The organism is Colwellia sp. SU-HH00943 (assembly GCF_057546125.1).
Window position 1 is genome coordinate 115,344 of record NZ_BAAJLW010000005.1, and the last position, 57,671, is coordinate 173,014.

The 57,671-nt window shown below is 38.8% G+C and carries 55 protein-coding genes (2 of these 55 cut by a window edge); 39 read left to right on the forward strand and 16 right to left on the reverse strand.

Translation table 11 applies throughout. The annotated features are described in order from the left end of the window. The 15 genes from flgH to AC27GZ_RS14555 all read left to right on the forward strand — a co-directional run. Window positions 1-416, forward strand: the 3' portion of a protein-coding gene (gene flgH / locus AC27GZ_RS14485; RefSeq protein ID WP_487096061.1) for a flagellar basal body L-ring protein FlgH. The gene continues 280 nt to the left of window position 1, outside the view; only the last 416 of its 696 coding nucleotides appear in the window; the start codon falls outside the window, past its left edge; it ends in the stop codon at window positions 414-416. Between the two features lie 110 nt (window positions 417-526). Next, window positions 527-1,609: a flagellar basal body P-ring protein FlgI gene (locus tag AC27GZ_RS14490; RefSeq protein ID WP_487096180.1), complete on the forward strand. Its 1,083-nt coding sequence runs from the start codon at window positions 527-529 to the stop codon at window positions 1,607-1,609. Window positions 1,610-1,668: 59 nt separating this feature from the next. Next, window positions 1,669-2,706 carry a flagellar assembly peptidoglycan hydrolase FlgJ gene (gene flgJ, locus AC27GZ_RS14495; RefSeq protein ID WP_487096063.1) on the forward strand — a complete coding sequence of 346 codons (1,038 nt, stop codon included), beginning with the start codon at window positions 1,669-1,671 and terminating at the stop codon, window positions 2,704-2,706. Window positions 2,707-2,750: 44 nt separating this feature from the next. Then, window positions 2,751-4,721, forward strand: coding sequence for a flagellar hook-associated protein FlgK (gene flgK, locus AC27GZ_RS14500; RefSeq protein ID WP_487096065.1), 1,971 nt, complete (start codon window positions 2,751-2,753; stop codon window positions 4,719-4,721). Window positions 4,722-4,735: 14 nt separating this feature from the next. Beyond that, the gene (gene flgL / locus AC27GZ_RS14505) at window positions 4,736-5,941 is read left to right on the forward strand and encodes a flagellar hook-associated protein FlgL (RefSeq protein ID WP_487096067.1); all 1,206 of its coding nucleotides are present in this window, start codon (window positions 4,736-4,738) and stop codon (window positions 5,939-5,941) included. Window positions 5,942-6,113: 172 nt separating this feature from the next. Beyond that, complete coding sequence (locus AC27GZ_RS14510; protein ID WP_487096069.1) at window positions 6,114-6,929, forward strand: flagellin N-terminal helical domain-containing protein; 816 nt, start codon at window positions 6,114-6,116, stop codon at window positions 6,927-6,929. 190 nt (window positions 6,930-7,119) lie between these two features. Continuing rightward, window positions 7,120-7,932, forward strand: coding sequence for a flagellin N-terminal helical domain-containing protein (locus AC27GZ_RS14515; RefSeq protein WP_487096071.1), 813 nt, complete (start codon window positions 7,120-7,122; stop codon window positions 7,930-7,932). A gap of 190 nt (window positions 7,933-8,122) precedes the next feature. Next, window positions 8,123-8,935: a flagellin N-terminal helical domain-containing protein gene (locus AC27GZ_RS14520; protein WP_487096073.1), complete on the forward strand. Its 813-nt coding sequence runs from the start codon at window positions 8,123-8,125 to the stop codon at window positions 8,933-8,935. 112 nt (window positions 8,936-9,047) lie between these two features. Next, the gene (locus tag AC27GZ_RS14525; protein ID WP_487096074.1) at window positions 9,048-9,524 is read left to right on the forward strand and encodes a flagellar protein FlaG; all 477 of its coding nucleotides are present in this window, start codon (window positions 9,048-9,050) and stop codon (window positions 9,522-9,524) included. 293 nt (window positions 9,525-9,817) lie between these two features. Then, window positions 9,818-10,630 (forward strand): flagellin N-terminal helical domain-containing protein, encoded by an 813-nt coding sequence (locus AC27GZ_RS14530; RefSeq protein WP_487096076.1) that lies wholly within the window; start codon window positions 9,818-9,820, stop codon window positions 10,628-10,630. Between the two features lie 166 nt (window positions 10,631-10,796). Beyond that, window positions 10,797-12,164 carry a flagellar filament capping protein FliD gene (gene fliD, locus AC27GZ_RS14535; protein ID WP_487096077.1) on the forward strand — a complete coding sequence of 456 codons (1,368 nt, stop codon included), beginning with the start codon at window positions 10,797-10,799 and terminating at the stop codon, window positions 12,162-12,164. 38 nt (window positions 12,165-12,202) lie between these two features. Continuing rightward, window positions 12,203-12,628, forward strand: a complete 426-nt coding sequence (gene fliS / locus AC27GZ_RS14540) for a flagellar export chaperone FliS (RefSeq protein ID WP_487096079.1) — start codon at window positions 12,203-12,205, stop codon at window positions 12,626-12,628. Window positions 12,629-12,653: 25 nt separating this feature from the next. Beyond that, complete coding sequence (locus tag AC27GZ_RS14545; RefSeq protein ID WP_487096081.1) at window positions 12,654-12,992, forward strand: hypothetical protein; 339 nt, start codon at window positions 12,654-12,656, stop codon at window positions 12,990-12,992. A gap of 69 nt (window positions 12,993-13,061) precedes the next feature. Next, window positions 13,062-15,221, forward strand: a complete 2,160-nt coding sequence (locus AC27GZ_RS14550) for a motility associated factor glycosyltransferase family protein (protein WP_487096082.1) — start codon at window positions 13,062-13,064, stop codon at window positions 15,219-15,221. Window positions 15,222-15,296: 75 nt separating this feature from the next. Beyond that, window positions 15,297-17,420 (forward strand): GSCFA domain-containing protein, encoded by a 2,124-nt coding sequence (locus AC27GZ_RS14555; protein WP_487096083.1) that lies wholly within the window; start codon window positions 15,297-15,299, stop codon window positions 17,418-17,420. On the opposite strand, the gene AC27GZ_RS14560 is transcribed toward AC27GZ_RS14555, so the two are convergent. From AC27GZ_RS14560 to pseB, 16 genes are all read right to left on the reverse strand, one after another. Continuing rightward, entirely contained in the window at window positions 17,404-17,979 is a 576-nt protein-coding gene (locus AC27GZ_RS14560) for a GNAT family N-acetyltransferase (RefSeq protein ID WP_487096084.1), read from the reverse strand. The two genes, AC27GZ_RS14555 and AC27GZ_RS14560, sit on opposite strands and share 17 nt — an antisense overlap. Before the next feature lie 24 nt (window positions 17,980-18,003). Next, window positions 18,004-19,422, reverse strand: a complete 1,419-nt coding sequence (locus AC27GZ_RS14565) for a DUF4910 domain-containing protein (RefSeq protein ID WP_487096181.1) — start codon at window positions 19,420-19,422, stop codon at window positions 18,004-18,006. 5 nt (window positions 19,423-19,427) lie between these two features. Then, the gene (locus AC27GZ_RS14570; protein WP_487096085.1) at window positions 19,428-20,513 is read right to left on the reverse strand and encodes a hypothetical protein; all 1,086 of its coding nucleotides are present in this window, start codon (window positions 20,511-20,513) and stop codon (window positions 19,428-19,430) included. A 2-nt stretch (window positions 20,514-20,515) separates the two neighbouring features. Further along, window positions 20,516-21,277 (reverse strand): imidazole glycerol phosphate synthase subunit HisF, encoded by a 762-nt coding sequence (hisF, locus tag AC27GZ_RS14575; protein WP_487096087.1) that lies wholly within the window; start codon window positions 21,275-21,277, stop codon window positions 20,516-20,518. Next, window positions 21,277-21,906 carry an imidazole glycerol phosphate synthase subunit HisH gene (gene hisH, locus AC27GZ_RS14580; RefSeq protein WP_487096089.1) on the reverse strand — a complete coding sequence of 210 codons (630 nt, stop codon included), beginning with the start codon at window positions 21,904-21,906 and terminating at the stop codon, window positions 21,277-21,279. The genes hisF and hisH overlap by 1 nt, the downstream gene beginning before the upstream one ends. Next, entirely contained in the window at window positions 21,903-23,087 is a 1,185-nt protein-coding gene (locus AC27GZ_RS14585) for an N-acetyl sugar amidotransferase (protein ID WP_487096090.1), read from the reverse strand. The genes hisH and AC27GZ_RS14585 overlap by 4 nt, the downstream gene beginning before the upstream one ends. Window positions 23,088-23,180: 93 nt before the next feature. Next, a complete protein-coding gene (locus AC27GZ_RS14590) occupies window positions 23,181-23,870 on the reverse strand; it encodes a PIG-L deacetylase family protein (protein WP_487096091.1) in 690 nt (229 codons plus the stop codon). Continuing rightward, window positions 23,860-24,921 (reverse strand): pseudaminic acid synthase, encoded by a 1,062-nt coding sequence (gene pseI / locus AC27GZ_RS14595; protein WP_487096092.1) that lies wholly within the window; start codon window positions 24,919-24,921, stop codon window positions 23,860-23,862. The genes AC27GZ_RS14590 and pseI overlap by 11 nt, the downstream gene beginning before the upstream one ends. Before the next feature lie 12 nt (window positions 24,922-24,933). Further along, entirely contained in the window at window positions 24,934-25,620 is a 687-nt protein-coding gene (locus AC27GZ_RS14600) for a formyl transferase (RefSeq protein ID WP_487096093.1), read from the reverse strand. After that, entirely contained in the window at window positions 25,610-26,269 is a 660-nt protein-coding gene (locus AC27GZ_RS14605; RefSeq protein WP_487096094.1) for a formyltransferase family protein, read from the reverse strand. The genes AC27GZ_RS14600 and AC27GZ_RS14605 overlap by 11 nt, the downstream gene beginning before the upstream one ends. Beyond that, window positions 26,259-27,380 (reverse strand): UDP-2,4-diacetamido-2,4,6-trideoxy-beta-L-altropyranose hydrolase, encoded by a 1,122-nt coding sequence (gene pseG / locus AC27GZ_RS14610; protein WP_487096095.1) that lies wholly within the window; start codon window positions 27,378-27,380, stop codon window positions 26,259-26,261. Before pseG ends, AC27GZ_RS14605 begins: the two co-directional genes overlap by 11 nt. Before the next feature lie 17 nt (window positions 27,381-27,397). Continuing rightward, window positions 27,398-28,699 (reverse strand): aminotransferase class III-fold pyridoxal phosphate-dependent enzyme, encoded by a 1,302-nt coding sequence (locus AC27GZ_RS14615; RefSeq protein ID WP_487096096.1) that lies wholly within the window; start codon window positions 28,697-28,699, stop codon window positions 27,398-27,400. Window positions 28,700-28,701: 2 nt separating this feature from the next. After that, complete coding sequence (locus AC27GZ_RS14620) at window positions 28,702-29,499, reverse strand: cytidylyltransferase domain-containing protein (protein WP_487096097.1); 798 nt, start codon at window positions 29,497-29,499, stop codon at window positions 28,702-28,704. A gap of 37 nt (window positions 29,500-29,536) precedes the next feature. Continuing rightward, window positions 29,537-30,451 carry an aldo/keto reductase gene (locus tag AC27GZ_RS14625; protein WP_487096098.1) on the reverse strand — a complete coding sequence of 305 codons (915 nt, stop codon included), beginning with the start codon at window positions 30,449-30,451 and terminating at the stop codon, window positions 29,537-29,539. Beyond that, window positions 30,451-31,689, reverse strand: a complete 1,239-nt coding sequence (gene pseC / locus AC27GZ_RS14630; RefSeq protein WP_487096182.1) for a UDP-4-amino-4,6-dideoxy-N-acetyl-beta-L-altrosamine transaminase — start codon at window positions 31,687-31,689, stop codon at window positions 30,451-30,453. Before pseC ends, AC27GZ_RS14625 begins: the two co-directional genes overlap by 1 nt. Before the next feature lie 26 nt (window positions 31,690-31,715). Beyond that, the gene (pseB, locus tag AC27GZ_RS14635; RefSeq protein ID WP_487096183.1) at window positions 31,716-32,717 is read right to left on the reverse strand and encodes a UDP-N-acetylglucosamine 4,6-dehydratase (inverting); all 1,002 of its coding nucleotides are present in this window, start codon (window positions 32,715-32,717) and stop codon (window positions 31,716-31,718) included. Between the two features lie 251 nt (window positions 32,718-32,968). Here pseB and AC27GZ_RS14640 point away from each other — a divergent pair, with 251 nt between their 5' ends. From AC27GZ_RS14640 to AC27GZ_RS14755, 24 genes are all read left to right on the forward strand, one after another. Continuing rightward, complete coding sequence (locus tag AC27GZ_RS14640; protein WP_487096099.1) at window positions 32,969-34,474, forward strand: sigma-54 dependent transcriptional regulator; 1,506 nt, start codon at window positions 32,969-32,971, stop codon at window positions 34,472-34,474. A 110-nt stretch (window positions 34,475-34,584) separates the two neighbouring features. Next, window positions 34,585-35,790, forward strand: a complete 1,206-nt coding sequence (locus AC27GZ_RS14645) for a sensor histidine kinase (protein WP_487096100.1) — start codon at window positions 34,585-34,587, stop codon at window positions 35,788-35,790. After that, window positions 35,787-37,127 carry a sigma-54-dependent transcriptional regulator gene (locus AC27GZ_RS14650; protein WP_487096101.1) on the forward strand — a complete coding sequence of 447 codons (1,341 nt, stop codon included), beginning with the start codon at window positions 35,787-35,789 and terminating at the stop codon, window positions 37,125-37,127. The genes AC27GZ_RS14645 and AC27GZ_RS14650 overlap by 4 nt, the downstream gene beginning before the upstream one ends. Before the next feature lie 194 nt (window positions 37,128-37,321). Then, complete coding sequence (fliE, locus tag AC27GZ_RS14655; protein WP_487096102.1) at window positions 37,322-37,675, forward strand: flagellar hook-basal body complex protein FliE; 354 nt, start codon at window positions 37,322-37,324, stop codon at window positions 37,673-37,675. 150 nt (window positions 37,676-37,825) lie between these two features. Next, on the forward strand, window positions 37,826-39,559 hold the full coding sequence (gene fliF / locus AC27GZ_RS14660) for a flagellar basal-body MS-ring/collar protein FliF (RefSeq protein ID WP_487096184.1): 1,734 nt from the start codon (window positions 37,826-37,828) through the stop codon (window positions 39,557-39,559). Beyond that, a complete protein-coding gene (gene fliG, locus AC27GZ_RS14665; RefSeq protein WP_487096103.1) occupies window positions 39,552-40,610 on the forward strand; it encodes a flagellar motor switch protein FliG in 1,059 nt (352 codons plus the stop codon). The genes fliF and fliG overlap by 8 nt, the downstream gene beginning before the upstream one ends. 52 nt (window positions 40,611-40,662) lie before the next feature. Further along, the gene (gene fliH / locus AC27GZ_RS14670; RefSeq protein WP_487096104.1) at window positions 40,663-41,448 is read left to right on the forward strand and encodes a flagellar assembly protein FliH; all 786 of its coding nucleotides are present in this window, start codon (window positions 40,663-40,665) and stop codon (window positions 41,446-41,448) included. A 107-nt stretch (window positions 41,449-41,555) separates the two neighbouring features. After that, window positions 41,556-42,929, forward strand: a complete 1,374-nt coding sequence (fliI, locus tag AC27GZ_RS14675) for a flagellar protein export ATPase FliI (RefSeq protein WP_487096105.1) — start codon at window positions 41,556-41,558, stop codon at window positions 42,927-42,929. A gap of 37 nt (window positions 42,930-42,966) precedes the next feature. Then, complete coding sequence (fliJ, locus tag AC27GZ_RS14680; RefSeq protein WP_487096106.1) at window positions 42,967-43,410, forward strand: flagellar export protein FliJ; 444 nt, start codon at window positions 42,967-42,969, stop codon at window positions 43,408-43,410. A gap of 115 nt (window positions 43,411-43,525) precedes the next feature. Continuing rightward, window positions 43,526-45,745: a flagellar hook-length control protein FliK gene (locus AC27GZ_RS14685; protein ID WP_487096107.1), complete on the forward strand. Its 2,220-nt coding sequence runs from the start codon at window positions 43,526-43,528 to the stop codon at window positions 45,743-45,745. A gap of 148 nt (window positions 45,746-45,893) precedes the next feature. Next, window positions 45,894-46,457, forward strand: a complete 564-nt coding sequence (gene fliL / locus AC27GZ_RS14690; protein ID WP_487096108.1) for a flagellar basal body-associated protein FliL — start codon at window positions 45,894-45,896, stop codon at window positions 46,455-46,457. Between the two features lie 67 nt (window positions 46,458-46,524). Beyond that, on the forward strand, window positions 46,525-47,589 hold the full coding sequence (gene fliM / locus AC27GZ_RS14695; protein WP_487096109.1) for a flagellar motor switch protein FliM: 1,065 nt from the start codon (window positions 46,525-46,527) through the stop codon (window positions 47,587-47,589). 63 nt (window positions 47,590-47,652) lie between these two features. Further along, on the forward strand, window positions 47,653-48,060 hold the full coding sequence (fliN, locus tag AC27GZ_RS14700) for a flagellar motor switch protein FliN (RefSeq protein ID WP_487096110.1): 408 nt from the start codon (window positions 47,653-47,655) through the stop codon (window positions 48,058-48,060). Beyond that, window positions 48,060-48,542, forward strand: a complete 483-nt coding sequence (fliO, locus tag AC27GZ_RS14705; protein ID WP_487096111.1) for a flagellar biosynthetic protein FliO — start codon at window positions 48,060-48,062, stop codon at window positions 48,540-48,542. Before fliN ends, fliO begins: the two co-directional genes overlap by 1 nt. Before the next feature lie 4 nt (window positions 48,543-48,546). After that, window positions 48,547-49,308: a flagellar type III secretion system pore protein FliP gene (fliP, locus tag AC27GZ_RS14710; protein ID WP_487096112.1), complete on the forward strand. Its 762-nt coding sequence runs from the start codon at window positions 48,547-48,549 to the stop codon at window positions 49,306-49,308. A 78-nt stretch (window positions 49,309-49,386) separates the two neighbouring features. Beyond that, window positions 49,387-49,656, forward strand: a complete 270-nt coding sequence (gene fliQ / locus AC27GZ_RS14715; protein ID WP_487096113.1) for a flagellar biosynthesis protein FliQ — start codon at window positions 49,387-49,389, stop codon at window positions 49,654-49,656. Continuing rightward, window positions 49,656-50,441, forward strand: coding sequence for a flagellar biosynthetic protein FliR (gene fliR, locus AC27GZ_RS14720; protein ID WP_487096114.1), 786 nt, complete (start codon window positions 49,656-49,658; stop codon window positions 50,439-50,441). The genes fliQ and fliR overlap by 1 nt, the downstream gene beginning before the upstream one ends. Then, window positions 50,442-51,572, forward strand: a complete 1,131-nt coding sequence (flhB, locus tag AC27GZ_RS14725) for a flagellar biosynthesis protein FlhB (RefSeq protein ID WP_487096115.1) — start codon at window positions 50,442-50,444, stop codon at window positions 51,570-51,572. Window positions 51,573-51,678: 106 nt separating this feature from the next. After that, window positions 51,679-53,781 carry a flagellar biosynthesis protein FlhA gene (flhA, locus tag AC27GZ_RS14730; RefSeq protein WP_487096116.1) on the forward strand — a complete coding sequence of 701 codons (2,103 nt, stop codon included), beginning with the start codon at window positions 51,679-51,681 and terminating at the stop codon, window positions 53,779-53,781. Between the two features lie 49 nt (window positions 53,782-53,830). After that, complete coding sequence (gene flhF, locus AC27GZ_RS14735) at window positions 53,831-55,369, forward strand: flagellar biosynthesis GTPase FlhF (RefSeq protein WP_487096117.1); 1,539 nt, start codon at window positions 53,831-53,833, stop codon at window positions 55,367-55,369. 85 nt (window positions 55,370-55,454) lie between these two features. Next, window positions 55,455-56,297 (forward strand): MinD/ParA family ATP-binding protein, encoded by an 843-nt coding sequence (locus tag AC27GZ_RS14740; protein ID WP_487096118.1) that lies wholly within the window; start codon window positions 55,455-55,457, stop codon window positions 56,295-56,297. A gap of 83 nt (window positions 56,298-56,380) precedes the next feature. Then, a complete protein-coding gene (locus AC27GZ_RS14745; RefSeq protein WP_487096119.1) occupies window positions 56,381-57,100 on the forward strand; it encodes an RNA polymerase sigma factor FliA in 720 nt (239 codons plus the stop codon). A 68-nt stretch (window positions 57,101-57,168) separates the two neighbouring features. Beyond that, window positions 57,169-57,552, forward strand: coding sequence for a chemotaxis response regulator CheY (gene cheY, locus AC27GZ_RS14750; protein WP_081967698.1), 384 nt, complete (start codon window positions 57,169-57,171; stop codon window positions 57,550-57,552). A gap of 89 nt (window positions 57,553-57,641) precedes the next feature. Then, on the forward strand, window positions 57,642-57,671 hold the start of the coding sequence (locus AC27GZ_RS14755) for a protein phosphatase CheZ (RefSeq protein ID WP_487096120.1). 714 nt of this gene lie beyond the right edge of the window; the window shows 30 of its 744 coding nt (coding positions 1-30); the start codon lies at window positions 57,642-57,644; its stop codon lies off the right edge, out of view.

The window sequence follows — 57,671 nt, forward strand, 5'->3', positions numbered from 1 at the left end:
TGAAAAAAGAGAACAGCACCGAACTTGATCCTTTAATTGGATTAGGGGGAACACCGGTAACCATTAATGGTCAATCTGTGCAATTTGGTATCAACCAAAACTCTAATTTCAAAGGTGATTCTAAAGCGGATCAAGGCAATAGTTTAAGCGGGAATATTTCAGTACACGTACTAAAAGTGCTGCCAAATGGCAATTTAATGATCCGTGGTGAAAAATGGATCACCCTAAATAATGGCGATGAATATATTCGTTTAACAGGTGTTATTCGTTCAAAAGACATTAACTCTAATAACACTATTTTATCTACTAAGGTAGCTAATGCCCGTATTCAATATGCTGGTACAGGTAGTTTTGCCGATGCTAATGAACAAGGCTGGTTAACGAAATTTTTCAATAGCAGTTGGTGGCCACTATAGGAACAGCTTTTTCGCTGCTATATAAAGCGCGAATAAATGCTCGCCTACGAGGGGGAGATAATATGAAAAACATAAACCGAGCGCGAGTAAATTCCCGCCAAGCAAATATTATGAAAGCAGTACTGACAATTATCATCACTTTGTTGGCTTTTACTAGCCATGCGCAGCGTATTAAAGATTTAACCGATGTTGCAGGTGTACGTTCAAATCAACTCATTGGTTATGGGCTAGTTGTCGGCTTACCGGGCACAGGTGAGCAAAGCCCTTTTACAGAGCAAAGCTTTAAAACTATGTTAAGTAACTTTGGTATTACCATGCCAGAGAACCTAAAACCTAAAATTAAAAACGTTGCTGCCGTTGCGGTTCATGCAGAGTTGAATGCTTTTAAAAAGGTCGGCCAAACTATTGATGTAACAGTATCAAGTATGGGGAGCGCACAAAGTTTACGAGGCGGCACCTTATTGCAAACTATCTTAATGGGGATTGACGGTAATGCTTACGCCGTAGCACAGGGCTCGCTAGTAGTTAGTGGTTTAGGTGCTGAAGGTTTAGATGGCTCGAAAGTTATCGTAAATACCCCAACAGTCGGTCGAATTGCAAACGGTGCAACGGTTGAACGTGAGGTTAAATCTCCATTTGCTACGGGTGATTATATTACCTTGAACTTACAACGTTCAGATTTTACTACTGCCAAACGCCTGTCTGACACCATTAATGATCTAATTGCTGGCTCTGCTCGTGCTATAGATGCAACATCAGTTCAAGTAACCGCTCCGCGTGATATTGCTGATAGAGTAAGTTTTTTATCAGTGATTGAAAATTTAGAATTTGAGCCAGACTCAAGCTCTGCAAAAATTATTGTTAACTCACGTACTGGCACCATAGTGATTGGCTCTGAGGTTCGCTTATTAGCCGCTGCTGTTACCCACGGTGGTATTACAGTGTCTATCAATGAAGTACAAAATGTTTCTCAACCAAACGCGTTTGCCGAAGGCGAAACCGTTGTGACTAATGAGTCAGCGGTAAATGTTACGCAAAGTGATGCACGTATGTTTGTCTTTAGGCCAGGAGTTACTTTAGATACCTTGGTTCGCGCCATCAATGAAGTCGGCGCAGGTCCTGGTGATGTAATGGCGATATTAGAAGCACTCGATCAAGCGGGTGCGATACGTGGTGAGTTAATTGTAATCTAAGGTAATGTTCAGCTCATGATGGTGAACATTAAAAAGAGTAATTGCAGGCGAATATGACTATGGATACTAACTTTAAGCAAGCTCAGAATTTTTTAGAAATTAATGGCTTAAACTCTATTCGTCAGCAATCTAAAAACACCGATGGTGATGCTAAGCAAGCCGCTTTACAAGAAGCCGCTCAACAGTTCGAAGCAATATTTACACAAATGTTGCTTAAAAGCATGCGTAAAGCGCAAGAAGTGCTTGAATCCGATAGCCCCTTTAATTCTCAATCCACTAAGTTTTACCGTGATATGCATGATCAGCAAATGTCATTAGAAATGTCGTCTAATGGCTCCTTGGGTTTGTCTGAGTTAATTGTAAGGCAATTAGGTGGAGACAGTGACAACTTCACACCAAGAACCGTGTTGCGTAATGACGCTAACCTTGAAGAAATTAAAAAACTTGCTAAAGAAGATAGACTTAAAGCATTACGAACAAACGATGATGACGCTTACCTTACTAGCTATTTAAGTCGAGAAAATTCATCATTGACAGATGAAACGCCAATTCCATATCAAGTAACAGAAAAATCTGTAAATCAAAATCTAACCAAACAAACAAGCGTCAATTTTTCCACACCTAGCTTTGCTGCGCCAAAAGACTTTGTTACCGCACTGACTGAGCCTGCAAAAGCGGTACAAGAAAAACTGGGTGTTCCGTTTCAAGTGGTTATTGCTCAAGCAGCACTTGAAACAGGCTGGGGTCAAAAAATCATCAAACATGATAACGGTGCTAGTTCAAATAATTTATTTAACATTAAAGCTGATAGCCGCTGGGCTGGAGAGAAGGTTCAAAAAGACACCTTAGAGTTTGAACAGGGTAGTATGGTGAAAAAATCAGCACCATTTAGAGCTTATGAAAGCCTTGCTGAGAGCTTTAATGACTACGTTGATTTTCTTTCGGGAAGCGACAGATATCAAGGTGCTCTACAAAACTCAAGTGATGTGGAACACTTCCTGCATGGTTTACAAAAAGCAGGCTATGCGACAGATCCACAATATGCCAATAAAATTATGGCGACGCTGCGTACAGTCTCAAATTTAATTAGCAAATAAGTTGTAGTGTGTAGTTTTCTACACCCTATGTTGAGGCCAGTATTATGACAATAAGTTTATACCAAACAGGCGTGAGTGGCTTACTAGCTTCTCAGCAGCAGTTGGCGACAACAGGTCATAATATTTCTAATGTTAATACCGAAGGCTATACTCGTCAGCGTGCAGAGCAAAATGCTTCTTTAGGCTTATCTTATGGACCTAATTATGTTGGCTCAGGTACGTATGTTGAAGATATTACCCGCCTATATGATCAATTTACTTACAAAGAGCAATTACTGAATCAGTCTAATTTAGGTAATGCCGATGCGCTAAATAGTAGTTTAAACCAGCTTAACGATGTGATGAGCTTTTCTGGTCAGGCTATTATGAATTCGGTTGATCAATTCTATCAAGCCGTCAACGGTGTAGCTGATAACCCAAGTGATGCAGGTTTACGAAGCATAGTACTTAATCAAGCTGAAAGCTTAGCAACAGATTTTAATGCCTTAAATCAAAATTTTGATGATATTGAAAAATCTATTAATGGTGAAATAGAACAAATCGCCAGAAAAATTTCGGAAATATCTACCGAACTGGCGAAAATCAACGAAACAATTTTACAAGCAAAAGACTTAACACAAGCAGGACAACCTAATGACTTGCTTGATAAGCGTGACCAATTAATTAATGAATTGGGTCAATATACCAAAGTGAATACCGTCGAAGATAACAATGGTGTAATGACTGTAATGATAGGGCAAGGGACCACACTAGTGGCGGGTATTACTCCGCTCACCGTCAGTGTAGAAGCGGGTGACCCTGATCCTTTACAAACGAAATTGCGTTTAGAAAGTACCAACTCTTCTGTGTCAATAAATGGCTCTACATTAGGCGGCGCATTAGGGGGGAATTTTGAATTTCGTGATGAGCATTTAGCTGAGCTACGTAGTGAAATTAATCGTCTGTCGATGGCGATATCGTCTACGTTAAATAGTAGCCAAGCCCAAGGGTTAGATTTAAATGGTCAGCAAGGCGCTGATATTTTTACCGATATTAATACGCTTCAATTACAACAAGGGCGGGTATTACCCCTTAATAGCAATACAGGTAATTTACAAGCGCAAGTAAACATTACTGATGTTTCTGCCTTGCCTACTGATGAATTTGAAGTGCGTTATAACGGCACTGATTACATCATGACCAATATGACCACTAACGCTACAACGAATTTAGGGGCAGCGGGTAGCGGTACCTATACTACACCGTTTGGCTTTGAATTTATTGAAACCAGTGGTGCGCCTGCTACTGATGACTCGTATATTGTCCGTCCTGGTGAAAATAGCGCAGCACTAATGGCGGTTACCTTAACTGATGGTTCAGCAATTGCAGCGAGCTCAGCGGTGGAAATAACCCCTTCCGATAATAATATCAGCGCAGGGAAAATCGCTATTGTTGATGTCTTTGATCCTGTAAGTGCGCAAACAGCAATGCCAATTCGTATTGATGTGCTAGAAAACCCAATAGGCACTTTTAATTATACAATTACCGATAACCTTGGTGTAACGTCAGCACCTATTGCTTATACGCCACCAAGTCAGACTGTTAATTTGCCGCCATTACCGGCAACAGCAAGTTTTCAGGTGGAAATTTCAGGTACGCCATCAGGTGATGCACCTAACGCTCCAGAGCAATTTTTTATTGGTGATGCATTTGGTTTAGGTAATAACACCAATATGGTTGCCATGGCTAAAACACAAGAAAACGGAATTCTTAATGGTGGCAAGGAAACCTTTAGTCAAAGCTTAGCAATTTCTACCTCAGTTGTGGGCTCTAAATCTAGTTCAGCAAAATTAGTGTCTGAAACGGCAGAAGCATTATTTACCCAAGCCTTTAATCGTAATCAAGAAGCATCTGGGGTTAATTTAGATGAAGAAGCAGCGAATCTTTTAAAGTTTCAACAAGCTTATCAAGCGGCTTCACAAATTATTTCGGTCGCTAATACCATTTTTGACACCCTATTATCGGCTGCTAGGTAGGTTAGGAGAAGTTTATGCGTGTATCAACTCAACAATTTTACTTTCAAAATGCCCAGCAGCTTAGCAATAAGCAAACGGATGTTAATGATCAGATAAAGTATTTATCTAGCGGTAAACGCGTTTTAACGGCTAAAGATGATGCTGTATCTTACGGTACTTTAGCGGGCTATAAAGACAGTTTAAGTAATATTGAAAAGTACCAACGTAACTTAAATCAAGCGAATAACAGAAATAGCTTACAAGAAGTTGCTTTTGCTAGTGCTGAAGATGTTATGCAGCAATTGAAGCAGTTATTTATTCAAGCGAATAACGGTACCTTAGATGATGACAGTATTCGTTCATTAGCTGAGCTTGCGAAAAACAGCCAGTCTGAATTGCTTGATATTGCTAATATGCAGGATGAATCGGGTGATTATATCTTTGCAGGTTATCAAATTGATGTTCAACCTTTCTCATTACAGCCAGATGATACGGTAAATTATCTGGGCGATACTGGTGTTCGAGAATTACAGATCGCTAAAAATGTTACTGTGGCGATAAACCAATCTGGTGATGATGCTTTTGAAAAAGTTCCAAACGATATTGGCGACTTTGCTGCAAATTACAATGCCAATACTTCAGGTATCACTGTTAACAAAGCGGTTATAGCTGATCCTGGTGCTTATGATTCAGTCACCAATCCACCGGATTATAATTTTAGTTTCACATCGGCAACCGATTTAACCGTTACTGATGGTAATGGCGCTGTTGTATTTAATACTAACACCTACTCACCAGGGCAAACGGTTGCCTTTAATGGCGTGGAAGTACAAATAAGTGGCAACCCATTGCCGGGTGATGACTTTGACTTAACGCCTCAAGAGAGCATCAGTATTTTTGACACTATTAAAAGCGTGGTTGATTGGATGAATGTCGGGGTGTCCCCAGCAGATCCTGTACAACACGAGGTGGATTATGACGTTATTCTGGGTCAGTTAGATGAAGCATTAAAGCATATGACGGGCAGAAGAGCAGAAGCAGGGGTTCGTTTAAACTTGATTGAAAACCAAGTATCAAACCACCTTGATACCGAATTGTACTTATCGTCAGGTCAATCGAATATAGAAGATCTTGATTTTGCTAAGGCTGTGGCGACGTTTGAGCAATCACAGGTGTCATTACAAGCTGCGCAGCAAAGCTTTGTACAAATTAAAAATTTAAGTTTATTTAACTATTTATAGTTAATGAAATGTATGTTGGCACACAACATGCATTTTAAACAGGTAGAGATTTTTAATAAGCGTTTTCCTTGCTTGATTAAAAATTTAATTAAAAAAAGTAATTTAGAAAAATGTGTGGTTCCCAAACGATTTTGTTATCTAAGAGCCACCCTAAAATTAGGAGATGATAACAATGGCTTTAGTCGTCAATAGTAATATCGCATCGTTGAACTCACAGCGTCAACTGGCTCAATCTACCAATGACTTGACAACTTCATATGAACGTTTGTCTTCTGGTAAAAGAATTAATAGTGCCAAAGATGATGCCGCGGGTTTACAAATTTCAGCCCGTTTAACGTCACAAATTAATGGTTTAAATCAAGCATCTCGAAATGCTAATGATGCCATTTCTTTGGCACAAACTGCAGAGGGTGCGTTAAACGAATATACTAATACAGTACAGCGTATGCGTACCCTAGCGGTACAAGCCTCAAACGGCTCTAATACTGAGGTTGATTTAGCTGCACTTAATACTGAATTTACAGAGCTTGAATTAGAACTTGATAGAATTTCTAACGATGCCAGTTTTGGTGGCGTTAACTTACTTGACGGTACTTATTCTGCTAACTTCCAAATTGGTGCTGATGCAGGTCAAACTATTTCAATTACCATAGCGGCAAGTTTCTCTGCTACAGCGGTAGGTGCTGTTGGTACTATCACAAGTTTTGATGGTGCTCAGTCTCGTATTACTGACTTAGATTCTGTGTTAGCGACGGTAAACAGCACGCGTTCTGATTTAGGTGCGAAACAAAACCGTTTCTCAAGTGTTATTCGTAGTAATGATAATGCGGCAGAGAATGTGTCTGCATCACGATCTAGAATTCAAGATGCTGACTATGCAGCAGAATCTGCGCAGTTAGCACGTAATTCTGTATTGCAACAAGCGTCAAGTTCTATGTTGGCTCAAGCAAATCAACAGCCACAAATCGCTTTATCGTTACTTCAGTAATTAATTGATATTATTTAATTAATTAAAGTATCGTAAAGAAAATTATAGAAAAGCTTACTTTGCTATTTAGCGAAGTAAGCTTTTTTTATAAAAAAAATTAAAGTATTTCTAAATTCATCCGATAGCGAGTTAACGGCGGTAAATTTATTCAATTATTTACTGTTTTACTTTTAACTGCGAGGGTATAGAGATGGCTTTAAGTGTAAATAGTAATATAGCTTCATTAAATTCACAGCGTCAGCTGTCGAATTCAACCAATGAATTAAATACAAGCTACCAACGTTTATCATCAGGTAAGCGTATTAACAGTGCTAAAGATGATGCAGCAGGTTTGCAAATTTCTAGCCGTTTAACGTCTCAAATTAATGGTTTAAATCAAGGTTCACGTAACGCAAATGATGCTATTTCATTAGCTCAAACGGCTGAAGGTGCGCTTGATGAGTACACAAATACAGTTCAACGTATGCGTACGTTAGCGGTACAAGCATCAAACGGTTCAAACACTGATGCTGATTTGGTGGCATTAAATACTGAGTATAGTGAACTTGAGTTAGAGCTAGATAGAGTTGCCGCTCAAGCATCATTCGGTGGTACTAACTTACTAGATGGTACGTACTCAGCTAACTTCCAAATTGGTGCTGATGCTGGTCAAACGATTTCAATTTCAATCGCACAAAACTTCTCATCAGGCAATATTAACGCTGCTGGCTCTATCACTAGCTTTGATGGTGCGCAATCACGTATTACTGATTTAGATACTGTGCTTTCTACCGTAAACAGTACGCGTTCTGATTTAGGTGCGAAGCAAAACCGTTTTTCAAGTGTTATTCGTAGTAATGAAAATGCGGCGGAAAATGTATCAGCATCACGTTCACGTATTGAAGATACTGACTATGCAGCAGAATCTGCTCAATTAGCACGTAACTCAGTATTACAGCAAGCGGCAAGTTCAATGTTGGCACAAGCGAATCAGCAGCCACAAATTGCCTTGTCATTATTGTAATAAGCATAGTGTGCTTACTGTATTTATGAAAAATATAGTAAGCATTTCAGCTGGTTAATAAATATTCAAAAAAAATAAAAATAATTACTAAAGTAATTTAAGTATCAACCGATAACCTAATTAGTAAGTATTTTTATAACAAATTAAAGTTGTACATAGTAAACGGATAGAAATCCTATAGGGGCATATCATGGCTTTATCAGTAAATAGTAATATCGCATCGTTAAACTCACAGCGTCAGTTGTCGAATTCAACCAATGAATTAAACACTAGCTACCAACGTTTATCATCAGGTAAGCGCATTAACAGTGCTAAAGATGATGCAGCAGGCTTACAAATTTCTAGCCGTTTAACGTCACAAATTAACGGTTTAAATCAAGGTTCACGTAACGCAAACGATGCTATTTCTTTAGCACAAACCGCTGAAGGTGCACTTGATGAATACACTAATACAGTTCAACGTATGCGTACGTTAGCGGTACAAGCATCAAACGGTTCGAATACGGAAGCTGATTTAGCGGCACTTGATACTGAGTATTCAGAGTTAGAGCTTGAATTAACACGTATTTCTGAGCAAGCTTCTTTTGGTGGTACTGCATTATTAGATTCTACGTATTCAGCTAACTTCCAAGTTGGTGCTGACGCAGGTCAAACAATTTCAATCAGTATTAGTGCAAGTTTCTCTGCAACTGCGATTGGCGCGGCAGGTAACTTAACAACATTTGCTGATGCACAATCGGTAATTACTAACTTAGATAGTGTACTTTCAACAGTAAACAGTACACGTTCAGATTTAGGTGCGAAACAAAATCGTTTCTCAAGTGTAATTCGTAGTAATGATAACGCAGCAGAAAATGTATCAGCATCTCGCTCTCGTATCGAAGATACTGACTATGCAGCTGAGTCAGCACAATTAGCACGTAACTCAGTATTACAGCAAGCGGCAAGTTCAATGTTGGCACAAGCGAATCAGCAGCCACAAATTGCATTGTCATTACTGTAATTGTGATTGCCCTATAGGTAATTGAAAGGGCACTCAGCAACGAGTGTCCTTTGATCGTTTAGGGTTGCTAGCACTAATGGTTAGTACTAGCTAAGTAGGTAGGGGTTTTATTATGTCCACATCGGTAATAACGTCTCACAGTACGGGATTGAATGCAGATATTTCTGTGCCGAGTCAAGTTAACACTAGGCAAAACCGAAGTGAGTTAGCAGCAAGTGAAGCATCTGAACCAGTTAATGGTAACCAAGTACCAGTAAAAAGTTTAGAGCAACTTAGAGTGGCTGATGCTGCTGCGAAAGCTCAACTCAAACAGGATGAAGCTCAGCAGCAAGAGGCTGAGCAGTCTAAAAGTATTATTGAAGAGTCTGTTGAGTCAGTTGCCAATTTTGTTAATTCTGTCAACAAGAATGTTGATTTTTTAGTTGATGAAGATTCAGGCAGAACCGTGATTAAAATCATTGATGTTAAAAGCCAGGAATTGATCAGACAGTTCCCTTCAGAAGAAATTATCTCAATGGCAACACGCATCAAAGAATTACAAGATCAAATTAGTAGCAAAACCGGTTTGTTTTTAGATGAAAGTGTTTAACGAAAATTTAATTAAATAAACCTAACTAATGAATAACACAATTAAGCCCGAACAAGGGCTTTTTTTATGGCCGATTTTTAGTTAACTTATCGTTAGTTTTTTGGGGCTTTTGTTTCTTTAAGTTTTTGTTATTTTTATTCTTTTATCTAATTTAAAAGTATTTAATAAAAAAGAGAAAATAATATTAAAGCTTTTTTAATCTTGGTCGATATAGAAATTAGAACAGGAAATACTTATTCAATTTAGTTAACTATTTTCTGAAGAGACAAATCACTAGAGTAAAGGAAAGTATCATGGCCTTAAGTGTAAATAGTAATATCGCATCATTAAACTCACAGCGTCAGTTGTCAAAATCAACCGAAGAGTTAAGCACAAGCTATCAACGTTTATCATCTGGTAAGCGTATTAATAGCGCGAAAGATGACGCAGCAGGTTTACAAATTTCAAGCCGTTTAACATCACAAATTAACGGTTTAAATCAAGGTTCACGTAACGCTAACGATGCTATTTCTTTAGCACAAACCGCTGAAGGTGCACTTGATGAGTATACCAATACAGTACAGCGTATGCGTACGTTAGCGGTACAGGCGTCAAACGGCTCTAATACCGCAGCCGATTTAACGGCACTTGATACTGAGTTTGGTGAGTTAGAATTAGAATTAACTCGAATTTCAGAGCAAGCTTCGTTCGGTGGTACTAACCTGCTTGATGGCTCTTATGCTGCTGAATTCCAAATCGGCGCAGAAGCTGGTCAAACAATCTCTGTATCAATCGCTCAAGATTTCGACTCAGGTGTTATTGGTGCATCAGGTTCTTTATTAACTTTTGATGGCGCTCAATCACGTATTACTGATTTAGATTCAGTATTATCAACGGTAAACAGCACGCGCTCTGACTTAGGTGCGAAGCAAAACCGTTTCTCAAGTGTTATTCGTAGTAATGATAACGCGGCAGAAAATGTATCAGCATCACGTTCACGTATTGAAGATACAGACTATGCTGCTGAATCTGCACAACTAGCGCGTAATTCAGTTTTACAGCAAGCAGCAAGCTCAATGTTAGCGCAGGCTAATCAGCAACCACAAATTGCACTATCGCTACTATAATTAAATAGTCGCTAGTAAAAAGTTTTAAGGCGACTACTTATTAGTCGCCTTTTTGATTTTAATTGGTTAAAAGCATGTTTTTGGCATATATTTTGATAAGAGATAGTATAGTATTAAGATTAACTAATACTATCTAATACAAATAGTCAGCTTTTTTGGAGTTATTATGGCTAACATTACCTCGCTGGGCATCGGCTCAGGGTTAGATTTAGAAGGTATAGTAACCGCATTTATTGATGCCGAAGCTATTCCAACTGAAATTCGACTTCAAGAAAAGGAAGAAAGGTTAACGTTAGAGTTGTCTGGTATTGGTAGTTTTAAATCAGTCCTGTCAACATTCAATACTACCCTTGAAAAGCTTGCTGCTGAAGATGCTTTCAACCAGCAAACTATCGATGTTTCCACAGAAGATATCAGTGTTACCACCAATGGCTTTGCCAGTAACGGTAATTTTTCAGTAGAAGTACAGCAATTAGCACAGGGCAGTCGATTAAAGTCTGACTCATTTACCAGCTCAGCTGATACCGTTGGCTCAGGTACTTTAACACTAACTGCTGGTAGTAATACCTTTGATGTTGCTATTGATGCTGCCGATGATTTATCAGCTATTCGCGATAAAATTAACGCAGAGTCTGAAAATTTTGGCGTGACAGCAAATATTATCAACAGTGATACGGGCTCATATTTAGTTTATAGCTCTACGATTACTGGCTTAGCCAATAATTTGACGGTAACAACTTCAGATGCCTCATTAGATAAAATATCTACAAATAATCTCACCGAGCAAGCCGCCACTAATGCCATTATTAGTGTTGATAACAATACCATCACCAATGACACCAATGAATTTAAGAATGTGATTGAAGATGTCACCATTACTGCTGAAAAGGTGAACATTGGTACTCCGGCTGTTTTATCTATCGCTCAAGATGAAGAAAATGCTACTGAGCTTATCAATGAATTTGTTGATGGCTTTAATGATGTGATGTACAACATTACTGGCCTAGGAGCTCCTGAGTTAGGGCGTTTAGCGTTTGATCCTAACTTGCGTCAAGTTAAACAAAAGCTTACTGATATTGTTATTAACAGTGTTGCTGGGGTAACTGGCGATTTAGACTCGTTAAGTAAAATAGGCATAGACCTCAATAAAGAAGGTCAGCTAGAAATCTCTAGCTTTAGTGATAGTTCATTACCGAGCGGTGAAGAGCGTTTGAGTGACGCTTTACAAAACAACTTAGATCAAGTTGGCGAGATATTTGCTTCAACTAATGGTATAGCGACTCAAATGACAGCGTTCATTGATACCTATACTAATTCTACTGGTGTATTAACGACCAGAGAAACAAGTTTAAATGAGCAAATCTCTGACATAGATCAGGAATGGATAGACCTAGAAGCTAGGTTACGTGACTATGAAGAGACATTAAGAAAGCGTTTTACTGCACTTGATGCAACATTGGCTGGTTATAATGCCACCCTTGATTATGTTACGTCTACATTAACTAATATTACTGGTTCGAGTAAAGATGATTAACGGTGTAGTGATCACTAAAATTTATTAAGGTGAATCCAATGAGAAGTAATTTAAAAACCTATCAAAATGTAAATCGCGAAAGTAGCTTATTGGCTGCAGAGCCGCATACCATTATTCTTATGTTATTTAATGGTGCCCTCGAAAGTATTGCTTTTGCTAAAGGTGCGATTGAGCGTAAAGACTTTACGGTGAAAGCCGAAAAAATAACCAAAGCGGTTAATATTATTAATTCACTACGAACTTCATTAGATAATGACTCTCAACCTGAAATTTCAGCTAATTTTGATGCTTTATATGAGTATTGTGCTGATCGTTTAATGAATGCTAGTGCAACATTAAACGTGGCTATTTTAGATGAAGTTATCACTTTATTGAAACCTTTACGCGATGCTTGGGCAGAAATGTCTGAAGCTGATAAAAGTGAAGGTCATCAATTATTAAGAGAAAAAGAGCAACAAGCTTAATACGTACTCTTGTTGATAATTTCTTATGACTGATACCATAGAGCAGCAAATCAGTGAAATTAAGCAGCTGACCTTGTCTGCTGCTCAATTTACTTTTGATGATGAAATTGAATCTTGCCAACAAGCGCTTGCAAAAAGGCATGAGTTATTAATTTCTCTTGATAAGGTTATTCAGTCTTATTTACCTGAACATAAAGATTCTCCCTCTGTAGCCAGTTATATCGAATTAATGTCATGGATTCTACAAAATGACGAAGCAGCGATTAAAAAGCTTAACGAAGAAAAGTCAGTTATATTGCAGCGTGGGGTGAAGCAATCAAAAACAAAATATGCTTTAAAACAATATCAAGCTAATTATCGTTAGTTTTCAAAACATCAACGAAAGGTTATAGTTTTAATATTGTTATAGATCTTCTCACAAAGGTTACTCATTTTGTCTAAGCAAATTCCCACTCAAGCAGAGCTCGTAGAAAAAATTCGTTTATTAGAAGAAAAAGCACAAGCCGTTGAGCAAAAACTAAAAGGCCAGACACACTCCTCCAAAACAGAAGAAGATTTACAAGCTATCGCTGATACTATGTCTTTATTGGCCTGTAATGAAGAAATATTACTGGCGCAATTTGATGAGAATTTAGCGGCTTTTGAAGAGTATTTTCCAGACATTTACCATGTGGTAAAAGATTATCAGCCTAGTCGTTATTTCATCGAAATTGTTGATGGTTTTGCTAATATTTTTGATGAAGAAATCCAACAGCACATCTACACATATCCAGCTTATTTGATGGCTACAGCTCAGTTGACTCAATATCAACAAGCACCACAATCAACACACTCTACTTTTGAAATGAATGAAGAAAATAAAGGTAACTTCCTTCATTCAACACATTTAAATGAAGTGATAAAAATATTAACTCATCGAGTAGAGCAAGAAAACTCTCCTAATAAAGGTTTACCTGAAACTATCGGCTCTTTAGTCGTTTTTGGTGCTGGCGTTGGCTATCATATCGAACTGTTAATCAATCAACATACGATAAATAACCTGTATGTTATAGAGCCAGAATTGGATCTTTTCTATGCTTCACTTTATACCGCAAATTGGCGATATATATTTGAACGACTAAATAGCCAAAAATGTAATTTACACTTATCTATCGGGGTCAAAGATCACGACTTTTTTGATGACTTATTGTATCAAACCTATCAAAACGGCCGCTATGATGTAGTAAAAACCTTTGGTTATGTGCACTACCAATCGCCACTTATTGAAGAGCTACTCGGAATTTATAAAAGTCGTTTCTATGAAATGATACAAGGCTGGGGCTTCTTTGATGATGGGGTAATGTCGCTATCTCATACATTATGCAATTTAAAAAGTCATATTCCATTATTGAAAAAGTCAGCACAATTTAATGACGCGTTAAAAGATATTCCGGTTTTTGTAGTGGGTAATGGCCCATCATTAGATCAAACCATTGCTTTGGTAAAAGAATATCAAGATAAAGCGATAGTGATCAGTTGTGGATCTGCATTAAGTGCTTTGATTAATTATGGTATCAAAGTGGACTTTCATTGTGAGCAAGAGCGTACCTTGCCTGTGGCTGCTAAAGTGAAAGACTATGGTCATGCTGACTTTGTGCGAACCCATATGCTGTTAGCTCCTTCGACTGTACACCCTGAAACGTTTAAGTTGTTTGATCGGGCAATTATGTGTCCCAAATCAAGAGAGCCATCAACGGATATTATAGTCAATGATATAGTTGGCAAAGACTTGTTTGAGCCAACGGTTTATATCAACCCAACCGTATCTAATACTGCAATGGCGATGGGCTACTTTTTGGGCTATCGAGAATTTTATCTTTTTGGTGTTGATTTAGGGCATAAACAAGGTGGACAGCATCATAGCTCTAAGAGTATTTATTACGATCAAAAAGGGGAAGATCTTTCTTTATACTTAACAGAAGACTCACAAAATCGTATTGAAGGGAACTTTGGTGGCGAATTTGTGTGTAATGATTTTTTCAACATGTCACGCGCCATGATTGAAAAACTACTCTTATCTCGATCTGATATTCGTTGTACCAACTTAAGTGACGGTGCAAAAATAGTAAATGCTCAGCCAGCTAAAACTATTGATTTAAGCCATAAACAGGATATTGATAAAAAACAATTAGTGGATGATGCTTATAACCAATCCGCCTGGTTTGATGAAGATAATGCTCTTTATCAACGTGTGATTGACAAAGTAGATTGCAAGAAGTTTGAAGAAATATGTCAACACTTAAGTGAAATTATTGATAAAGATATCAGTGATATAGCTGAGGGTGTTACTATGATTAGAGAACAATCAAGGGCCGCAGCCAAGTTAGAAACCGGCGAATATACACATTTTTCATTGTTGCTTGATGGAACCCTTTTACATTATCAAGCTATGTTAATGAGAATTCTTTATGAAGCGCGAGAGGAAAGTGTTGCTGTTGCAGATTTCAATTTAGCTAAACAGCATTATCAAAACTTCTTTAAAGAAGCGCCAACGTATTATCGGGAAAATTATTTAGTCCCTCATATTACTACTTCAGATTGGTGGAATGATTAAACCTTTAATATAAAGTCTTGGTATAGCTATTGCTTGTTTATAAGGAAAAGGACCATTCCGATAGGGGAATAAGCAATGTCAGTTACCGAGTTAAAGCGCGAAGAATTATCCTTAGGTGATCAAAACTACCAATTGATGGCTAATGCACATAAGGAAGTGTTTAAGTTTTTTGAACACCAACATGGTTATCATGAGATTACCGAGCGAGCAAAATCAGCCTACCAGCGTACATCGGTCGCTACACCGTTAAAAAATGAGCATATTCATGTGCTTAGAAATCATATCCCTGAAGAGCTTTGCCAATCATTAATTGCTGAGTTTGAAAATGATGAAAAAGGCATTCAACACCCGTCAGTGTTAGAGGCGTTATTACCTTTAGTGTTTTCTGAAGAAATAGATGATCATTTACGTTCATATTTTGACAGTGAGTATTGCATTTTTTGGTGGTCAATCAATAAGGTACAAATTGATGACGAAGAAGACTGGTATTCAACTAAGTGGCATTGTGATGGTGGACCAGCCAAGCATCTAAAACTCATCACTTATTTGAATGGTTATGAAGAACATGGAAGTGATACGGGTTATCTTGATCAACCAACAACACTGGCGTTAAAAGAGGTTGGTTATATTTTTAATCAAGTGCATGAGCGTAATATTGATATTGAACCTTTGTGTCAGCATTTTAATATTAACTTTCAGCCTAATGGCATCAAAGCGAATACCGGCGATACTTTAATTTTTAATCCTAATCAGTTAGCTCATAGAGCTATTCCGCCAAAAGTCGGTGTACCACGATATGCGCTAAACTTTTGTATTGTTCCAAGCGAAATACATTGGAAACAGGTTGTTGAAGAATATTTTTTCCCTATTTATGATTGCCAAGACTTTAGAGACTTCACTGAAATTAGTAAAAAAATTACCTTAGATGTACCTGAATTGAAAGAACATATTGAAATTGGTCTAGGGTATGATGTTGAGAACTTCGAACATGTTGAATATTTATTAGCCAATATTATTAATAACTTATCAACGGCAGTGGCACTAAGTAACCACCTTAAAAAAACGGACCCTAGTTTAAGTGAATGTAATTCAGTTTTTAAGTTATTAACGCATGTTAAAGACATCATAATTAAGCAGTTATCTCCAGAAAAAGTGATGGACAGCAATTGGTTAGAGGCCTTGTCAGATATCGCTAAGTATGAAGCTAACTTTATAGATAGCATGGGGCGTTATGCTTTAGGGGGTAAACCTAACCCCAATGCTGTTTTTTGGCCAAACCCTGATCATGAGAAGTACCCACAATCTAAGTTCGATATGCTACCGTTCGCTAAAAAACATCCTATTATGGATATGAACACAGCTATTGGCTCTGCAGGCAGTTGTTTTGCTTTTGAAATAGCGAAGTACTTTCAACAGGAAGGTTACAACTATGTGATCACTGAGCGAAATGATAATCCATACTCTGGCATGCAGGTTGATGGCTATACACCGGGCGATGAAATTGCAAAATTTTGTGCGAATTACGGTATTTTGTTTAATACGCCTAGCTTTTGCCAATTAGCTGAAAAAGCGTTTAATGTCAGACCTTTTAATAAATTATTGATCAAATCTGAAACGGGTCATTTTTTAGATCCTTATCGTGAAAATGTTGCCTTTAATTCTCAAGAGGCCTACTTAGCTGATTACGAGCAACACATAGATGCGGTTAAACAAGCTTTTCTTCAATGTGAAGTGTTTGTTGTTACCTTGGGTCTAAATGAATGTTGGCAGTTAGCGGATGGTACTGTTATGTCAAGAAACCCCAGAGATAATATGTATCATTTGGTGAAGCATAAAACGCTTACTGTTGAAGAAAACGTTGCTAATATCCAACGCTTTTTCGATATTATTAAACAGCATAACCCTAACTTTAAGCTTATTATTAGTGTTTCACCTATCCCGTTCTTGGCGACAGGAAGAGCAGGCGAACAGCACATTATTAGCGCTAACTGTCATTCTAAAGCGGTGTTAAGAGTTGCTGCAGATCAGTTGGTAGCGTCAAATAAAGATATGTACTATTTACCAAGTTATGAGCTTGTTACTGAGTGTACAGTCGATGCTTGGGAAAGTGATACTCGCCATGTAAAATCATCAACAGTAGCGAAAGTGGTTAATATGTTTAAGGAAATTTTTGTTAGTGAATCTAATTCTGAATCATGATTTCCGGCAGTGATGCTTGTTGATGATCAAACATACAAACCTGCACTAAATCACAAGGCTGGCCATTATCAGTATAATGGTCAGCAAGCACACCATCATTTATATAACCAGATTTTAAAAAGGCCTTAGTGCTGCCAACATTGGCTTGATATGCGCCAGCGCAAAGTTTACGTAATTTTAATTGCTCAAAACTAAAACGAGAAATCAATTGAATTGCTTGGCTGGCAATGCCTTTTCCCCAGGCATTTTTATCGCCAATAAATAAACTCACATCACCAATATTATGATGTCCATTGATGCCGCCAATTTTAATATTGCCAATGTGCTTATCATTTTCTGATAATCGAATAGTAAATAAATGTTCGTTGGGGTTGGCTATCATGCTACGAATAAATTCCACCACCGCGTTTAAATCTTGCGGATAAAAGCGGGTTTCTAGGTATTGATTGATCATGGGATCATTAAGCCACTGAACGTATTCATCACTGGCATCTTGCTCAGTAATGCTTTGTAGATAAACTAATGGGATTTGTTGGCTAGAAACTTTCACTGTAGTCATGACATTACCTTTACTTAACCTTACCTAATATGATTTATCACTAATTAACAGCTTATGCTCAAGCCACTCTTGTATGTAGTCATGAACTTCTTGAGCAGGTAATTGGTATTTTTCTGCTAACTGATGCACAGTTAAATTATCATCAATATCTCGTGGCAAGCAATTCATTAGCTTATTCCAACGACCATGCAATGAATTATAATCGACGCCTGTTTTACTTACCGGTGGAATTGCTTTGTATAAACCATAAGCCGATAAGCACACTAAACCTTGAAAGTTTATTTTATAGTGTTGATTAAACTCATTATTTTCATGCTCTTCTTTTACTAAATCATTACTTATCTTTGGTATTACTTCAGTACATTTATCTGAGTTGCTTTTCTTTGAGCAACTTAAAAGTGATTCAGCTTCATAACAATCAATAATATTTAACACTAAATCAACGCAATCTTGTAGTTGTTGTTCTGATAAGGTGTCAGGTGTGTCTAAGTCACTATGATATTCACTAAACGGCCAACGGGTTAATGAGATGGTTGGAATATTATAAGGCGGTGCTTCAAACACTGTTTCATCATTACCGTAAATACTGCGAAATGCACCTTGCTCAAACTTTCCATATTGTTTGCTAAAAGCAGCTTGCGCCGCTTTATCTAACGCTTGATCCCCCAAGTAACTTCTCTGTAAACGCATTGGAGCATCATTACCGACAGACTTAAGTAAAATACAGCCTTTAAGTTGTGCTTGTTCAGTTTGGCTCATTTCGTGTAACCAGAACATTGGTCCATGAAGCTCAGGCGCAATGACTACACGATAACTGTATTTGAGTTTTTTAATCTTTGATTGTGCTTGTAAGGCTTGGATAACCCGAATAGCAACGGCGCAACCAGATATATCATCATTTGCTTGAAAGGGATGACAGTTATGGCCATTTATAACAATGGTTTCGGATTGCTCGCCTGCTAATAAGTAATCTAATACTTTCATGGTACTAGGCGTTAACTCTGTTTCTATTTCAACATGATAATTTACATCGGCTAACTTTTCTCTTTGTTGGTGAGGGATAGAAATACCCCAGTCCATCTCTTTGGGACGATATAAATTTTGCCATTGATACAATACTGCACTAGGTAGTGCTTCATCACTTGCTAAGTGGGTATTTAACGCCTGTAATGATAATTCCCCCGAGAAACTTGGCGACAAGCTTGCTACACCAAGGGGTGATAATTGGGCATCATAAATGAGTTGTTCGTTGTGATAAATAGCCGCTTTATTAACCCGCCAAGCATGGGGTATAAACCAACCATTTAAACTTTGACCTGACGCATATTCATGAACAGTGAAATCTAACTCAGTTAAGTATTGCTCAATAGCATCATCATTACCTTTACCGGTAATCGAGTAACTAAAAGGAAAGAGTTTTTTGACTAAGGCAAGTACCGTCATCACGATTAATCCTTAAAACCTTGGCCATCAATGACCACTTGATAAGCGAGTGCATCATCCAGTACTTTTTGTGGTGTATGAAAACGCATACCTTCTTTTAGCTGCTGCTTGACACATTGTCCTTGCTCGTTAAGTACTTCGCCTAACTCAATAAAACCATCTATTGCTGCAACTACCAACTGAGCTTGTTTATTTTTGATTACTTTGCGAATAATTAGCCCAGCGCAAAAAGGATGCATTGGTGGTATTTCATTACCAGCAAGATCCGTTAATGTAATTAGTTTTGCTTTTTTGAAACGAAGCATTGTATCAGCGATAAAACTGGCGGCGCCAATATAAGGGCTATCAAATCCCTGACAAAAGCTAATAACGTCTGTTGCGCTCCATTGCCAATTGATATAACCCTGCTTATCTGTTCGTAATCGAGGCAGATATAGTCTGTCATCATTTAACGGAGCGTAAGGTGTGGGAGTAAATTCCTCTCCTTCTTTAAACATCGTGGCTAACGCTTCAATAAAATTACAGCCTTGTTTAATGTTTTCGACAAAGTAATCATGGGGCGTATTGGCACGCGGGTTAATACTAAACTCATGTTTGGCAAAAATATCACCTTGGTCAAGGTGTTTGGTAATTTGTTGGAAAAAGCAGCCGCCCTCAAGGTTGTTATTCAGAAGTTGCCAAGTATAGTGTGCACCCCCTAAATAATGGGGAATAGGGATAGCATTAATATTAAACATACCAAAGTGAAATTGATTAATGATTTGCTCACTGAAAACCCAAGCTGGCCCGTAGCAGATCGCCATTGCGTTTTCTGGTATTAGTGCTTTTAATTCATCGACATTCAACTGGTTAAAATCATCAACTGCATGCTGGCATAATGACAACTCATCACAGGCTTGCGCTAAGGTTTTATCAGATAAAACAAGCTGTTCATTGATATGACGAGCAGCGGCAATAATGCTGACAATAAAGCCAGCGTTGTGAAAAATTCTGGCGCTTTGAGCCATTAAATCACCGCCGCCAATTAACACGATATGAGTTAATGATGCAAAGTTGAAAGTGTTATTGTCTGGATAAGTTGAGTTTGACATAGCTAGACCTTTTTAAATGGAAGATCATAGTTGGTTAAATAATTTTTAGCGCGTATTGGATTACTATCAGAAAAGTTAAATAAACTACCGCAACCTAGAGCGCTAACATCGGTTTCGACAAATGCTTCTCTAAGATGTTGGTAATCACCTGAGCCACTACAACCTATTACTGGCGCATCAGCAAGTTGCATCACTTGTTTTAATAAGGGTAAATTAAAACCTGCCATCATGCCATCGTGAGCAATTGACTGGATCATAAATTCACCTGCGCCTGCTTGTTGGCAAGTTGCTATATGCTCAGCTAATGTCACGCTTTCTTGCTGCTTTCCACAATGTGAATACAGTATGTGTTCACCTGTGTCTAAAGTGTTAGCATCAATACTAACAATCACAGCTTGTTGACCAAATTTATTGGCTATTTGGCTAATAAGTTGTGGGTTTTGATAAGCGCTAGAGTTAATGATTATTTTATCCGCGCCTTGATTAATTAAATAAGCGGCATCTTCTAAACTGTTAATACCACCACCCACAGACAAAGGCATAAAACTCACTTCTGCTATTTGTGGAATTAAAGTGGCTAGTTGGTCAAGACTTCTGTTTTCGCGGCTAATGTTGAGTAGCACTAATTCGTCAGTATATTGTGAGTTATAAACACTGGCACTTTTGACTGGGTCGCCAACATTTCGCCAAGTATCGAATTGGCTGGTTTTCACTAGGTGCTCATCAAGTAACATCATGATGGGAATAATGCGTTTCTTTAACATCAGAATTCACCGTCCCATTCACAAAAATTTTCTAGTAACTGCATGCCGTTTTTTTGGCTTTTTTCTGGATGAAATTGCACACCGACAACGTTCTTGTGTGCTGCAACACAAACGAAATCTTCACCGTAATCTGTTGTGGCAATAACATTATTGCTATGCTCGCACACCATGTGATAACTATGTACAAAGTAGAAATCACGGCTATCTTTTATCTCGTCAAAAATTGGGTGGGCTTGGCTAAATTTGACCTCATTCCAGCCAACGTGTGGAACTCGTATCCTTGTATTACCACTAGACACAGAGGACATTTTCTTCACGTTAGCTTTTATGGCATTAAAACCATTCGTCATACCGCCTTCTTCACCTTGAGTTGCTAATAGTTGCATGCCTAAGCAGATCCCCAAAGTGGGTGTACCACGTGCAATTAAAGCTTGTATAGCCTCAACAAAACCAAGTTGCTGCATACGGTTCATCACCGCATGAAAGTTACCGACACCGGGTAATATAAAATGCGTTAATTCGTCCAGTGCCTCTGGAGAATCAACAAAAACAGGGTCGTAGCCATTTTCATAAATGGCATTATAAACCGACTGAACATTGCCTAAACCAATATTAAGAATACCTATCACACTGAGTTCTTCGCTATTATGCCTCTGTCTTGAGGATCTTCTCGATACCAACGATCGAAATCGCTAGTTTTAGGCGCGTATTCCATACCGTCGAAATCAGGTTTGAATGGTGGAACAACGGTCTTGGCGACAATCTGATTAAATTGATCTTCACTAATGCCTAAGTACTCTAAAAATAAGGTTAACGAGGGGGGCTTTCTACCTTCGTAATCGGCAATGAGTTTATCAGCGTATTCTTTAGCGATTCTACCATTACGTAAGTCTAGTGCTGTCATTTGGCTTACTCGGCTATAACCTCGTTTTAGGTATTTAATGTAATCACGCATACCTTGCATGGAGCACTCTATTTTTTCATAAGAGTATTCGTCCCACGGCATGCCTTCTACTTGGTCACCTTGCCAGCCTAATTCATCTTGAATAATTTTAGTATTGGCTTTAACGTCCCAAGGAATATATGAGCCTAGACACACTGACTGATATTTAAGTTTTTTCAAGTCTCTCAATTTGGGGTATGTATATGGAATAAGTTCACGAGGATCGCATTGATAATCATCTTTGATCATCGAATACATATCTTCTGCGGTGATCCCTAAATTGATAAAACGGTTAAAGCGGGTTTCATCAACTTGTTCTACTTCATCATCTTCATAATTATAATAAGCAGTATATTCTGATGAAGGCTCACCCCAAAAAATAAGCGGCACTTGGTACTTCAGCGCAATGTGCATAGGATAAGCAAAAATACCCGTATGGCAATGCCAACAAAAGTCCCCTTTTCGGATTAAGGTTTCAAGCATTAAACGCTTAACTAACTTCCAGTTTGGAGTAAAAGAAATAACATCAACCCCAAGTTTTTTGAAGGTTCGACGGTTATTTTCTAATAAGGTGTCACGCATAAAACCATGGTTAAATTGTACAACCAGTGGGCGAATATTGAAGTGTTTAACTAAATACCATAGTGTGTAGGTGGAATCTTTACCGCCAGAAAATGGCAGAATACAGTCATACTCGTACTTTCCACGATGTTTTTCTATCACGGTTGCCAACATTTCGGCGCGTCTTTTCCAATCTATTTGTTCGTCTTTATAAACTTTTTGTCGACAAATATTACAGACACCATGTTCATCAAACTCAATGGTTTCATAGGTTTCAGGTAAGTTGCAGGCGGTACATTTTTGCATAATGCTTTTTCCCAGTGCTATTTATGTGGTGTACTTGTTTTCATTAAATGCAGCAAATTAAATGCCATGATTTGCATTGCTTTTTTCCGTTTTTCACTTGTCTAAAATTCGTTCTACTTGAAAAGCCTCTGCTTTTTCAAAACCATTCGCTTCACCACGTAAAATGGCTAGTGCTTTAATACACTCTAGAGAGCGGCTATGCGGGCTAGTACGTAATTCGGTTTGATAACAAACAAGTGCTTGCTCTTTTAATTGCCAAAATTGACTTACATCGACTATATATTGAGGCTGAAAACTTGGCATGTTAGGCGATTGCCACTCAGTACTTGATAGTACTTCAAATGAGAATATTTTATTGACACTACTGCCTTTTATCGGGCGGCAAGCTGTCATGACTGCTTGATGGGTAATTCGATGATCTATATTTAAGTCATGGGCAAAGTGGCTATAAATAATAGTTGGTTCAAATTTTTGGATAACTCCTTCAATCGCTTTAACTACGCTCAGTAATGGCACTGAATCCATTTGATTGTCTGGAAAATCAAAACATTGGTATCCTTTGACGCCTAGTGTTTTTAAAGCTTGTTCCATAGCTGATTGACGTTCACTTTTATCATGGCTTGAACTACCAGCTCTTGAAGATACACCATTCGTCATAAATATTACGGTGACCGTATCTCCATTAGCGATATGTTTAGCTATTGTACCACCACAGCCAAGCGCTTCATCATCGGCATGAGCGGCAACGACAAGAACGTTTTCTTTTACTTGTTTAGCAATCATTATTGATTAACTCCCATGACGTAGCAGTACCGCGAACAATATTTTGTGTTACTTTTTTTCCAATCAATTCATCAAAGTATTTAGGCGCTAAACCGTAGCCTGGTCTTATTCTTTTGATATGTTCTTTGGTTATTGTTTCGCCTTGTTTGATGTCTTGCACAAAATAGAGTGAACGACGAAACTTCATACTACTTTCTTCAACAGGTTTTCTTTCGTAACCTGCCACACCAATAGCTTGATGGGCTGCTTTGGTTTCATTCACTAAACGAGTAAGATCGTCAGGCTCAAGTGAAAACTCTGCATCAGGTCCTTTATCATTTCTATCTAAAGTAAAGTGTTTTTCTATTAAACTTGCGCCTAAGGCGACACTGGAAACAGACACTACTGTACCCAAAGTATGATCTGAAAGCCCAGAAATAACATCAAAACGTTGGCTAATATCAGCAATAGTCGCTAAATTAGCTTGCTCAAAGGGAGCAGGGTAAGCACTAATACAGTGTAAAACGACAAGCTCTTTACAGCCATTGCTTTTGGCAGTGTTTATGGCATCGGTTATTTCTTCTAAATTCGCCATACCAGTAGAAATAATTAACGGCTTACCTGTTTGAGCTATTCGTTTAATTAACGGTAAGTCGGTTATTTCAAATGAAGCGAGTTTATAGGCTGGGGCATTTAACTCTTCAAGCAATTCAACGGCGGTTTCATCAAATGGCGTTGAAAATAATGTGATGCCAACTTCTCTTGCTTTATCAAATAATTGCTTGTGCCATTCAAAGGGAGTTTGTGCCCACTTGTATAAGTCGTACAGTTTATAGCCGTCCCATAAGCCGCCTTTGACTTGAAAGTCTTCTCTATCACAGTCTATGGTCATAGTGTCAGCAGTGTAACTTTGTATTTTTATTGCGTCAGCACCACATTTGGCTGCAACCTCTATACTTTCAAGTGCTTTTTCGATGCTACCATTATGGTTTGCTGATAATTCAGCAATAATATATGGCTTAAATGCAGGGCCAATTTTTGTGCCATTGATAGTGATAAAGTTGTCAGTCATTAGATTGTTTTCTCAGTTTTTTTGTTGCTTTTTAAAAGTGACTGTAGCAGTTAAATTATCTTCATTTAACGCTGCCTTTTCAAAGGTTAAGGTATAATCACCGTAATGTAAAAAGGCTTTTGGGTAACTTTCTGCATCGAGCATACGTATAGTGTTATAGAGTGTGGAGATATTTTCGTCACCCATTATTTGACTTTGTTCCGGCGTTCTACGTTTAAATAAAGTTATTTCACCTTGTTGAGCTATTGGCTCAGGCTCTATTTTTATGATGCTTGAGATCATTTCAAACGTAAGTTCCGCACTACGTTCAAATATATCTTGAGCACTGCCGATAAGTGATAAAGGCGCTTTTAAATACACTGGGCCAGCATCAAGTTCAGTAGTCATTTTAAGCGCTGTTAATTTAGTTTCTTGATGGCCTCTGATAATCAAGTTTTGTAAGGGGCTCCCACCTCGACCGTAAGGTACATCGGTCATATGAAAACAAATACAGGTAAATTCATTCAATATTTCTTCAGGTACTATCCATTGCCAGTGAGGAAAGAAAATGTATTTAGGATTAATTAACCTTAAATGCTCAAGCGTCAGTTGAGTAGGGTCGCTAATTAGTGACCATTGACCATCAAATGAAGGAGTTCGTTTGTTGAACTGATTTATTTGCCAGTCTTTGATAGTGGCAACAACATAATTAGTTGTCATCGCGTACAACCTTTAATTTATATTTTACGCCATCTTTTATAAAAAAAGCAGGGTAGTTTTCATTACTTACCACCCGCAATAAATTAAATTGTTCGCTAAGATTTTTATTCATATCTAGTTCACTATCTTCAGCGCTTCTTCGCGGGTAAAAACTCTCTTCACCTGTTTGCTTTCTAGGTGTTAGGCTTTGATATTGTTCAATAAATTTCTTGACTAAAGCTAGCGTCATTTTTCCTTGCTTATCTCGCCATTCATCATGCAGTTCAGTGCCATTTAGCTCTATGGTATCGCTTAGCCAAATATCACCACTATCTGCTTGCTCACTTGCTTCAAGTAAGCAGATTGGAATGGTATTAACCCCTGTGAGTATTTGCCAACTCATGGGAGCGAAACCTTTTCCTTGGGGAAGGGCGCTTTCATGAACGACTAAATTATGATGGTTTCTTTGTAATACTTCGCTACTGACCAGTTGTGTGCAACCAAGTAAAAAGCATAAATCACCTTCAGGGATTGCTTGCGCTTTTTGTACTAGTTGGCAGTGATAGTTTATTGATAGTTCATTAACTAATTGCTGAGCGTAGGGTAGTATCCACGAGTCATTATCCACTAATAAAGTAATAGTGCTGATGTTGGCTAATTTACAGCTCATAGGTTTGACACCTTTTTATTAATATTTTAGCAACTCTACTTGCCCCTTGACCATCACAGGCATCGAAACAATGATCAACCATAGTCAAGTAAGCTTGCTTATCATTAAGTAAACATTTTAACTGTGTTGCTATTGTCTGAGCCGTTATCTCTTCATGCCATCCTAAATTGAGGCTTGTGCCAGCTTCAGTTAAGTTATTCGCTATAAGCAGTTGGTTGTCGGCATTGATTGATATTAAACTGGGTAAGCCTAAACAGCAACGCTCCCATGCTGTCGCACCACTAGCGCCAATGGCTATGTCAGCCTTTAACATTAATTCACTCATATTTTTACTGTCGACAATGAGTTGGCACCAATCAAACGCTTGTTGTGTTTTTTCTATAGTACTTAGATGTTTAGCTTGCTTAGACATGACAAGAGTAGCCCGTAGTTCAGGAAAATCATCTCGTAAGCTGTTTATTGCAAGAAGTGCGCGCTCAGAAAGATTATCAGGGTCACCACCGCCCATAGTGATCAGAATATTGGCTTTTGATAAGTGCTGACTTTGTTGAAGTCGTTTTTCTTTAGCCTGCTTTGATAACTGGGCAAACTCTTCACGCAATAGCATAAAGTTTTGCCCTAGTAGCAGTTGACAAGCTTCAGGCACTAAAGACTGATATTGCTCAGCATGACGATTTAAGGTTTGATCCAATAAAATATCAGCATTGAGAACTCTATTGGCTAAATCATCAATTACCATAAGTTGTTGGTAACAATCATTTAACAGCTCCTGCCATTCATTGCTTATGGCGTAGTGATCAACAACCAGTAAATCTATATCAGGTAGTACTTTTATCGCTTCACGTGTTTGTCGGGCATCTTGCTCTTGTGTGCAGCCAAGCCAGGTGCTGCTATCGCTTTGTTTTATTAATTGCTCGCCCGTTGCGATGAGTACCAGCTGAAAACCGGCGTTACAAATTAAGTGATTGATATTGCCTTGGTTAGCTTTGGTGATAAAACTTATATGGAGAGATTTTTGAGCATGAACAAGGGCGTGTGCTAAGGTTAAGCACCGCATTACATGGCCATGACCTATAGTTGTTGAACTGTCGACACGAAAGGCAATATGCATGAAATAAACCTTAGCAGTTATCGAACTTTAAACACGGGTTCAAGTAATTCACCCTGAAAACGTGAATCAAAATCTTCATTGTTAATGGTATCAGCCAGTTGTGGTAATACTATTTTATAAGCTTGTAGCAAAGCTTCAATATCATGACTTTTATGGGCAAAGTTGAGGTTATGTCCGCCACCGAGTAAAAAGCCTTGTTGTGCCATTTCTTGTAAAAAGAGTGACTTTAATTGGATCGCACTATAAGCACCGCAGTCACCAATATTTAAAAATGACCACACAGGATGACCGCTAATACTAAGCCAGTGTTGTGCTTGCATATCGTTGATAATGTCTTGTAAACCTGCTTGTAGCTTTTCACCCATAGCATTGAGGTGTTCTACGACATTGTTGTCAATCATAAACTCTAATGTGGCTTTTGAAGCGGCTAGCGAGAGTGTTTCGCCGGCAAAAGTGCCTGAGAAGAAAATATCAGTCATTAAACACATAATATCTTTGCGACCAACCACTGCTGAAATGGGGTAGCCATTCGCCATACCTTTGCCAAACGTGGCGAGATCGGGTGTAACGCCAAACAACTGTTGAGCCCCGCCTAAGCTATAACGAAAACCAGTGATGGTTTCATCAAAAATCAAAACGGCATCATGTTTTTGACATAGGTCTTTAACTTGTTGCAAAAAGTTATTTTGTGGAAACTGGACATTCATGGGCTCTAGAATAACAGCTGCCATCTTACCTTTATTTTCTTCAAATACTTGTGCTAACGAATCAATATCATTGTAAGTAAAAGTATGCGTGAGCTTTTTTGTTGCTTCAGGGACACCTAAATCGCGAGTTGTTGAGCCAATATACCAGTCTTGCCAGCCATGATAACCACAGACAGCAATGTGATCTTTTTGTGTGAAAGCACGGCTTAAACGAATAGCCGCAGAAGTTGCGTCACTGCCATTTTTACCAAAGCGTACCATTTCAGCGCAGGGTATAAGTTCGACGAGCTTTTCAGCCACTTGCATTTCAAGTGGGTGTGGTAATGAAAATGTTACCCCAGATTGTATTTGTTCAATGACTGCCTTATCTACGGCATCATTTTTATAGCCTAAGGAAACGGATAATAAGCCACTGACAAAGTCGGTATATTGATTGTCATCGGCATCCCAAACTTGGCAACCTTGTCCGCGTTTAATAAACAGTGGCGAGACATTTTTAGGGTAGGCTATTCGGCTTTTACTAAAAGTTTGAGAGCCAAGAGGAATGGTTTTTTCAGCGCGCTCAAGCCATAAGTTTGATTGGCTAAATTGTTTATTGTTGCTTGTACTCATGACTATTGATCCATTGCTTTGTCGGCTAATTCAGATTTGAGTAAACCTTCATTTCGAATAATTTGATTATTTATTGTCGTCAATTCTGGTTGCTTCTTCATTAAATTAACCATGTCATCCAAAGTAAATAAAGGTTTGTCGGCATAGAGTGCTTGGTAGATTTTAGTTATCAATTCAAAATCAGTTGGCTCATCAACTGTCCAACGAAAATGTGATAAATCCACACTGTGCTGATAATTTGTTTTTGAAAATAGTGCTGGGTTATTACGAATAAAAGGCGTTACATGTTCGCGCTCTGAAGGTTTTTTAGCTTGTTGATAAGCAAGCTCTAATGCTTCAAAACTAAACACTTCCACATCTAAACCATCAGGTAAAGTTGCTGGCTCACAGTTTGAGCAATAATCAACATTGCTTGTGAAGTATAATGAGATAACGTTATCAACAATTTCACTATCTATAACGGGGCAGTCGCCAGTCACCCGCACTATAGTATTCACTTGTTTATTTGGGATAACGGTATGATTAAAGGCTTGTGCAGCTAAGTAGTATCTGGCTAACACGTCGTCTAAAGGGCCACGAAAACAACTGATATTCAGCTTAGTGCATAAGTCTTCAATTGCATCATCACTACAGTCATCACTGGTCGCAACCACTATCTGGTGAGGTGTTTTTACTTGCGCCAGTCGGGTAAGTTGGTGAGCAAGCATAGGTTTGCCTAAAATGGGCATTAACACTTTATTTGGTAGCCTTGATGACGACATACGTGCTTGTAAAATAATTAGAGTTTGAGGTGCTTTCATTGTTTACGACTCAGTACTGCCTATTATGCTTTTCAAATTAAAGTGACCATAAACTTGGGTTTATGAATTCAAGCCTAGTATCTGCTAAAGCCTGCAACTCTGCAGGAGAAACAGGTAAAGTCTTGGCTAATTGGTAGGCATTTACTATTTCAGTTAATTGCTTGGTAGAGCAAACACCAACCACGACTTTTTCAATAATATTATTCGCTGCAAGCTTATCTAAATAAGGCAACTCTTGTGCCACAATAGCTAGCGCCAGCGTTAATTTTGAACACCCTAAATGGTCTGCTAGCTGTGAAAAAGCGGCTAGCTTGTCTTTAAAAGGATGAAAGTGAGCCGCTAATCGATGTTCAGTTAAAAAGATTAAACCTTGTAAAAACAGCGACCTAACATGCAGCTTTATACCTTGTTGCTGGCATAAGCTTAAAATATTGTTAGTAATAAATCGTTGGTCAAAAATATTCAAAGGCACTTGCGCAACATCAATGTCATATTGCTTAGTAATTGTCAGTAATTGCTTTGGAGAATAAAGTGAGGCGCCAACTCTTCTAACTTTTCCTTGAGCTTTTAGTGCTTCAAGTTGCTTAAAAAGAGCCAATTTGTTTGGGTGAGAGATAATATTTTCAGCGTGATGAAAAAGTAGTGTATCTATCTTATCAACCCCAAAATGCGCAAGGCTTTGGGAAAAATATTCATTTATGCTGGACTCATTATTGTCTAGTGCAGGAATTTTACTGACAAGGGTAAAGATATTATTGGCAGAAGATGATGCTAAAACTTCACCAATCACTTGCTCACTGTTGCCGTATGCACCAGCGCAATCTAAAGTATCTATGCCTAGCGTGTTGGCTAGCGATAAAATATCAGCAACCTCTGACTTATCCACTTGTCCATGGCTATTGCTGATGCCGTAATCTAGCCCAAATTGTACTGTTCCTAAAGCTAACTTCATTATGCTTGTTCGCTTGTTTTGCTCTCGGTGTTATTTTTATGTGTGAGAGAAATATTGTCTACTTCGGCCAATACTGTTGAAATAATATAAGCTTGCTCTTGTTGAGAAAGTTGTGGGAATAAAGGTAATGAAATAGCTCGTTCGTAATACTCTTCCGCTGCTGGAAAGTCACCCTCTTTGAACCCTAAACCTTGATAATAAGGCTGTAAATGGATAGGGATGTAATGTACATGCGCTAAGATATTTTTAGCTCTTAAATTTACAATTATTTTTTTATGAACTGCTCTACGCTGTTCTTTATCGGCTAATCGAGGTAAAAGGACTAGGTACAAGTGATAAGCAGAGTAGCTGTCTGAATTAGGTGTTAGTGTGGTTAAAGCACTGTTTGCAAAGGCTTGATCATAACAATTTGCTAGCGCATTTCTTTTGCTAACAAACTCTTGCAAACGTTTTGTTTGGCTAACGCCTAATGCTGCTTGTAGCTCAGTCATACGGTAATTAAAGCCAAGGGATTGTTGTTGGTAATACCATGGGCCATGACTCGGCTCTGTCATTTCACTGGGATCACTAGTAATACCGTGACTACGCAATGAACGCATTTTTTTAGCCAGCTCAGCAGAGTTGGTTAATGCCATACCACCTTCTGCACTGGTGATAATTTTAACCGGATGAAAACTAAAAATACTGATATCACAATAGCTATTACTGCCAACAGCATTACCTTGATAACGTGCCCCTATAGCATGAGAGGCATCTTCAATTATGGCAAAATGATATTGTTCACTTAGTGCTTTAATTGTCTTCATATCGCAAGACTGTCCAGCTAAATGCACGGCAATCACAACTTTAGGTAAATTATTGTTTATTTGAGCTTGTGCTAATTTAGCCTCGAGGGCTTCAGGGCACATATTTCCTGAAGTTAGGTCAATATCGACAAAATCGATTTTAGCGCCACAATAAAGGGCGCAATTACTGGATGCGACAAAAGATACAGGGGAAGTCCATACGCTATCTCCTGTTCCTACCCCAAGGGCTAAACAAGCGATATGTAGGGCTGAAGTGGCACTGTTAGTGGCGATTGCATGGGGAGTATTATCACTATTGCTTTGACATGCTGTTGCTATGGTTTGTTCAAACTCAACGGTTTTCGGCCCTTGAGTAATTAAATCAGATTTTAATACCTCAACAACCTCAGCAATATCATCGTCACTAATATCTTGTTTACCGTAAGGGATCATAGAATCTGGAGTCATGGATTTTTCCACTATAAGCAAGCTTGCTTGTTAAATTCTTTAATTTCTTCAATGGTTGAAAAATGACTGTTATTTCGAGAGTTATATTCAAACTCATGCGCGACCGGTTTGCCGCTTTCGTTAATGGCATTGATGGTGAAATCATTACTACGGCTTGAAAAAATAATACTAGGAGCAATGACAAAATGATCTTCATATTCAAAAGTATGATATGAGTCATCAGCAGGGCACATTACCTCATGAAGCTTTTCTCCGGGTCTAATACCTACAACTTTTTGTGGTAATTCAGGCGCCATTGCTGTGGCTAAATCACAAATTTTAATGGAAGGGATTTTCGGAACAAATATTTCTCCACCCAGCATGCGTTGAAAATTTTTCAAAACAAAATCAACACCTTGTTGTAGTGTTATCCAAAAACGAGTCATTTCCATATGAGTGATAGGTAAATGATCGCTGCCTTCTTTGATCAGCTTTTCAAAAAAGGGCACAACAGAGCCTCGAGAGCCAACCACATTACCATATCGAACCACGGCAAAGGTGGTGTTATGGCCACCAGAAATATTATTAGCGGCGACAAATATTTTATCGGAGGCTAACTTAGTTGCGCCGTACAAATTAATTGGGTTGGCAGCTTTATCGGTTGATAAGGCAATAACTTTTTCAACATTGTTGTTCAGCGCTGCATCAATGACATTTTCAGCGCCATTGATATTGGTTTTTACGCATTCCATGGGATTATATTCAGCGGCTGGCACCTGCTTCATCGCAGCAGCATGAATGACATAATCAACACCACGCATGGCTCTATTTAGACGCTCTTTATCACGCACGTCGCCTATAAAGTAACGCATACAAGATTGGTTGAATACTTGCTGCATTTCAAACTGTTTAAGTTCATCACGTGAAAAAATAATGATTTTTCTAGGTCGATGATTTTTTAATAGTGTTTCAACATACTTCTTACCAAAAGAGCCGGTACCGCCAGTAATTAAAATACTCTTGTCATCAAACATTGTTGTCATAATCGTTTCTCAAACTTAAGGGTGTTAATCAAGATGATATTAATATAGCAAATTATATGCCCATAGCACTAAATTAATTGATTTTGTTGGTTTTTACAGCGCTTTGTTTAGAATTTATTACTTTTATTTTTAGCAGTCAAAAAACTGGCCTTTATTTACTTTAAACCGTCAATTTTTTGTTGCTTAATTATTGTGAGTAGCTAAAATTGTTATTAAGGTTAGTCATCAAGTAATACTTATTTATGCCACAAACAGCGTCTGAATCACCACTGTCTCATCTTCATGGTCACAAGCAAATTTTGATTGTTGATAATGACAGTGCAAGAGCACATCAACTAGCAACAGTGTTGTCTTTTGTGGGCGAGCATTTTGTACAATGTGGTCAGGATGAAATTACAACAGCATTTAAAAACCATGACCATATCTTAACCGTTATTTTGGCGGGGGATATTTCTTCCTCAACTGCTGACATTGTAAAGCATAATCCTAAAACACCTTTTTTATTACATGATGTTCTCGATGAAAATAGCATCAATGGCTGTGTAAACGTGATTGGTAATTTATCAACGCCACTTAATTATGCGCAACTAACTGAGCTTGTGCATCATTGTCATCAGTATCACAATAAATTACCTCGCTCTGGCGGCAAGCTTGGTGCTAGTCCTTTATTTCGCTCTTTAGTGGGTACAAGTAAACCAATGAATGAGGTTCGATTTTTAATTGAGCAGGTTGCTAAAACGCCGGCAAGTGTATTGGTTTTAGGTGAGTCAGGTACAGGTAAAGAAGTTGTAGCGCGTAATATTCATAATTTATCTGAACGCAGCAATGAAACTTTTGTACCTGTTAACTGTGGTGCAATTCCGGGTGAGCTATTAGAGAGTGAGCTATTTGGTCATGAAAAAGGTGCTTTTACAGGTGCCATTTCTGCACGTAAAGGCCGTTTTGAGTTAGCCGAAGGTGGAACACTTTTTCTTGATGAAATAGGTGATATGCCACAACCAATGCAAGTCAAACTCTTGCGTGTTCTTCAAGAGCGCACTTTTGAACGTGTTGGTGGCACAAAAAGTATTAAAGCCGATGTTCGAATTGTCGCTGCCACTCATCAAAACTTAGAAGATATGATTAAATCAGGCGATTTTCGTGAAGATTTATTTTATCGCCTAAACGTTTTTCCTATTGAAACTCCAGCGCTTCGAGATAGAAAAGAAGATATTCCGTTACTGCTAAAAGAGTTACTTAGCCGCTTTGAACACGAGCAAGGAAAAACAGTACGTTTTACTGACAGAGCCATACAGTCATTGATGGAGCACCCTTGGGCAGGCAACGTACGTGAATTATCAAACCTCATTGAGCGTATGTTAATTATGTACGGCGAACAAATTGTTGATGTAGCCGAACTACCTCATAAATATCAACATATTGAAGCAGAAGAATACACCCCAGAATACCCTGAAGAGTTGCAAGAGCAAGATGCGATTAATGAGCTATTTGCGGGTTTTGATTATGATGATGAAGACGACGAAACTGAAGCTAGTAGTGAAGCAGTTAGCGCTGAAAATACCGGTTTACTGCCTGATGATGGTTTAAATTTAAAAGAATACTTAGCAGAATTAGAAGTCTCGTTAATATCACAATCACTGATTAAGCATGACTATGTTGTTGCTAGAGCCGCGGAAACTTTAGGGATGCGCAGAACAACTTTAGTTGAGAAAATGCGAAAGTATGATTTGCAAAAGCCAATAGTTTGACGCCATTATTAACCATTGTTTTGTTGTAATATACTGAAAAGTATAGATAAAAATAATGGTACGTAAAATGCTTTATACAAAGTAAATAAATATTTATTTGGACTTTGTTTATGGCACTAGCAGAGCATTTCGATGCCAACCATACCTTTAACCCAGCCAATGTTGCCTTTGATTCTAAAGGAGGCTTATTAGCACAAGAAGCTTTTCCTGGTGAATTATCAGCATTACGCAATGAGCTTGCTCAGTTAAAGCAAAGCACTCATAAGTTAACCACGCCTTCTGTTCCCGTGCCTTCTAAGCCATTGAAACAAGCACAAATGGCAGATCAACTGATCGAAATGATGCCAACAGGTTTAGTGATGCTAGACGGTGATGGCGTTGTGGTAAAAATTAACAAAGTAGCTAGAAACTTACTTGAAGAGCCTATTTTAGGGCAGTTATGGTTTAATGTGATCGCTCGCTCCTTCAAGCCTAGAGCCGATGACTGGCACGAGGTTTCACTCAAAGATGGCCGCCGTGTTAAGTTAGAAATAGCCAGTTTAGGTGATCAACCGGGACAACTTATTATGATCACCGACTTAACCGAAACGCGTTTGCTACAAGATAAAGTAGGTCAAATGCAGCGTTTATCGTCGCTGGGTAAAATGGTTTCAACCTTAGCGCATCAAATTCGCACGCCATTATCTTCTGCCATGTTATATAGCGCTAATTTATCAAACAGAAAATTATCTGATAGCGCTCGAGCAACGTTCCAAGAAAAGCTCACTGCACGTTTGCACGACTTAGAACAGCAAGTGAATGATATGTTGCTGTTCTCTAAAAGTGGAAATGAGCAGGTGGTGGCGCCACTGTTAGTGGATGAATTAATTAATGACTCTGTACAGGCTATGGAAGCATTAGTCACCAAAGCAAAAGCTGTTGTTAATGTGAAATTAAATGATGAACATAGTCAAATATTAGCCAACAAGAACGCTTTGTCTGGTGCTATACAAAACCTTATTCATAATTCTTTGCAAGCAGCTTCAGGTGAATCAGAGCCTGCAGTTATTAACATTCAAGTTTACTCAGAAAAAGACGCTATTTTTGTCAGTGTTAAAGACAATGGTCCAGGCATTGATTCAGCCATAATCGACAAAATTTTCGAGCCTTTTTATACCTCAAGTTCAAAAGGCACAGGCCTTGGGCTTGCGGTAGTCAAATCGGTAGTAGAAGCACACCAAGGTCAAGTGAGTTACTTGAGCGGAACAGGGCAAGGGGCACACTTTTGCTTGAAACTACCATTGCTAGCCAAAACTAAGCGAGGAGTATCCAAATGAGTCACCATAAAATTTTAGTGGTTGAAGATGATGCTGGTTTACGTGAAGCATTAATTGATACCTTAAGCTTAGCTAATTACCAATGTGTGGAAGCAGAATCTGCCGAGACAGCTTTGTTACTACTTAAAAATCATAAAATTGATTTAGTAGTAAGTGATGTTCAAATGGGCGGCATGTCAGGTTTATCGCTATTAAAGAGCATTAAAAATCAATTACCCAATATGCCAGTACTGTTGATGACTGCTTTCGGTACTATTAATGATGCTGTACAAGCTATGAAAGACGGTGCTTGTAATTATATTGCTAAGCCTTTTGCGCCAGAAGTATTGTTAAATATGGTTAGCCAGTATATTCCACCTTCATCGGTAAATAGCAATACGCCCATAGTTGCTGATAAGCGCAGTATTGAGTTACTTAATCTTGCCCGTAAAGTTGCGACTACGGAAGCGTCAGTGATGGTACTTGGGCCAAGTGGCTCAGGTAAAGAAGTCTTATCACAGTATGTCCATAATAACTCACCGCGAGCGAAAGAACCTTTTGTTGCGATTAACTGTGCTGCTATTCCTGAAAATATGCTTGAAGCTACCTTATTCGGTTATGAAAAAGGCGCTTTTACGGGCGCTATTCAAGCCTGTCCAGGTAAATTCGAACAAGCTCAAGGCGGTACTATTTTGCTTGATGAAATTACTGAAATGGATTTAGGCCTACAAGCTAAAATTCTTCGGGTATTGCAAGAGCGTGAAGTAGAACGTTTAGGTGGCAGAAAAACTATAAATTTAGATGTGCGTGTTATTGCAACCAGTAACCGAGATCTAAAAGAGGCGGTAGCGAAAGGGGACTTTAGAGAAGATTTATACTATCGTCTAAATGTATTCCCACTAACTTGGTTACCGCTTGCTGAGCGTGTTGATGATATCTTGCCTTTAGCGCAACACTTAGTTGAAAACTACTGTCAAAAAAGTGGCGAGCAAGTAGCTGAATTTAGCCCTGCAGCACGTAGTAAATTAAATGCATACCATTGGCCGGGAAATGTACGTGAGTTAGATAATGTTATTCAACGGGCGCTGATTTTACACAGCAATCAGATCATTGATGCTCAAGACTTATTGATTGAAAACTTTGAAACTGCCAAGGTGAGCCAAGTAGAGCAACAAGCACCAACAGAAGATAAATTAGGCAGCGAACTTAAATTGCAAGAACATCAAATTATTCTTGATACTTTGCAAGCCTGTCACGGTAGTCGAAAAGAAGTGGCTGAGCGATTAGGTATCAGCCCGAGAACCTTGCGCTATAAAATTGCCCGTATGCGTGACTCTGGCATTCAAATTCCAGCATAGCTATTTTTTAAACACTTCTAAAAGCCATAAATACTAAGATATTTGTGGCTTTTTTATTCGTATTGGCTTTTTCTTAATCATCCCCTAAGCCACGCCAGTTATAGGCTGTGTTTTTGGCACCATGCTTGCAACATCTCTACTAACAGATAATTTACAGCTTTTATCAGCAAAAAATTGACACAAGCGAGCTCATTATGGATATCAAAACTAATTCTTTATTTGCCCAAATGCAAAGTATGTCAATGCAAGCAAGCAACGGTAACTTGCCTGCTGTTGGTGGCGACTTACAAGCCGTAAATGCAAGCAAACAAGTAAACCAGTCAAGCAGTAATTTTGGTGAATTACTTACCGATGCATTAAAAACAGTGAATGAATTACAACAAGATACTGGCGCCAAAAAAACCGCCTTTGAAATGGGTGATCGCAGCGTCACCTTAGCAGAAGTGATGGTAGCTTCAAGTAAGTCAGGCATTGCCTTAGATGCAACAGTGCAAGTGAGAAATAAATTCGTTGAAGCGTATAAAGAAATCATGAGTATGCCAGTCTAGTTTTCTGGTTTACACATGGGTTTTGCGCGTTAAAAAGAAAGCACTAGGCGCATTATTTTCAATAAATAATCGTACTAAAGCTAAGAAAAAAGCTAATAAAAAAGTAAATTCAGTAGTAATCGGAGAAGTTAAGTGGCTGACACAAATACAATGGTAGCAACTGATGGTGGAACAGACATTATTGCCAGTGATAGTGGTGATAACGGTGCCATGCAAGAGCAAAAATCAGGCTTCTCTGCAACCCTAGGGAATGTTGACATTTTACGTCAAATTACTTTAGTGGTTGCTTTGTCTATTTGTTTAGCGATTGCGGTTTTTGTTATTATTTTAGCGAATGAACCTGAATACCGCTTTTTATCAAAATTACCTACCGAACAACTGATAAAAACCATGGATTTTCTTGATGCCAACCACGTTGAGTATCGCCAAGAAAATAACACCATTTCTGTACCTGCTGAAGAATATCAAAATGTAAAACTATTACTTGCTCGTGAAGGCTTAACGAAGGAGCCTTCACAAGGTGAAGACGTATTGATGAAAGACATGGGTTTTGGTGTCAGTCAACGTATGGAACGAGAAAGACTCAAATATGGTCGAGAACAGCGTTTAGGCAAAACTATTGAGCAACTGCAAAGTATTTCACAAGCAAAAGTACTTTTAGCTATTCCAAAAGAAAATATTTTTGCCCGCCGTGAAAAGAATCCTTCTGCAACGGTAGTTTTAACCATGCAGCGTGGTCGTTTGTTATCGGCTGAAGAGGTTGATGCAGTAGTAGATATTGTTGCTTCAGCAGTACAAGGCTTAAGCCCGAATAGAGTAACAGTTACCGATCAAAATGGTCGTTTACTTAACTCTGGCTCTCAAGACTCAATATCTTCTCGTTCACGCGGTGAATTTGAAATTGAGCAAAAGCGCGAACAAGAATATAGAGATAAAATTGACAGTATTTTGATCCCCGTGGTGGGCTTAGGTAACTATACAGCCCAAGTTGATGTCACTATGGATTTCACTAGCACAGAAGAAACAGAGCGTCGTTATAATTCAGACCTGCCAGCACTTCGCAGTGAAATGAAAGTTGAACGTAACTCAATTGGTGGCGCATTAGGTGGCATACCTGGCGCATTAACTAATCAGCCGCCGCTTGAATCAACAATTCCTGAAAATGCTACGGGAGGGCAAAACAAAGCTATCCCGAGTGATAAACATAGTGAATCTACTAAAAACTATGAGTTAGATGAAGCTATTAGCCATACTAAACAGCAAACGGGTATTATTCGAAAAGTTAGTGTATCAGTCGCCCTAGATTATGTTAACAGTAGTGCACCTTCGCCAACAACTGATAGCGAAGGTGGTGAAGGTACTGCAGCATCTGTGGCGAAAGAGCCTAGAAGTGTTGCAGAAATTGCCGCGATTCGTCGCTTATTACAAGGCAGTATCGGTTTTGATTTACAGCGTGGTGATATTTTGGAAGTGATCACTATTCCGTTTAGCCGTTCTGATTTTGGTGCTGTCGAAGAAGTACCTATTTGGGAACAACCTTGGTTTATGAAGGTGCTAAAATTAGTGATGGGTGCTTTGGTTATTATCGTGCTTATATTGGCTGTTGTTCGTCCAATGTTGAAACGCTTGATTTACCCAGATAGTACACCAGAAGATTATGGTGATAAGTCACTAGATAGCCATATTGATTTGGGTGATGAAACCATGGATATGCTTACCTCTGATTTTGATGCAGGTAACGTTGGTTTTGCACCAGATGGTAGTTTACAGCTACCTGATCTTCATCGAGATGAAGACATATTAAAAGCGGTTCGTGCCTTAGTTGCTAATGAACCTGAATTATCGTCGCAAGTAGTGAAAAGTTGGTTGAACGAAGATGAGTGATGAAAGTCAAGAAGTCGGTGAACTAACCGCAGCACCAGCAGGGTTTGATGTAGATAAACTTGAAGGTGCGGAAAAAGCAGGTATTTTATTATTAAGCTTATCTGAAGAAGATGCCGCGCAAATTTTAAAACATCTTGAGCCAAAACAAGTACAGCAAGTGGGTACTGTTATGGCGGCGATGGAAGATTTTACCCAAGAAAAAATCACAGCGGTTCATAAACAATTTATTCACGAAATCCAAAACTTCTCAACCATAGGTTTCCAAAGTGAAGAGTTTGTTCGAAAAGCCTTAACGGCAGCTTTAGGTGAAGATAAAGCCGGCAACTTAATTGATCAAATTGTAATGGGTGGCGGTGCTAAAGGTTTAGATTCTCTGAAATGGATGGACTCTAAACAGGTAGCTAATATTATTCGAAATGAGCATCCTCAAATTCAAACCATCGTTTTATCTTATTTAGAGCCAGAGCAATCTGCTGAAATTATTGGTCAGTTTACTGAAAAAGTTAGATTAGACTTAATGATGCGTATTGCTAACCTTGAGGAAGTACAACCAGCGGCACTACAAGAATTGAACGAGATTATGGAGAAACAATTTGCTGGTCAAGCAGGTGCACAAGCTGCGAAAATGGGCGGCTTGAAAGCAGCAGCAGATATTATGAACTACCTAGATACCAATGTTGAAGGTATGTTAATGGACTCAATTCGTGAAAGTGATGAAGAAATGAGTCAGCAAATTCAAGACTTAATGTTTGTCTTTGAAAACTTAGTTGATGTTGATGATCGCGGTATGCAAGCAATCTTGCGTGAAGTACAACAAGATGCCTTAATGAAAGCGATCAAAGGTACCGATGATGCCCTTAAAGAGAAAATCCTTGGTAACATGTCTAAACGTGCGGCAGAAATGTTGGCTGACGATCTCGAAGCCATGGGCCCTGTGCGTATTAGCGAAGTAGAAGCAGCACAAAAAGAAATTCTTTCTATTGCTCGTCGATTATCTGACGCTGGTGAAATTATGCTTGGTGGCGGCGGTGGCGGCGATGAATTCTTATAATAGTTTTCATCATATTACCGGCTTAATATTCTGTTGTTGTGGATAAATTATCATGAGTAAGTCACCTGTTCGTATTATCAAAGCAGCACAAGAAAATACTGATGTTTGGGCACTTCCCAGTGTTGAAACAAAGCCTACCCCTGAGCAAGAAAGTCAAACTAATGCTTTAGGACAAAAAGCTAACTGGCGCTTTGAACCACCTGAAGAGCAAGAGGTTGAAGTTCAGCCGCTAACTGCTGAAGAAATTGAAGCGATCAGATTAGCGGCGCATGAAGAAGGTTTTAATCAAGGTAAAGAAGAAGGCTTTGCTACGGGTTATGAAGAAGGGAAAGCCAAAGGTCATGAAGAAGGCACTGCACAAGGTTTAGAGGAAGGAAAAGAGCAAGGCTTAACTGAGGGGAAAGAGCGCATTGAAACATTAAGTGCTCATTGGCAAGGTCTAATTGACCAACTTACAACCCCTTTAGCTAGCGTTGAAAAAAATGTTGAAGAGCAATTACTTAACCTTGTTGTTCAGTTAACTGAAGCTGTTGTTTTACAAGAAGCTAAAACTAACCCTGATATTTTAATGTCGGCTATCAGCACAGGGATTAAAGCCTTACCAAGTAATGAGTCTAAAACACAAATTCACTTAAATCCTGAAGACATTAAACTAGTTGAAGAACAGTTTGGTGAAAAGCATCTGTTAGAGAGTGGCTGGCAATTATTACCTGCGCCACAATTAACCCCCGGCAGTTGCCAAATAGAAAACAGTACCTCCAATATTGATTTACAAATGAAGTCGCGTTTAAAGCAAGTATTGGATTCGTTTTTGCAAGATGCTTTGCATCAGCCATAGACGAGTGTTAACTGACATAATCTTGGCAGCGAATAGCAATAGCTTAGGGAGTTGATATTCCCTTTAATAATAAACTTTATTTGACAGGGTAAACTCAAAGGCAAAACATGGTTGATAGCACGCGCATTAGCGACAGACTTAAAAATTGTCAAAGCTTTGTACACCCTTTCAAAGAAAGTGTTGCAGGGCGCTTAGTGCGTGTTGTTGGCTTAACGTTAGAGGCGGTAGGCGTCAAAGCGCATGTAGGCAGCCAATGTTTAGTGGAAACGGCACAAGGTGAATTACTAGCAGAAGTGGTTGGTTTTGCTCAAGATATTACCTACTTAATGCCTGAAGAGAGCTTGCGTGGTGTATCGCCAGGCGCCCGTGTCTTACCTATTGCAACCAAACTCCATTTACCGTTATCGATGAAATTATTGGGACGAGTGATTAATGGTATTGGTAAGCCGCTTGATGGCAAAGGGCCGATTGAAACAGACAGTGAATATGTTAATGATAACCAACCTATCAACCCCCTTTCTAGGCGAGCCATCACAGAGCACCTTGATGTTGGTGTCCGCTCGATAAACAGTTTTACCAGTATAGGCAAAGGTCAGCGCATGGGACTTTTTGCTGGTTCAGGTGTGGGTAAAAGTGTCTTAATGGGCATGATGACACGAGGTACCAATGCAGATGTGATTGTGGTTGGTTTAGTGGGAGAACGTGGTCGAGAAGTTAAAGAATTTATTGAAGAAATCTTAGGCGAAGAAGGGCGAGCTCGCTCCGTTGTTGTCGCTTCGCCAGCTGATAACTCTCCGTTAATGCGCTTAAAAGGTTGTGAAAGTGCTGTGCAAATTAGTGAGTATTTTCGTGATCAAGGGCTTAATGTGTTACTACTGTTAGATTCATTAACGCGGTATGCACAAGCTCAACGTGAAATTGCATTAGCTGTTGGCGAGCCACCAGCTACAAAAGGTTATCCGCCATCAGTATTTTCTAAATTGCCACAACTTGTTGAACGGGCAGGTAATGGTGGTGAGGGGCAAGGTTCAATTACCGCTTTTTATACGGTGTTAACGGAAGGTGATGATTTACAAGATCCTATTGCTGATGCTGCACGTGCTATCTTAGATGGACATATCGTTTTATCAAGAGAGTTAGCTGACGCAGGGCATTACCCAGCGGTTGATATTGAAAGCTCTATTTCCCGTGTTATGCCTATGGTGGCTAGTGAAGAACATCAAGTATTAGCGCGACAATTAAAGCAAATTTATTCTTTATATCAGCAAAATAAGGACTTAATTTCCATTGGTGCTTATACCCAAGGAACAGATCCTCGCATTGATCAAGCCATAAAAGTTGTACCTGTCATTAATTTCTTTTTACAGCAACAAATGCAAGAAGTGATTCCTTATGAGCAAAGTATAGGCCAGTTACAAGAGATTATTGCGGCAGCTCATGCCAACAACCAAGCCAATGCTAATCAAGGTGCACCCGCCTAGTTTATAAAGTCTGAATAGACCTTTTTGGAGAATTATTGTGGCAACCAAACAGCTTGAAACCCTTTTAAAATTTGAGCAAGGCAAAGAAGAGCTAGCGGCAAACAAATTGCGATTGGCAGAAAATGACTACCAACAAAATTTAACCCGTTTACAAAGTGTCTCTGATTATCGATTAGAGTACATGAAACGTTTAAGCCAGCGTTCATCGACTGGATTAGATAGCTCGACCTATAATCATTATCACGCCTTTATCAGTAAACTTGATTATGCCTCAGCGCAAGTTGAAATAGCGATTAAGCAAGCTAAAGCATTGGTAGAACAAAGTAAAAAACTCTGGTTACAACAAAGACAAAAAGTGCAGGCAGTAGAAAAATTAGCTGCTAAACGCCAAGTTGAATTAACTAAGTTAGCCAATAAAAAAGAGCAAAAAATGTTTGATGAAATTGCTAACCAGCAATTTATTCGTCGCCAGTCGTCATAAAGCAAATACCTGTAAGTAAATTGGAATACTTTTTGCAAAAGCCATGTAGAGAACATAGAGAATAAGTAAACCATTAGTATTTAGTTTGTTATCCGTTTTAGTGATTGGAAGAATTATGTCGCAACTCAATGTATTACCCATTAGTGTTTCACAAAATGTCGACGTGCCCGATGAAGGTGCTAGTTTGATGATGACTAAAGGTAATGAAGACTTTTCCCAGTTAATGGATAAGCACCTTGCAGATAACCATAAACAAAAGCCTGTAGCAAAGGTTGCAAAGGTTGAATCGACTGAAGAGACAAAACGAAATTTAGCAGATGAAGCTAAAGAATTACGATCTGAAGACGATAGCGAAAAAGCTAAAACAGTAAACAAAAATACAGTTGAAGTCAGTGGTGAAGCAAGTAGTAAAAATAATTTAACAACATCAGCAGAACAGCAAGAACTTGCCGCTAGCGGCAATAACGGTCATAAAGAAGGCAGCGTAACAGCAGATGACGCCATAGAGAGAGAAGTATTATCTTCAGAGCAATTAATGACTTTTCTTTATCAAGCCGATAAGACGTTAATCGCTGACAGTAATTTTAAGGCTGAGCGCGCATCAACGCATGTCGATGAACACTCTGCTACTTTGTCAGCAAGCCAGTCAGCAGATAAACTAGCATCATTAACCGCAGAGCAAAAAGCTTTGTACGAAACAGAGCTATTAAAGCAAGGTGATTTAGTTTCAGAGTTCTCTAAAGAAACTAATCTCAATTTAGCAGAACAAAGCAACCAAGAGTTTGTAGCTGCTAAACAAGGTAAGCAGTTTGTTAACAGTGCAGCTAGTGTTTTAGCTAAAGATAGTACAGAACATAGTCTGTCTGGACAAGCGAGTGCTGAAACTGGCTTACCTTTTGAAGAGCAAAATAACAAAATAAATTACCCACAAAATGAAATAACTAAAGCGTTATTCACTGATGCCAAGGTAGCTGACGCACAGACGAAAATGCATGGTGACAATGTTGCTGTAGAGTTAAAAGCAGCAAAAAGTTCTGAACCTTTATCGAGAAGTGTTAGTGGACAAAATGCAGTTGCACAAGCTTTAGTGGCTCAAGGCGTAAGCGATCAAGATGACACTTCTATCCTAAATACCGAAACTGGCACTGAAGGTAACAATACGCAAACGGATAAAGCAGTATTTAACCGCGAAGCGGCTAATGCATTAAGTTCAAAAGACTCTCAGAGTGAAAAACTTCCCATTGATGCCGCTAGACAATTTGAAAGTGCTCAAGCCGTATTGAATCAAAAAGTTATAGAATTAGCGCAAAGTAAACAATTACAAGCTGCTACAACTAATACTCAGGTAGTCACTCAAGGTGTAAATGAAAATGGTGCCAGCAATGCTAACCCTACAGGGGGAGAGCTAGCAGATGAATTAACGGCTGAACAAATCGAAAATCTTGCTAAGCAAGGATTTAGGCAAGAATTGAGTAAGTCAGCACTCAACAGTCAAACATCAGTAAACCCAGTGGCGAGTAGTCAAGTTGCTGAGCAAATGACAAGCCACAAAATTGTATCACAAAGTGCGCATGTAAATGCATCAACTAATGCATCAATAAATGCAGCAGTAAACGTACCTGTTACTGATGTCGTGAGCGACTCAGCTGAATCTTTAACCAAGGTACAAGCTCAACAAATAGAGCAAGCACAATTTTCACTTAAGTCACAAGCTCAAGGAAATGAAGAATCGATAGAAAAGTCAACTAAGTCGTTAAAGGCTGATGCACAGTTAAATACCAGCTTTATCGACGTCAGCAGCAGAGCCACACAGGTTTCTCAACAGGCAATAGAGCAACAAGCCGTTGAAGTTCTCAACCCGTCAGTAGCGACAGAAGTGACACAAAGCTTAAAAAGCAATGCGCAATTGCATCAAGAAACGATTTCTATTTTTAGAAAAGATTTTACAACGGCGGTTAAAGATAAAGTAATGTTGATGATTTCACAGAAGTTACAACAGTTTAATATTACTTTAGATCCACCAGAGCTTGGAAATATGCAGGTAAGAGTAAACTTGCAAAATGAACAAGCCCAAGTCAATTTTGTGGTACAAAACCAACAAGCTAAAGAAGCACTTGAGCAAAATATGCATAAGCTTCGTGATATGTTACAAGAGCAGGGCGTTGATGTAGGTGATGCAAATGTAGAGCAACAGTCTGAACAATCAGACAATGAAGCGAATAATGAACACCGTCAAGCAGATGAAGAGCTTGCTCAAGCCAATGACCTCGTTGAGCAAAACTTGTCTGCAAGAATGATTAATGCCTCAGTTAATGCTGTTGACTATTATGCTTAGAAAATAATTGCATAATGAAAATTAAGGGCTAAATGGTGAGAAATTGAGCGAAATGTAATGAAGTTGATGAAAACACATTGGCTAGGATGCATTTCGAGGATATTATCTTAAGATAATACAAACCAATTGAAATATTAAAGGGCGACACATGGCAGATGAAAAAGAAAAAGCCAACGGTAATGAAGCTGAATTAGAATTAGACGGTGGTGGCAAAAAGAAAAAAATGATGATTATCATTGTTGCTGTTGTTGTTTTACTCGGCGCAGCCGGTGGTGGTTATTTCTTCTTTATGGCAGGTGATGATACGGTTGTAACTGAAGAAAGCCTTGATTCAGCACTAGATAGTGAGTCAGCCAGTGCCGAGGGTGCTGTAGCTGAAGGTGCACAAGTAGGTAGCGCACTTTATGTACCTATGCCAAGACCCTTTCGTTTTAATGTTCCTGGTGCGGCACGAGATAGGTTTGTAGAAATTCGGGTTCAGTTATTAGTACGCGGTGGTGACAATGAAGAGAATGCCAAGATGCATATTCCGTTAATAGAAAGTACCTTACTGGGTGTTTTTTCACAGGCCAATGCGGATGACCTATCAACCAGTGCAGGAAAAGAGTCATTAAAACAACAGTCACTCGCGGCAGTACAAAAAGTGATGACAGATGTTGAAGGTGCTAAAACAATTGAAAAAGTCTTGTTTACAGGATTTGTAATGCAATAAACCGAAAACGAATAAATGGGTTAAATATTTACCTTAAATAACACTAAGCTAAAAAAGAGAATGACCAGTGAGTGATTTATTATCGCAAGACGAAATCGATGCATTATTACATGGCGTTGATGACGTTGAAGAAGAAGAAATAATAGAAGAGGTTGCCGAGAAAAGAGACGGCACCTCTGATTATGATTTTTCCTCACAAGATAGAATTGTGCGTGGCCGCATGCCAACGCTGGAAATGGTTAACGAACGCTTTGCTCGTCATATGCGTATTAGCTTGTTTAATATGATGCGCCGCACGGCTGAAGTGTCTATTAACGGCATTCAAATGATTAAATTTGGTGAGTATATTCATACCTTATTCGTGCCTACTAGTTTGAATATGGTGCGTTTTCGTCCTTTAAAAGGTACGGCACTTATCACTATGGAAGCCCGTTTAGTCTTTATTTTAGTGGATAACTTTTTTGGCGGCGACGGTCGTTATCACGCCAAAATTGAAGGTCGTGAATTTACCCCTACTGAACGTCGTATTATTCAAATGTTGTTAAAACTCATTTTTGAAGATTATAAAGAAGCTTGGTCTCCTGTGATGGATGTTTCTTTTGAATATCTTGATTCAGAAGTAAACCCGTCAATGGCAAATATTGTCAGCCCCACTGAGGTGGTAGTTATCAGCTCTTTCCATATCGAGCTTGATGGCGGCGGCGGTGATTTCCATGTTGCTTTACCTTACTCAATGCTAGAGCCTATTAGAGAGCTGCTTGATGCGGGTGTTCAAAGTGATAAAGAAGATACGGATATGCGTTGGTCTAAAGCACTTCGTGATGAAATTATGGATGTGCCAGTTGCCCTAAATACTAAATTTTTAGAAGTAGAAATTCCGCTAAGCGAAGTGATGGAGCTAAAAGCTGGCGATATCATCCCGATTGATATGCCGGATCATATCACGGTACTTATTGAAGATTTACCAACCTTTAGAGCCAAACTAGGACGTAGTCGAGAAAATGTTGCTCTGAAAATAGAAGAAAAAATTAAACGTCCAGAATCAGTGAAGTCTGAGTTAACTATTTTAACTAAAGGTGGCAAACGTCTGGATAGTGATGCAGAGCTGCAACTACTTGAAGATGATTTATAACGCGCTAAATAGCGATACATTGTGAATTAATATTTTAAAGAATTGAACATTGAGGCAAGCGGTATGAGTAATGATAATGATGAAGATCTAAGTATGTGGGATGAGGCGCTAGATGAGCAAGCGGAAGCCTCAACTCAAGATGCTAAACAAGCTGAAGCGGTTGAATTAGAAGAGTTAACCGAAGATGACACACCTATTACGGGTGAAGAAAAACGTAAGCTTGATGCTATTTTAGATATACCTGTGACTATTTCAATGGAAGTAGGGCGTAGTAATATTAGTATCAGAAATTTATTACAGTTAAACCAAGGCTCAGTCGTTGAACTTGACCGTGTAGCCGGTGAAGCCCTAGATGTCTTAGTTAACGGCACTTTAATCGCTCACGGCGAGGTTGTTGTGGTTAACGATAAGTTTGGTATTCGATTAACTGACGTTATTAGCCAAATTGAACGTATTAAAAAATTAAAATAATGATGAAACTTGCAAGTGTACTTACTGCCTTCATATTGAGTATATTTACTCAACTTGCTTTTGCAGAGCAAATCGTTGAGCAAAGAGCTGAGCAAAGTAACACTGCAGGCACAGTAACTACTGCGCCAACCCCTGAAGTTGGCAAACATGTGATGGCCAATGTAGATGCCAGTAGTATGATATTGTCATTGCTGATGGTGTTAGCGTTAATCATAGTGAGTGCTTTTATGTTAAAGCGTTTTAATTTTGTGCAACAAAACACCAATCAATTGAAAGTCGTTGCCAATTTATCTTTAGGAGCAAAGGAGCGATTGGTGGTGGTGCAAGTGGCTGAAAAGCAATTGGTGTTAGGGGTTACTGCTCAGCAAGTCACGTTAATTGAAACCTTAGAAACTCCTATAGAAGTCCCGTCAGAAACTACGTTACCTATGGCTAACAATGTTTTAGCTTTTTTACAAAAAACCAATAAAAAACAAACGTAATTTTATGAATAAAACGCTATTACCCATCTTAATATTATTAACTACGCTCAGTACAAGCTTTGGCTTATACGCTGCTGAAGATTTATCAATGTCAGCATTAACACTGACTACCAATCCTGATGGCTCGCAAGAATACTCAGTAACACTGCAAATCCTTATATTTATGACGGCACTCGGCTTTATTCCGGCTGCCGTTATTATGATGACTTCTTTTACCCGTATTGTGGTGGTAATGGCCATTTTACGTCAGGCTTTTGGTTTGCAGCAAACCCCGTCAAATCAAGTGATTATTGGCTTAACTTTATTTATGACCTTGTTTATTATGACGCCGGTATATAATCAAATAGATGAAGCCGCTATTCAGCCCTACCTTGCTGAGCAAATGACGTCAGTGGAGGCTATTGACCAAGCTAAAGTACCACTACGTGCTTTTATGCTTGAACAAACAAGATTAAAAGATTTAGATACCTTAGCTGCAATGGCAGGACTAGAAGCTGTTGATAAACCAACAGATTTACCTATGACAGTGATCATTCCTGCTTTTATTATTAGTGAATTAAAAACAGCTTTTCAAATAGGCTTTATATTATTTATTCCGTTTTTGATTATCGATTTGGTTGTAGCGAGTATCTTGATGGCAATGGGTATGATGATGTTATCACCCATGATAGTGTCATTACCGTTTAAGTTAATGCTATTTGTTTTAGTGGATGGCTGGAATTTAGTGATAGGTACCATAGCGACAAGTTATGGTTTAGGGGGGTAACCTTGCTAACTATTCGCTTTTTTTTATTCCAGTAAGCTTTTACGAGTAAACTGTTTCCTGTAAATAAGAGAAAATAACATGGGTCCAGAAGTCTTTGTCGACATATTAAGAGATGCGTTATTGCTAGTGATTATTCTAGTAAGTGCCGTGATCTTGCCTAGCTTAATTATAGGTTTGATTGTCGCTGTATTTCAGGCCGCTACTTCTATTAACGAGCAAACGTTAAGTTTTTTACCTCGACTTATAGTTACCTTACTTGCGCTGATATATGGTGGTCACTGGGGGGTAGAGCAATTAATGGACTATACCTTTAGGTTGGTTGCCAGCATTCCAAGTGTGGTTAGCTAATGGAATTTACTGAGTCAGTTATTAATCAATACCTGGCTGATTTTATTCTGCCTTTTACCCGTGTTTCTGCTCTCATCATGACCATGATTGGTTTTGGTGCTCGTACTATTCCTACTCGCGTAAAACTGTTTTTATGTATAGCGGTTACTATCGCTATTATGCCGGCAATTCCGCCAACAAACGTTGAAAATTTATTATCTTTATCAACGGCGTTATTGATTGGTCAGCAAGTCATTATTGGTGTCATGCTAGGTTTCATTACTGTGATGGTGGTAAATACCTTTACCTTGGCAGGGCAAATAATTGCAATGCAATCAGGCTTGGGCTTTGCGTCACTAGTTGATCCAGCTAGTGGTATGAATGTACCTGCTGTTGGTCAATTCTTTTTAATATTATCGTCTCTACTTTTTTGGGTGATGGATGGACATTTAGCCTATTTACAATTTGTGGTAGCAAGTTTTGAAACCTTACCCATTGGTGGTGACTATATTATTAGCCCTAAATTTAAAGAGATTGCTGAGTGGGGATCTTGGATGTTTGCTACCGCACTTTCACTGGCTTTAGCTCCGCTTACCGCCATGTTATTAATAAACTTCTCTTTTGGCATTATGACCAGAGCAGCACCACAGTTAAATATATTTGCAATTGGTTTTCCTATAACCATGATGGCAGGTTTGCTGATCATGTGGCTAACCTTTGGTAATTTCCTTACCCACTTTGAATTACAGTGGCAACGAGCGTTAGATTTTAGTTGCTACCTTATTAATTGTAGTGCGGTACCTTAAATGGCTGATTCAGATAGCGGTGAAAAAACCGAAGACCCCACGGCAAAAAAACTTACCGATGCACGAAAGAAAGGGCAAATAGCTCGCTCTAAAGATCTCGGTACTATGTTTGTTTTAGTGGGTTGCGCTTGTGCCATGTTATTGATGGGAGCCTCGTTAACAGAAGAGCTCACTCATGTGATGAAACGCCTCTTTAGTATTACCCGTGAAGAAGCCATGGACATGAATGCTATTTTTAGCGTTATTAAAAATGCCCTTGGTGCAATCATTTGGCCAATGCTATGGATTTTCGTGATCGTTATGATCGCGGCTTTTGTAGGAAACACAATGTTAGGTGGTATGAGCTTTTCTTGGGAAGCTATGGCACCAAAAGCAAGTAAACTTTCACCTATTGCAGGTTTCAAACGAATGTTTGGTGTACAAGCTGCAGTTGAATTGATTAAATCCATTTTAAAGTTTTTTGTGGTTTTTATTGTGGCATTTTTACTTTTAACTGCGCTTTTTGGCGAGATTTTAGGACTAAGTTTAGAAACCATTCCCACCAATTTTGAGCATGCGGTCAGCATGTTATTGTGGATGTTTTTAGTGCTGGCTTTATCGGTTGGTATAATTGCTGCCATTGATGCGCCTTATCAAATCTGGAACCATACAAGACAGTTAAAAATGACTAAGCAAGAGGTGAAAGATGAGCATAAAAATACCGAAGGTAATCCTGAAATAAAAGGTCGTATCAAGCGAACACAGTATGAAATGTCTCAACGACGCCAAATGGCCGAAGTGCCAAATGCTGATGTGGTTATTACTAACCCTACTCATTTTAGTGTGGCGTTAAAATATGATGCGGCAATAGGCGGTGCGCCAGTTCTTATTGCTAAAGGCATTGATGAAATGGCTATGCATATTCGCACTATTGCAAAAGAGCATAACGTCGAAATTATACAAGCGCCGGCACTTGCTCGTTCCCTGTATTATACGGCAGAAGTGGACCAAGATATTCCCGAAGAGTTGTTTGCTGCTGTTGCGCAAGTGTTAGCGTTTATTTTTCAATTAAACGAGCACAAAAAAGGACGAGCAAGAAAGCCGATACCTATTGCCAAAAATTTGCCTATTCCTGATGAATTTAAATATTAATAGCAGCTTTACTTTTAGCTAAAACATGCCAATGAGTGTTTTGGTATAGCTTTTGCAATTTCACTACTAGCGTCAAAAAATTATCATTAAGAGCTAGCAGTATCCAATGGAATTAACCGGCTATTTAAATCAGTTCAAAAAAACAAAGCTAAGTGTGTTATCTGGCTTAGGGACACCATTACTTGTGATGGCTGCACTTGGTATGGTGGTTTTACCCATGCCAGCTTGGCTATTAGATGTATTGTTTTCATTTAATATTGCACTTTCGCTTGTCGTATTACTAATAACTGTCTATACATTAAAACCGCTTGAGTTTGGCTCATTTCCATCCGTTATTCTTATTGCAACCATATTACGATTAGCACTCAATGTGGCGAGTACTCGTGTTGTATTACTGGAAGGGCATGAGGGAACCGCCGCCGCTGGTAAAGTGATTGAAGCTTTCGGCTCGGTTGTTATTGGTGGTAATTATGCTGTTGGTTTAGTGGTCTTTTTAATCTTAATTATTATCAATTTTGTTGTGGTTACTAAAGGTGCTGGTCGTATCGCTGAAGTTACCGCCCGTTTTACCCTTGATGCAATGCCGGGTAAACAAATGGCAATCGATGCAGATTTAAATGCGGGTTTTATCAATCAAGAGCAAGCACGAGAACGTCGTGTTGAAGTGACCAGTGAAGCTGATTTCTATGGTTCAATGGATGGTGCCAGTAAGTTTGTTAAAGGGGATGCTATTGCTGGTATTTTAATTCTGTTCATCAATATTATTGGTGGCTTAGTTATCGGTATGGTGCAGCATGATTTAACCTTTGACAATGCTGTTGAAATTTATACGCTACTAACCATAGGTGACGGTTTAGTGGCGCAAGTACCTGGTTTACTATTATCTGTTGCTACAGCAATTGTAGTGACTAGACAAAATACCTCTCAAGATATGGGCGAGCAAGTTAGTAGCCAGCTTGGGCAAGAGAAATCACTTTATATTGCAGCAGGCGTTATGTTTGTCATGGGTATTGTGCCTGGCATGCCTCATTTTATTTTCTTATTTTTTGCTACTGTTATTGCTGCTAGTGCTTATTGGGGCACTAAGCGTAAAGCAAGTAAAGCGGTAGAACTAGAAAAAGTTGCTCAAGAAGAACAAGCTCAAACCAAACAAAAAGAAGAAGAGGTTAAAGAGCTTGATTGGGACGATGTTAACCATGTAGATGTCATAGGTTTAGAAATTGGCTATCGACTAATTCCTTTAGTAGATAAAGCTCAAGGCGGCGAGTTACTGAGTAGAATTAAAGGGGTACGTAAAAAACTATCACAAGAGTTTGGTTTTTTAGTGCCGGCAGTTCACATTAGAGATAACTTAGATTTAGATCCTAATACCTATCAAATATCGCTAATGGGCGTCACTATTGGTAGTGCGGAAATTAGGCATGATCAAGAATTAGCCATCAACCCTGGGCAAGTATTCGGTAAGCTTGACGGTGTAGTGACAAAAGATCCAGCGTTTGGTCTAGATGCAGTTTGGATCAATCAAAACCAACGTGAGCAAGCACAAACACTAGGCTACACTGTGGTTGATTCTGCAACGGTATTAGCTACACACTTAAGTCAAATTCTGACAAATAATGCTTCTCAACTGCTTGGTCATGAGGAAGTGCAGAACCTGCTTGATATGCTAGCTAAATCTTACCCTAAATTAGTTGAAGGTCTTATTCCTGAGATATTAACGTTAGGCACAGTGGTTAAAGTATTACAAAGTTTAATGAATGAAGGGGTTGCGGTACGCGATATGCGCTCTATTGTGCAAACATTGGTTGAATATGGGCCTAAGAGTCAAGATGCTGAAGTTTTAACCGCCGCAGTACGAATCACGCTACGTAAATTTATTATTCAAGACTTAGTAGGCGCGGCCTCGGAAGTACCTGTCATAACCTTGGCACCTGAGTTGGAACAAATGTTGCACCAGTCAATGCAAATGGCAGGTGATGATGGCGCAGGGATAGAGCCTGGTTTAGCAGAGCGTTTGCAAAAATCACTTACAGAAGGAGCTCAGCAGCAGGAGATGGCGGGTGAGGCACCTATATTATTAACGTCAGGAATTTTACGAACCGTACTAGCGAAATTTGTTAAATACACAATACCTAGCTTACGCGTAATTTCTTACCAAGAAATTCCAGATGATAAACAAATTAAAATTGTTAGTGCCATTGGGCAGTAAATAATAGCTTGAGTAACGAGCACAGAAGTTACTAAATGAGAGGTTGATCGTGAAAATTAGACGTTTTGTTGCCAAAGATATGCGTAGCGCATTAGCACAAATTAAAGAAGAATTAGGTGCAGATGCGGTTATTATGTCAAATAAAAAAATCCCCGAAGGGATTGAATTGATGGCTGCAGTTGATTACAGCCAATCAGTTCCCGACGCAAAACCTGAGCATCAAGTTGTTGCTGACGATAATCCTGAAATAAGTAATGATGTGGTAAGTATTAGTGCACCGCCAAGCCAACAGGAAGAAGGGCGTATTGAGCCTAAGATCCCTATGGATAGCTTATCTGCATTACTTGGGCGCCAAGTACAACAACCTCCAGCCCAGCAGCCCCAAACTCAACAATCTCAAACACATGAGCAAAATCAAAGCACGGTTACTGGTAGCAGTGAAAGTGATGAGAATATTGAGCAGCAGTTACGTAGTTTCACTGAGCGCTTACGTCATTCAAGCCCAGACGGCACTATTCCTGCGCCTTATGAGGTAGCAGCGCAATCAACTGGTGAGCCACAAGGGCATACTTCAGTTGAAGCACAACAAATGGCTAAACAATTAAGTGAGCAGCAAAATGCTCAACCTTTAACGCAGCAAGCGAGTGTTAGTCAGCAAGATTTTGATAAAATGCAACAAGAAATGGCGTCTATTAGACAATTGTTAGAGCATCAAGTGTCTGGCCTAATGTGGCAAGATATGGCGCAAAAAGATCCACACAGAGCTGTACTTGTTTCCCGTTTATTATCACTGGGATTAAATGAACAAATTGCCGATCAAATTGCCGGTTATGTACCAGCGGGACATCATGAAGAGCAAGCATGGCAAGCGGCCACTAAATTGATCAGTGAACAAATTAATACGACACAAAACGATATTATTCAGCGAGGCGGCGTGATTGCTTTGGTTGGTCCAACAGGTGTTGGTAAAACTACAACTATCGCTAAATTAGCTGCCCGGTTTGCGCAAGTTCATGGTCATGATCAAGTCGCACTTATTTCAACTGATACCTTTAGAATTGCAGGCTTTGAACAATTAGCAACTTACGGGAAGATAATTGGTTGTCAGGTTAAACTTGCTAAAGATGCACAAGCGCTTGATTCATTACTTCAACAATTTGCGCAAAAGAAATTAGTACTAATTGATACTGCAGGTATGGGCCAAAGAGATATGCGTTTAGCTGAAAATTTAGCCAACTTAGTGTCTAATGCACGTATTCGAATTCGTAATTACTTAGTGCTTGCTGCTAATACTCAACAACAAGTTATGCAAGAAAATGTTGAGCGCTTTAAAAAAGTGCCGTTATCGGGGTGTATTTATACTAAACTTGATGAAAGTATCAGTATTGGCGAAATAATTACAACTTCAATTCAAAATGGCTTACCAATAGGGTACCTTACAGATGGTCAGCGAGTTCCTGAAGATATTAAAGTTGCAAATGCTGAGAAATTAGTTACGCTTGCGGACAAAATGGCAGCAAAGTCAGTAAAGAGCAATCTTTATACAAGCGCACGGTCAATGCCGGTAGCACCAGCCGTCGCTATGTAATAAAGTCATAGTACTTTAATAATTGTAGTTTTCTTCATGGCTGTAAAGAAGTAATATAATAAGAATTATCAAAGAAGTAGTGTTAATGGCAGATCAAGCGAGCGGCTTAAGAAAAATGAAGGACTTAAAAAAAGTTAAAGTAATCGCAGTTTCGGGTGGTAAAGGTGGCGTTGGTAAAACGAATGTTTCCCTTAATACTGCAATAGCACTGGGTCAACAGGGCAAACGAGTGTTAGTACTTGATGCTGACTTAGGTTTAGCTAATGTTGACGTTATGTTGGGGTTAAGAGTTAAACAAAACCTTTCTCATGTATTATCAGGCGAGTGTGAACTTGATGATATTATTATTACTGGCCCTAGCAACATAAAAATTATTCCTGCCACATCAGGCTCGCAATCTATGGTTGATTTAACACCATCAGAGCACGCGGGCTTAATTCGCGCTTTTAGTGAAATGCAAACCCAGTTTGATGTACTTATTGTAGATACGGCTGCGGGTATTTCAGACATGGTATTAAGTTTTACTCGAGCATCTCAAGATGTGATGTTAGTGGTTTGTGATGAGCCTACATCAATAACTGACTGCTATGCATTAATGAAACTATTGAGCAGAGACCATGGCGTTTTTAAATTTAAAGTGGTCGCTAATATGGTTCGTAGTCCTAAAGAAGGACAGCAGCTTTTTGCTAAATTAACAAAAGTGACCGATAGGTTTTTAGATGTAGCACTCGAGTTAGTCGCTGTCGTGCCTTTTGATGAAAATATTAGAAAATCTGTACGAAAACAACAGGCCATAGTTGAAGCCTTTCCAGATTCACCTGCAGCCAAAGCTTTTAAGGGACTAGCCACTAAAGTGATAAGTTGGCCTATTCCTAAACAAGCCTCCGGTCATTTAGAGTTTTTTATTGAACAATTACTTGATTATTAGTAATTAATTCACCACCCTTAGTAAGGGTAAACAATAATAAATTGATTCAATAAACAGTATAGTTTGAGCGAGAATGATATAACGTGGTAAAAGCGAGCGCTTACAACAATCAAATAGATAAAACGGTGTTGTTAGAACAGCATACCGTATTAGTCAAACGTATTGCCTACCATTTATTAGCACGTCTACCCGCTAGTGTCCTTGTTGATGACCTTATTCAATCTGGCATGATTGGCTTATTCGAAGCTGCAAATAATTTTGATAACGCCAAAGGGGCAAGCTTTGAAACTTTTGCTGGTATTCGTATTCGCGGTGCTATGCTTGATGAAATACGCCGAGGTGATTGGACGCCTCGATCAGTACATAAAAACAGCCGTATGGTCAGTGAAGCCATTAAAGTTCTTGAAGCAGAATTAGGCCGAGATGTTACTGATATAGAAGTTGCTGAAAAACTTGATATTTCATTAAATGAATACCATCATATATTAAGTGAGGTTAGTACAGGAAAAATACTTGGTATCGATGACCTTGGTGTTAGTGAAGATGCTATTAATTTTGATGAATCTTGCCATGGCGATGATCCTTATCAAGACATTGAGCATAGTGCTTTTAAAAAAGGGCTTAGTGAGTGTGTTTCCTCTTTACCCGAGCGAGAAGCTTTAGTACTGTCTTTGTACTATGATGAAGAATTAAATTTACGTGAAATTGGTCAAGTTTTAGACGTGAGTGAGTCAAGAGTGAGCCAAATTCACAGTCAAGCAATGCATAGGTTAAAATCACGTATGCAATCTTGGCAAAGTTGAGTAGAATAAGTAGTAACTTAGTAATTAATTTATAAAATAGAAAATCAGATGTTTCGCTGGAGGGTGCCTTGGATAAAAATATGAAAGTGCTTGTTGTTGATGACTTTTCAACCATGAGACGTATAGTGAAAAATTTGTTACGGGATTTAGGCTTCACCAATATTCAAGAAGCGGATGACGGCAGTACAGCTTTACCGATGCTTCAAGGTGGTGACTTTGATTTTGTTGTAACCGATTGGAATATGCCTGGCATGCAAGGTATTGACTTATTAAAAGCCATTCGTGCTGATGCGAGTTTATCGCACATTCCTGTATTATTGATAACAGCTGAAGCGAAAAAAGAGCAAATTGTTATGGCTGCTCAAGCAGGTGTTAATGGCTATATTGTTAAACCATTTACAGCAGCAACGCTTAAAACAAAATTAGACAAAATTTTTGAGCGCTTAGCTTAGTTTCTGCTTTTATTAGGCAATATTTTAAAGCTATAGGTAAATTGCCCGATAAATCTAGTAATGCTTTGGTTTAATAGTAAGGACTTTGCATGAGTATCGCAATGGTAGGCCGTGTTTCT

Excerpts from the sequence above, each read along its gene's own strand:
- AC27GZ_RS14625 (WP_487096098.1), bottom strand. The coding sequence starts at position 30,451 with ATGAAGTTAGCTTTAGGAACAGTACAATTTGGGCTAGATTACGGCATC.
- fliH (WP_487096104.1), top strand. The coding sequence starts at position 40,663 with ATGAGTAAGTCACCTGTTCGTATTATCAAAGCAGCACAAGAAAATACT.
- fliS (WP_487096079.1), top strand. The coding sequence starts at position 12,203 with ATGAGAAGTAATTTAAAAACCTATCAAAATGTAAATCGCGAAAGTAGC.
- AC27GZ_RS14685 (WP_487096107.1), top strand. The coding sequence starts at position 43,526 with ATGTCGCAACTCAATGTATTACCCATTAGTGTTTCACAAAATGTCGAC.
- AC27GZ_RS14600 (WP_487096093.1), bottom strand. The coding sequence starts at position 25,620 with ATGACAACTAATTATGTTGTTGCCACTATCAAAGACTGGCAAATAAAT.
- fliP (WP_487096112.1), top strand. The coding sequence starts at position 48,547 with ATGAATAAAACGCTATTACCCATCTTAATATTATTAACTACGCTCAGT.
- flhA (WP_487096116.1), top strand. The coding sequence starts at position 51,679 with ATGGAATTAACCGGCTATTTAAATCAGTTCAAAAAAACAAAGCTAAGT.
- AC27GZ_RS14570 (WP_487096085.1), bottom strand. The coding sequence starts at position 20,513 with ATGTCAAACTCAACTTATCCAGACAATAACACTTTCAACTTTGCATCA.
- fliF (WP_487096184.1), top strand. The coding sequence starts at position 37,826 with ATGGTAGCAACTGATGGTGGAACAGACATTATTGCCAGTGATAGTGGT.
- AC27GZ_RS14740 (WP_487096118.1), top strand. The coding sequence starts at position 55,455 with ATGGCAGATCAAGCGAGCGGCTTAAGAAAAATGAAGGACTTAAAAAAA.
- AC27GZ_RS14605 (WP_487096094.1), bottom strand. The coding sequence starts at position 26,269 with ATGAGCTGTAAATTAGCCAACATCAGCACTATTACTTTATTAGTGGAT.
- fliE (WP_487096102.1), top strand. The coding sequence starts at position 37,322 with ATGGATATCAAAACTAATTCTTTATTTGCCCAAATGCAAAGTATGTCA.
- pseC (WP_487096182.1), bottom strand. The coding sequence starts at position 31,689 with ATGATCCCTTACGGTAAACAAGATATTAGTGACGATGATATTGCTGAG.
- AC27GZ_RS14565 (WP_487096181.1), bottom strand. The coding sequence starts at position 19,422 with ATGACGGTACTTGCCTTAGTCAAAAAACTCTTTCCTTTTAGTTACTCG.
- fliQ (WP_487096113.1), top strand. The coding sequence starts at position 49,387 with ATGGGTCCAGAAGTCTTTGTCGACATATTAAGAGATGCGTTATTGCTA.
- flgL (WP_487096067.1), top strand. The coding sequence starts at position 4,736 with ATGCGTGTATCAACTCAACAATTTTACTTTCAAAATGCCCAGCAGCTT.
- flhB (WP_487096115.1), top strand. The coding sequence starts at position 50,442 with ATGGCTGATTCAGATAGCGGTGAAAAAACCGAAGACCCCACGGCAAAA.
- AC27GZ_RS14555 (WP_487096083.1), top strand. The coding sequence starts at position 15,297 with ATGTCAGTTACCGAGTTAAAGCGCGAAGAATTATCCTTAGGTGATCAA.
- AC27GZ_RS14620 (WP_487096097.1), bottom strand. The coding sequence starts at position 29,499 with ATGAAAGCACCTCAAACTCTAATTATTTTACAAGCACGTATGTCGTCA.
- fliN (WP_487096110.1), top strand. The coding sequence starts at position 47,653 with ATGAGTAATGATAATGATGAAGATCTAAGTATGTGGGATGAGGCGCTA.
- AC27GZ_RS14585 (WP_487096090.1), bottom strand. The coding sequence starts at position 23,087 with ATGCAAAAATGTACCGCCTGCAACTTACCTGAAACCTATGAAACCATT.
- AC27GZ_RS14515 (WP_487096071.1), top strand. The coding sequence starts at position 7,120 with ATGGCTTTAAGTGTAAATAGTAATATAGCTTCATTAAATTCACAGCGT.
- fliO (WP_487096111.1), top strand. The coding sequence starts at position 48,060 with ATGATGAAACTTGCAAGTGTACTTACTGCCTTCATATTGAGTATATTT.
- pseI (WP_487096092.1), bottom strand. The coding sequence starts at position 24,921 with ATGACTGACAACTTTATCACTATCAATGGCACAAAAATTGGCCCTGCA.
- hisF (WP_487096087.1), bottom strand. The coding sequence starts at position 21,277 with ATGTTAAAGAAACGCATTATTCCCATCATGATGTTACTTGATGAGCAC.
- AC27GZ_RS14650 (WP_487096101.1), top strand. The coding sequence starts at position 35,787 with ATGAGTCACCATAAAATTTTAGTGGTTGAAGATGATGCTGGTTTACGT.
- AC27GZ_RS14510 (WP_487096069.1), top strand. The coding sequence starts at position 6,114 with ATGGCTTTAGTCGTCAATAGTAATATCGCATCGTTGAACTCACAGCGT.
- fliR (WP_487096114.1), top strand. The coding sequence starts at position 49,656 with ATGGAATTTACTGAGTCAGTTATTAATCAATACCTGGCTGATTTTATT.
- AC27GZ_RS14525 (WP_487096074.1), top strand. The coding sequence starts at position 9,048 with ATGTCCACATCGGTAATAACGTCTCACAGTACGGGATTGAATGCAGAT.
- AC27GZ_RS14520 (WP_487096073.1), top strand. The coding sequence starts at position 8,123 with ATGGCTTTATCAGTAAATAGTAATATCGCATCGTTAAACTCACAGCGT.
- fliI (WP_487096105.1), top strand. The coding sequence starts at position 41,556 with ATGGTTGATAGCACGCGCATTAGCGACAGACTTAAAAATTGTCAAAGC.
- AC27GZ_RS14545 (WP_487096081.1), top strand. The coding sequence starts at position 12,654 with ATGACTGATACCATAGAGCAGCAAATCAGTGAAATTAAGCAGCTGACC.
- fliG (WP_487096103.1), top strand. The coding sequence starts at position 39,552 with ATGAGTGATGAAAGTCAAGAAGTCGGTGAACTAACCGCAGCACCAGCA.
- flgJ (WP_487096063.1), top strand. The coding sequence starts at position 1,669 with ATGGATACTAACTTTAAGCAAGCTCAGAATTTTTTAGAAATTAATGGC.
- AC27GZ_RS14490 (WP_487096180.1), top strand. The coding sequence starts at position 527 with ATGAAAGCAGTACTGACAATTATCATCACTTTGTTGGCTTTTACTAGC.
- AC27GZ_RS14530 (WP_487096076.1), top strand. The coding sequence starts at position 9,818 with ATGGCCTTAAGTGTAAATAGTAATATCGCATCATTAAACTCACAGCGT.
- AC27GZ_RS14590 (WP_487096091.1), bottom strand. The coding sequence starts at position 23,870 with ATGATTGCTAAACAAGTAAAAGAAAACGTTCTTGTCGTTGCCGCTCAT.
- AC27GZ_RS14645 (WP_487096100.1), top strand. The coding sequence starts at position 34,585 with ATGGCACTAGCAGAGCATTTCGATGCCAACCATACCTTTAACCCAGCC.
- AC27GZ_RS14560 (WP_487096084.1), bottom strand. The coding sequence starts at position 17,979 with ATGACTACAGTGAAAGTTTCTAGCCAACAAATCCCATTAGTTTATCTA.
- pseG (WP_487096095.1), bottom strand. The coding sequence starts at position 27,380 with ATGCATATTGCCTTTCGTGTCGACAGTTCAACAACTATAGGTCATGGC.
- flgK (WP_487096065.1), top strand. The coding sequence starts at position 2,751 with ATGACAATAAGTTTATACCAAACAGGCGTGAGTGGCTTACTAGCTTCT.
- fliL (WP_487096108.1), top strand. The coding sequence starts at position 45,894 with ATGGCAGATGAAAAAGAAAAAGCCAACGGTAATGAAGCTGAATTAGAA.
- fliD (WP_487096077.1), top strand. The coding sequence starts at position 10,797 with ATGGCTAACATTACCTCGCTGGGCATCGGCTCAGGGTTAGATTTAGAA.
- pseB (WP_487096183.1), bottom strand. The coding sequence starts at position 32,717 with ATGTTTGATGACAAGAGTATTTTAATTACTGGCGGTACCGGCTCTTTT.
- AC27GZ_RS14615 (WP_487096096.1), bottom strand. The coding sequence starts at position 28,699 with ATGAGTACAAGCAACAATAAACAATTTAGCCAATCAAACTTATGGCTT.
- AC27GZ_RS14640 (WP_487096099.1), top strand. The coding sequence starts at position 32,969 with ATGCCACAAACAGCGTCTGAATCACCACTGTCTCATCTTCATGGTCAC.